The organism is Thermoanaerobacter siderophilus SR4, assembly GCF_000262445.1.
Taxonomy (GTDB): Bacteria; Bacillota; Thermoanaerobacteria; order Thermoanaerobacterales; family Thermoanaerobacteraceae; genus Thermoanaerobacter; species Thermoanaerobacter ethanolicus.
Genome location: NZ_CM001486.1, coordinates 671,537 through 729,207, shown reverse-complemented (window position 1 = coordinate 729,207; position 57,671 = coordinate 671,537). Strand labels below are relative to the sequence as shown.

The following is a 57,671-nucleotide window of genomic DNA, read 5'->3' as shown; positions in this document are numbered from 1 at the left end:
AAATCTAAGAAGGGAGGATAAATATGCAACTTTCAAACAAGGAGTTACTTTATTTGGATGATATTTTATCATTACAACAAAATATGACAAAAACTTTAAACGATTATGCTACAAGATGTCAAGACCCACAGCTTAAAGCTTTATGCCAAAATCTTGCAGATAGATGTCAAAACAATTTCAATTCTTTGCTAAAACATTTAAGTTAGGAGGAGTGTAAAAATATGTATGGAAATACGCAAATTAGTGACAAGGATATTATGATGAATGTACTGGGCAATTACAAATTCGCAATAGAAATGTTCAGCCATGCAGCAGTTGAGTCTGCAAATGAAAGCATAAGAAGAGAATATATCAATCTTTTAAATTCTACTTTAGAAGATCAAAGGACAGTTTGGAATGCTATAAATCAAAGAGGATGGTATCCTGTCAAACCGGCTCCACCTCAGGATATACAAGAGGCAAGGAACAAATTTAGACAACCCGTTGGGATGATGTAAATATAAAAAGTTTGTGATATAATAATGGAAGTAGTGTTTTTACTGCTTCCATTATTATATTTTATTTTCAAAGGAGGAGTGATTTTATTATGTACGATCTAATTATTTTAGGAGGAGGTCCTGCGGGACTTACTGCTGGATTGTATGCTGCAAGGTCAAGGCTTAAAACGGTACTTATTGAAAAAACTTATCTGGGAGGGCAAATAGTAAATACTTATCAGTTAGAAAATTACCCCGGTTATGAAGAGATAAGTGGTGCTGACCTTATTGCCAAGATGGAGGCACAGGTGAGAAAACACGGCCTTGAGATTGTTAATGAAGATGTTGAGAGCCTAGATATTACAGGAGATGTAAAGAAAGTTAAGACTTCTAATAAAACTTATGAAGCAAAAGCTATTATTTTAGCGATGGGCGCTACACCTAAAAAGTTAGGTGTTCCAAATGAGGATAGATTTATAGGGGCTGGTATCTCCTTCTGTGCTACCTGTGACGGAGCTTTTTACAGAGATGCCACAGTGGCAGTTATAGGCGGAGGAAATACAGCAGTAGAAGACGCGTTATACCTTACTAAATTTGCAAAAAAAGTCTATATAATTCATAGAAGAAATGAACTTAGAGCTACAAAGATTGAACAGGAAAAAGCCTTCGCAAATGAAAAAATTGAGTTTATTTGGGATACTGTAGTAGTTGATGTAGAAGGAGAGTATGGAGTAGAAAGACTCAAACTTAAAAATGTTAAAACAGGTGAAGAAAGCACACTAAACGTAGATGGTGTCTTTGTAGCTATTGGTTATGCTCCTAATACAGAATTGGTGAAAGGCATAGTAGACCTTGATGAATATGGATATATCATGACAGATGATGATATGAGGACAAATATACCTGGAGTTTTTGCAGCTGGAGACATAAGGCATAAATCTTTAAGACAAGTTATAACGGCTGCTGGAGATGGCGCAACAGCGGCTTATGTAGCAGAAAAATATATAGACAGCGTCAAAAAATAGTCAGGATTTTTCCTGACTATTTTTTGACTTTATTCTTCTTTGTTTTCTTCTTGTTCTGCATTTATTTCTTGTACTTCTTGGTTATAGGCTACTTCCTGTGAAGATGTAGAAATTATAATTCTCTGACCGGGATAAATCAAATTAGGGTCTTTAATATCTGGATTTGCCTTTAATATAGCGTCTACTGTTGTATTGAAAGTTTTTGCTATATTCCATAAAGTGTCACCAGGTTTTACTATATAAACTTTTCCTGGTGGTGTAGGGGTAGTAACAGGAGGAGTTCCAAACAAGAGTGCATTCCATGTCACATTATCGACAATTCCTGTTACTGGAAGCCCTCTGCTTTGCTGATACGCTTTTACGGCTTCTTCTGTTTTTCTTTCAAAGATACCATCAATAGGACCAGGGTCAAAGCCCAAAGATTTTAGTCTTGCTTGGAGATTTACTACAAAGGGTCCTTTATCTCCAATCTTTAGTGTGGGATATTCAATGGGTGGCGATGTGGGACAAGGAATTATTAATGTTTGCCCAGGGTATATCATATTTGGATTTATTAAATAGTTTGCTTTAATTAGCTCCTCCAATGATACTCCAAATTTTTGTGCTATAGTCCATAAAGTATCTCCTGGCTGTACTGTGTAATAAGTTGGACAAGGCTTTTGTGCGGGAGGCGGTGAAGGTAGTGGTGGTTGTGGTGCGATTATTTTTGCTCCAGGGATGAATAGCTTTTGACCCGGATATATGGTATAAGGGTATGTGAGATTATTTGTATAAATGATAGCTTCGTAAGGAACATTAAATTTTTGAGCAATAAGATATAGAGTATCTCCAGGTTGGACAGTATAATAACTTCCTTGTACTGGAATGATAAGCCTTTGTCCAGGATATATTAAAGATGGATTTATAATGTTGTTTCTTGTGATTATAGCGTCAACTGAGGTGTTAAATTTTTTAGCAATTGAAAATACCGTGTCTCCTGGTTGTACTACGTATGTGAATTCTAAAGTGACCATATTTTTACCTCCTTCCTTTAATCATAATATGTGGATTTTATTATTAAGTGACATATAAACTTTTTTAGATGAATAATTTTTACTAAAAGATAAGGGGATGGGGACATGGTATTTAAAAGGTGGATGATGTTTTTACTAATTGTAAGTTTAATAGTAGGGTTATATAGTTTTAAAAAAGTGTATTATATCGCTGCTTTTAAAACTGTTCCAATAATGAATAAAGTTGTTGTCATAGATGCGGGACATGGAGGACCAGACCCTGGGAAACCTGGAAAATATGGAAAAGATGAGGATGAGTTAAATCTTGAGATTGCTCAAAAATTAAGAGAACTTATTGAAGAAAGTGGTGGTATTGTAGTGATGACAAGGGAAGACGACACTTTGTCAGATAGTTCTCTTTCAAAGGATTTAAAAAATAGAGTGGTAAAAGCAAATGAAGTAATAGCAGATGTTTTAATTAGTATTCATTTAAATAGCTTTAGTCAATCTAAATACAAAGGGGCACAGGTATTTTATCAAAACAATTCTGAAAAAGGTAAACTATTAGCAGAACTTATTCAACAAGAGTTAAGAAATACGTTAGATCCTGATAACGACAGGATGGCTAAAAGTTCTAATAGTTATTACCTTTTGCGAAACGCTAAAATGCCGGCAGTTATTGTGGAATGTGGCTTTATGTCGAATCCAGAAGAGGAAAAGCTTTTAAATGACGAAAATTATCAATATAAAATTGCTTGGGCAATATATAAAGGTTTAATACATTATTTTCAAAAAGTTTCAGAATAGCAAAATTTTTCACTTCATGTCTTGTTATGAAGTGATTTTTTTTGTATACTAAAAGAAGAAGAGAATTTATGAAGGGAGATAATATGGGGATAAAAACAGTACTTTTCGATTTAGATGGAACGATTATTGATACCAATGAACTTATTATTGAGTCTTTTAAATACACAATTGAACGGCATTTAGGATATATCATAAAACCGGAAGACGTTACTCCTTACTTTGGAGAACCTCTTCCAATAACTTTAAAAAGATTTAGCCAAGATAAATGGGAATTGATGCTGGATACTTATAGACAATACAATGAGTTTAATCATGATAAATATACCAAAATAAGAAAAGATGTAAAAGAAGCCCTTGAACTCATGTATAAAAATGGAATAAAAATGGGTATAGTTACATCTAAGAGGAGAGAATTGGCTATAAGGGGGTTAAGGATTTTTGACTTGGAAAAGTATTTTAAGGTAATTGTGGCATTAGAGGACACAGAAAAACATAAGCCAAATCCGGATCCAATTTTAAAAGCTTTGGAACTACTCAATGCTAATAAAGAAGAGACTTTAATGGTGGGAGACAGTCCTTATGACATATTATGTGCTTCTAATGCTGGAGTAAAAAGTGCGGCTGTTAAATGGACAATCTTGCCCTTTAATCTCTTAGAGGAAGCAAAACCGGATTATGTCATAAATAATATGCTGGAAATTCTAAAAATAATTTGAATATATGGTGGAGGTAAAAATGGATAATATTGCTGTAGAAAAAATTATAGAGAATATAGAAAGAGTAATAATAGGGAAAAGAAAAGTTATTGAACTTGTGGTTATAGCCTTATTGGCTGAAGGCCACGTCCTTATTGAGGATGTTCCTGGTGTAGGAAAGACTTCTTTAGTTAAGGCTTTAGCTAAATCAGTAAATCTTAAATTTAAACGAATACAATTCACACCGGACCTTTTGCCTTCAGATGTTATAGGCATAACTATTTACAATCAATTAAAGAATGACTTTGAATTTAAAGCAGGTCCTATAATGAGTCAGATAGTTTTAGCTGATGAAATCAACAGAACTTCTCCTAAGACTCAATCTAGCCTTTTGGAGGCAATGGAAGAAAGACAAATAACTGTTGATGGGGTTACTTATTCTTTACCTAAGCCTTTTATGGTATTGGCTACCCAAAATCCAATTGAATATGAAGGGACTTTTAGATTGCCAGAAGCTCAATTGGACAGATTTATGATAAAAATAGAGATAGGTTATCCCGATGAATATCAGGAAATGATGATTTTAAAAAATTTTGAGAAAGAGGACCCTTTAGAGTCTCTTTCTCCAGTAGCCGATGCTGAAGACATAAAGGAAATGCAAGTGAAGGTAAAGTCTGTCTATGTAGATGATCTAGTCAGAAATTATATTGTCACATTAGTTGCTAATACCAGAAAAAGCAAAGCAATGAGGTTAGGTGCAAGTCCAAGAGCTACTATAAATTTGATGAGAGCTGCTCAGGCAAAGGCCTTTTGCGAAGGAAGAAATTATGTTTTACCAGATGATGTAAAAGAATTAGCGGTACCTGTGTTATCTCATAGAATCATTTTAAAAAATGAAGAAAGATTTGAAGGATTGGACGAGAAAATGTTTATTAAAAATATTGTAGATACCACAAAGGTGCCGGTGATAAAAAGATATGCGTAATAAAATTTTTCTTTTATTGCTACTCATAGTTTCTTTTGCTTTTGCCATTTTTACCGGCGGGAAAATACTTTATTTGCTTGTCTATGAATTTGCATTTTTTTATCCTTTTGAATTACCTGTATATAAGGCATATAAAAAATTCTATAGATATCTATGTTATATCTCACAAAGATGAAATTACTGTTGGAGAAGAGATAGCCTATGAAATAACTTTGATAAACAACAGTTTTCTTCCTGTTTTTAATCTTAAAATTATTGACTATACTCCTCTAAATGCTAAATTTAAATCAGAAGAATGGTATCTTATGCCTTTTAAAAATAAAAAAGTACAAAAAAAATTTGTGATTTCAAAAAGAGGAATATATTTTCTTGGACCTTTTGAAGTAGAAATAAAAGATCCTTTTGGAATTTTTAATGTAGTAAAAAAATATGATTTTAAATTAAAATTTGTAGTGCTACCAAGGATTCATAATATAAATGTGGAATTGAAGGCAAGACAACAATTAGGAAATATAGAGGCGGAAAATAAAGCTTTTGAAGATTATACTAATATATCGCAATTAAGAAAGTACAATTATGGTGACAGTATTAAAAGGATTCATTGGAAGGTGTCAGCAAAGAAAAGAGAACTCTACGTGAAAGAATTTCAAGTATCCGCGATGAGTGAAGTTTATATTTTGTGGGATTTAGATAAAAACCATTTTGCTATGGATACCCAAGGAATAATAGATGAAAATTGTGCTGAATGCATGTTATCTATAGCGAAATTTTGCCTTTTACATAGTATTCCTGTAAGTGTTATAGATTACAATACCGGTAAGGTTCATATAAAAGGAAGAACGATTAAAGATTTTAAAAATTTTATTGAGGCTTCTTTAAGGAATTTTCCAGTTTACGAAAAAAGTCTAGAGGACTTTTTGAGATTATATAAAAGTATTCCCTATGATGTGACTCTTATTTTAATAACTCCTTATTTGAATAATGTAATTTTAGGAGAATTAGCGGATTTAAGAAGCAGTAATAGAGAATTAATAATCTATTATGTTAATGACCCAAAAGAAATTGAAGATAAAATTAGCAAATTAGATATCGAAGTTGTTTTCTGGGGGAAGAAAGATGTCAAAAGAGCTAAAAAAGAGTTTGCATGAACACATTATGACAATTGCCCTATCTCTTGTGGTTATATTATCTGCTGTTAGCGGCTTTAGATTCTTATATCCTTTCTATTATCTTTTACTATTAGATATAGTATTAGTAATATTTTTTGCTTTTTTGCTCAAAAGGCCACAACTGATAATATTTTTGCTTACAAGCCTTTTACTTATAGATGTCATAGTTTTTATCAAATATCGCAGCTTATTAGTGAGTATTGTATCTTATATTGATGGTTTTATAAAATGGGCGGATATTTATATGAATTATACAATTTCGCCTCCAGGCTTTGACCTTTTAACAGAAAAATATAGATTTTTTATGATTATAATGACCGTTGTTATAGTAACACTGATTATTACGTTATTAAATATTATCATAAGGAGTTGGTTTTTAACTTTATTTTCAGGAATATTGTTTTTTGTTGTGCAGTGGTATAATTATGTAGATGCTGCTTACCTCTATATGACAGTTTATATTACGCTTTGTTTTATAGATATTGGAATAAAGAACTATTTTAAAAAAGGCAGTGCCAAAGCACCTATTGCAGTTTTTTTTGATTGTTGTAATCTTTCTATCTTCTATTACCTCTATCAGTGCTCAATTGATGCCTAAAAACTTTAAACCCGTTAAGTGGGAAACATTGAATAATTGGTTTTATGATACTTTCCCTTTTACTAGAGATTGGAGAAATGGCGAAGGCACTAATGATGATTGGTTTGGGGAAACGGTTTTTACTACTTTTGCCAATGAATTAGGCGGAAATGTGAAACCGAGTAATTTTTTAATAATGGAAGTAGAAGCCGATGAAAGTACTTACCTTAGGGGAATGGTCTATGATACTTATACTTATTCCTCAAAAAGTACTTTAATTTATGATAATTTTTCTAATAGATGGGAAAATTCCAGACAACAGTATATGTATGTAGAAAGCAGCGATAAAATTCCGCCAACTTTCAGTAATAATGTAAATTTTGAAGTAAAAACTATCACAGTAATTCCACTAAAAATTAAGTCAGATATTCTTTTTTCCCCTTGGCAACCTCATAAACTAAGCTATGATTTTTATTATGAAGTTGATAATTTGAACTTAAGAGCAAAAACCTCTCATGGTACTGGAGAGCCTTATGTTGTCACTTATTTAAAGCCACAAATTGATTTAAATTCACTGAGGCAAAAAGGTAACGAGACTTTAAAAGGCGAAGAAAGAATAAGATATTTGTCTTATCCAGCTACTCTTCTACCAGAAAGAGTGAAAGATTTAGCTTATTCTATCACAAAAGACAAAAAAACTCTTTATGATAAGGTAAAAGCAGTGGAAGAATATTTAAGGCAATACCCCTATTCTTTAGATGTTCCTCCTACTCCTAGTGATAGGGATTTTGTTGACTATTTTTTATTCGATCTAAAAAAAGGATATTGTTCTTATTATGCGACGGCAATGGTGATTATGCTCAGGACAATTGGAATTCCTGCAAGATATGTAGTGGGATTTAGAATGCCGTCAGCACCTAGTAGTGATGGCAAATACAGGATTACCGCTGCTAATGCTCACGCGTGGGTAGAGGTATATTTTGATGACTACGGTTGGATTACTTTTGAACCAACACCTAATTATCCCTCATTAGAATTTCCAATGTTCCTCTCAAATAATAATCACTTAAATTTAGAAAATGATATGGAATTACAACCAGATAACGGGAGTAGAGATTCCCATAGCACAGTCGATAAACTGCAACAAAGTGATAATACGGAGACAACTTCTCAGGAAATTGCTTTTTTCAATGATAATAAATTTAATATTTTACGTTTTGGCTTAATATTGATAGTAATTTTAGTGACAACAACTTCTTTATATTGGTGGGATCGGAAGAAAAAAATTAATAATTTGGACAATAAGTTTTTGGCGATATATTATTATGAAAAAATTGTAAAGTATTTAGCTAAAAAAGGCTTGAAAAAGTTAGATACAGAAACTCCTTTGGAATATCAAAAAAGAGTGTTAGGAAATGGGTATATAGGTTTCAGTGAAGTTACGCGGATATACAATGAAACAGTTTATGGAGGTAAAACACCTTCTAAAGAAGAGGTAGGTTATTTAAAAGAATTTATAAAAGAGTTAAAGAAAAAGAGACAGTTAAATCTAAAAAGAATATAAGGTTTATTAATGAATTTGACATAGGTTAGAGAACTAACATATAATAATATTTGGAAGGAAAGTATGCATCTGAAAGGGGTTTATTAAAATGGTTTTAAGTTACGAGCCTGGCGTGAAAAGCAGAATCATGGTGTGCGTAACCCCGCAGAAAAGTTGCCGCAGGCTTGTGGAAAGAGGCGCTGAAAGAGCAAAAGAGACTAATGGTGAGTTTTGCGTTGTATACGTTAACAAAAACAACGACATCTCAAATGATTTAAAGCAAAACAAAGTATTGCTGGAGCTCTTTGATTTAGCACAAAAAATGGGTGGCAGAGTTTCTATTTTGGTGGGTAAAAAAATCTCAAAAACGCTGGCAGAATTTGCAAAAGAAAACAATATAACCGAGATAATAGTAGGCAAGTCTTTAAGGTCTGCTCTGGATGTTATACTTCATGGAGATGTGATAAATCCATTGAAAAAAGAAGTAGAAAAGAATGACATAAGAGTAGAAGTCATAGAATGACATATCCTTCTATGACTTCTCTCTAATTTTTATATGATTTATCACTTTTTTTACCCCATTTACGCTTTGAGCTGCTTCATTGGCTAATTCTTTTTCTTTTAAATTATTCACATATCCCCTTAATGTTACTGTCCCGTTGTTTGCTGTAATAACTAAATCAGGCAAACTCAAATCATAACGAGACAGCTTTTGTACTACTAAATTTACAAGAGATACATCATCTATTTTATGCTCTTTGTTAAGTTCTAATTTGCTTATTACACTTTTGACACCCATGGCTTGGGCTGCTTGACTTATGCTTTCTATTTCTTGCTGTGCGTTATTAATCTTTCCATATAAAGTTACGGTACCGTCGGTTACATCAACACCTAATTCTCCTATTTCTTCATGAAATTTGGAGTTCTGAAGATTTCTCAAAACACCCTGCTTTATATCTTTGTCTGTTATTTTGCTATCTATTGCAATTGTTATGTTATTTTCTACTTTTTTTACACCTTCTACGCTTTCTGCTATTTTTTGAGCGTGATTTTTTTCGGATAAGTTATCTACTATTCCATACAAAGTTACATGACCATTGATACACCGGACATTTACATCTACTCCGTAAGACACCCTTTCCTTTTCTAATTTTTCCTTTATATTTTTTTCTATAATTTTATCTTTATTCATTTTCATCCTCCTTATTTTTTGCTAAAATAATTTTTCCACTTTAATTAAAATTTAATTCAGTTTAAATTATTTTTTATTCAAATTTGTTGTATAATTAATATGTACACACAATTTACCACAAAGCCTTGAGAGGTGAACTTTTTGTTTAATGGACTTATAGATATCATAAAAACAATGCGCATTAACGATGTAATAGATATTTTAATAATAGCTTATGTCCTGTATCGCTTAATTTTGGTAATACACAAAACACGAGCAGAGCAGTTGCTTAAAGGGCTTGCTGTGTTAATTGTAATTACCAAAGTGAGCGAATGGCTACAACTTAGGACAGTCAATTATATATTGCGAAATGCTATGACGGTAGGAGTTATTGCGCTTTTAATTGTTTTTCAGCCGGAGTTAAGGCGTGGATTAGAGTCTTTAGGTAGGAGCGGGTTCTTAGGCAAAAATTTCTTCTTTTTTAATGAAGAGGAAAAAGATATGTCAGAGGTTTTGGGAGAGATATGCGATGCGGTGCAATTTTTGTCCCGCTCAAAAATAGGGGCTTTAATTGTTTTAGAAAGGGAGACAGGCCTTAATGAGCTCATTGAAACTGGCATAGCCATGGATTCTAAAATTTCCAGTGAGCTTTTAATAAATACCTTTATACCTAATACGCCCTTACACGATGGAGCTGTCATAATTCGTGGAGATAGGATTATGGCGGCAGGTTGTTTTTTACCTTTAACAGACAACCAAAATCTAAGTAGTGAATTAGGAACACGCCATAGAGCGGGAATAGGTGTTACTGAAATATCTGATGCGGTAGCGATAATCGTTTCTGAAGAGACAGGCACTATTTCTCTTGCACAAAATGGCAGGATTTCAAGACATTTAGATGCAAAAACTTTAAAAGAGGTGTTGTCGAGCATATTTGAAGTAAAAGATACCAAAAAGCCCGTATGGAAAAAATGGGGGAACAAACATGCTGACTAAAGATTTTACAATAAAATTGCTGTCACTGGTATTGGCTTTTTTACTGTGGCTTTATGTAATGGGAGAAGAAAATCCAGAAATTCCTTATGAAATAAGCAATGTGCCTGTCAAATTGATTAATAGCGATACTTTAGAGAAAAAAGGACTTATTGTTTTAGATGAAAAAAATTATACGGTAAATGTAAAAGTAAAAGGAAGACGAAGTGATGTTCTGAATATAGCAGCCCAGAATATATCAGCTTTTGCAGATTTAAGCAGAGTAAATTCTAATGGGACAAATGTCATTCCTGTTACAGTGGAAGGATTACCTAGAAATGTCTCCTTAGTTTCAATAAATCCGTCAGAAATAAAGGTAGAAATAGATAATATTGCGAAAACGCAAATGCCAGTTACTGTAAAAGTAATTGGCAATGTGATGGATGGCTATGCTATGCAACCTGCTGTCCCCACGCCGGGAGAGGTATTGGTGATTGGGCCAGAAAGTAAAATTAATCTTATAAAAAATGTGATAGCTGGGGTCAATGTTTCTTATAAAAAAGAGGATGTAAAAATCTCTGTTCCAGTGGTTGCTGTTGACAGAGAAGGAAAAGAAGTAAAAGGCGTTACTATTACTCCTAATCTTGTTGAAGTATATATTCCTGTAAATAAATCTATACGTGTGCCTGTAGTTCCTAAAATATTCGGGAAACCAATGGAAGGATATATGATAGCATCTGTAAATGTACTGCCAGAGTATGTGTATATTACTGTTGATGAGACTGTCCTAAATACGATAAAATCTATAAGTACTAAGCAAATCGATATTTCTGGGAAAAATGAACCTGTCACTGAAAATGTACCTTTTGATTTGCCAGATGGTGTGAAACTTGTTAAAAGTGATATTAATGCAAAAGTATATGTGGATATACAAAAAATAGCGACTAAAGAGATTACTATAAGCAATATAGATATACGAGGAGCAGACAACAAAAATGTTGTAATTCAAAATCCAGATTTAGTCATTACTATATCTGGCCCAGAAAGTGTAGTTAATGGAGCTACAGCTTCCGATTTTAACGCATATATAGACGTAACCAATCTGCCAATGGGTGATCATTCTTTAACTGTAAATATAAATACTAACTTGAACTTGCAAATAATTAGGATTAAACCTGACAAAGTAACTGTTAATATTCAATAGGCGGGTACTTCCCGCTTAAAGACTGTAGACAAAGTCAAATAGAAAAGTCTTCGCTTTTATGCGTAGAGTGCATTGCGGGAGTATCTTAGTATGTCTTGGCGAAATTTTGGAAAAAGCAGCTTACCATGAGCTTCGCTTATTTATGTTCTTCGCGGGAAAATTTGTACATTTGTAAATATAATTTTTTTACAGGAGAGAAAGAAAGCGATTTGTAAGCTGCCCAAAACGAGCCATAGACATGACTTAGATACGGGAGCCTGCACGCGAGCATAAAAGCAGAAGACTTTATTGTAAACTTAAAAGGTTTGTTAACAAACTATAGGCGGGTACTTCCCGCCTGTTAATTTTGCTAAAAATCTATCAATTCCACAAAATATAAAGTCTTTATAAAAAAATTTTAATTTAAGAGAAGGATTTTTGACAAATATGTAGAATTAAAATATTGTAAGGTTAAAAAATTTTTAATAACACTCAAAAATTGTAATAGAACTTCATATTATGTATTAAGAAGGGCAGGTGAACCTGTTGAAAGTTTTAGTTATTAATCCGGGTTCTACTTCTACTAAAGTGGCATTGTATGAAGAGGAAAAAGAAATTGTAAAAACGGAGATTGTCCACGACATTGAAGCGCTTAAAAGATATAAGAGTATCATTGAGCAATTTGATTTAAGGTTAAATGCTATAAATGATTGGATAGAGCAAAACAACATAAACTTGAAAGAAATATCTGCAATTGTGGTAAGAGGAGGACTTATTAAACCCGTTCAAAGTGGTACTTATTTTGTAAACGATATTATGCTTGAGGATTTGAAAAGGGGAGTTGGAGGTGAACATGCTTCAAATCTCGGTGGACTAATTGGAAGAGCTATAGGAGATAAGCATAATATTCCTGTTTATACATTAGATCCTGTAGCTGTTGATGAAATGGAAGATGTTGCAAGAATTTCTGGCCTTCCTGAGCTTCCAAGAAAAAGTCAATCTCATGCTTTAAACATAAAAGCGTGTGTTCATCGATATGCAATGGAAAATGGTGTTAAAGAAGAGGAATTGGATCTTGTTGTGGCTCATATGGGGGGAGGCATTTCTGTAGCAGCAATTAAAGGAGGAAAAATTGTAGATGTAAACAATGCAAATCAAATGGGGCCCTTTTCTCCTGAGAGGACAGGAAGCCTGCCATCGATGAAAGTTGTTGACCTTTGTTATTCTGGTAAATACAGTTTTGATGAGATGAAGAAAAAAATTGTAGGTATGGGTGGGATGGTAGCACATCTTGAGACAAATGATGCGAGAGAAGTAGAAAAGCGAATACAAAATGGTGATAAAAAAGCTAAATTAGTTTTTGAAGCTATGGCTTATCAAATTGCAAAGGAAATTGGCAGAATGGCGGCAGTATTAAAGGGGGATGTGAAATCAATAATTTTAACTGGTGGACTTGCTTATTCTAAACGACTAATAGAGATAATCATTGATATGACGAGCTTTATTGCACCTATAACTCTTTATCCAGGGGGAGATGAAATGGAAGCTTTAAGAGATGGTGCATTAAGAGTTTTAAGAAATATTGAAAAGCCCAAGATTTATAGCTGATGAGGTGTATGATATGAGAACATTTGAAGAAATGTATAATTACGTAAAAGACTTGCCTCCCAAAACTATAGCAGTAGCTCAAGCGGCAGATGAAGATGTATTAGAAGCGATTAAAGAAGCTCATGAAAGAGGAATAGTAAAAGCAATATTAGTTGGTGATAAAGAAAAAATAGAAAGGATAGCTTCTTCAATATCAATGCCTTTAAAGGATCACGAAATAATAGACACAAAAAGTAACTTAGAAGCTTGTCGCGAAGCTGTAAAGTTTGTGAGCGAAGGCAAAGCTGATATATTGATGAAAGGCCTTGTACAGACGGCAGAGATATTAAGGGTTGTTTTAGATAAGGAAATTGGTCTTCGCACTGGAAGAACTTTAAGTCATGTGGCTGTTTTTGAATCTCCTTATAACAGGCTTATCCTTTTGACAGATGCAGCAATGAATATTGCCCCTGATTTGAAAGTGAAAATAGACATAATTTTAAATGCAGTAGACGTTGCAAGGCAAATTGGAATTGATGCTCCAAGGGTTGCAGTTTTAGGAGCTGTTGAAACAGTTAATCCTGATATGCAAGCCACATTAGATGCAGCAATACTTTCAAAAATGAGTGAAAGAGGTCAAATCAAAGGGGCTATAATAGATGGGCCGTTGGCTCTTGATAATGCTTTATCAGTAGAAGCAGCGCGGCATAAAGGGATAATAAGCCCTGTTGCAGGTAATGCTGACATTCTTTTAGTTCCAGATATTGAAGCTGGTAATATGCTGTATAAAGCTATAACCTATATAGCAGAAAGAAGGATAGCAGGAATAATAATGGGGGCAAAAAGGCCGATTGTCTTGACTTCAAGGGCAGACTCCAGTGAAGCTAAATTTAATTCTATAATGTTGGCATCTCTTGCTTCTAATGTTTGATTATTAAAGTTGATTATTAAATAGGAGGAGATATTTTATGAAAATATTTGAAATAATGGAAACTAAAGATTATGAAAATGTGATTTTATGCCATGACAAGACTTCAGGTCTTAAGGCGATAATTGCAATTCATGACACGACTTTAGGTCCTGCTTTAGGCGGATGTAGGATGTGGACTTATGACTCAGAAGAGGATGCAATAAATGATGCATTAAGGCTTGCAAGGGGAATGACATACAAAAATGCTGCTGCGGGCCTAAACTTAGGTGGAGGTAAAACAGTTGTAATAGGAAACCCTCGAACAGATAAATCTGAAGCACTATTTAGAAGCTTGGGAAGATATATAGAGTCTCTAAAAGGAAGATATATAACAGCAGAAGATGTTGGAACTAACTTAAAAGATATGGAATATATACGCTATGAGACGAAATATGTAGCAGGGTTAGCAGAAACCAGTGGAGACCCGTCTCCTTTTACAGCTTATGGAGTCTATAGGGGTATGCAAGCAGCTGCTGAAGAGATTTTTGGAACTTTAGATTTAAGAGGAAAAGTAGTTGCAATACAAGGTGTAGGAAATGTAGGCTACAATTTAGCGAAACACTTATATGAAGCAGGGGCAAAGCTAATTGTGACAGACATATTTGAAGACAATGTAAAGAGGGCAGTAGAGGAATTTAAAGCTGAATATGTGAAACCGGATGAGATTTATGGGGTAGAATGCGATATATTTGCGCCTTGTGCTTTGGGAGCGATAATAAACGATGAAACGATACCGCAACTTAAGTGTAAGATAGTAGCAGGTTCAGCTAATAACCAGTTAAAAGAAGAGAGGCATGGGGATATATTGCAAGAGAAAGGTATACTCTATGTGCCTGATTACATTATAAATGCTGGTGGGGTTATAAATGTAGCTGATGAGCTCAATCCTTCTGGCTATAACAGAGATAGGGCTATGAGAAAAGTTTCTATGATATTTGATACAGTGAAAAAGGTTATACAGAAATCTAAAGAAGAGAACATACCGACATATGCAGCAGCAGATAGAGTGGCAGAAGAGAGGATAAAGACCATTGCTGCTGTAAAAGACAATTATATTGTCAAATAAGGGTGGGCGGTTTTTTGTTTGCCCTTTCCTTAAAAATTTTGATAGAAAAAGGAAGTGTAATATAATATAAATTGATAGCACGGAGGGGATTGTTTTGCCTTTAATTCTTGTGATAAATCCCGGCTCTACATCTACAAAAGTTGCTGTGTTTAAGGACACAGTGCCCCTTTTTACTGAAACTTTAAGGCACAATACTGAAGAGCTTAGTAAGTATAAAAGTATTATTGACCAGTTTGAATTTAGAACTCAGGCGATTTTAAATATGTTAAAAGAAAAAGGCATTTCTCTTTCAGAAATTGATGCAATAGTAGGGAGAGGCGGACTTTTAAAGCCAATAGAAAGTGGAACTTATATTGTAAATGAAAAAATGATAGAGGATTTAAAGAAGGCTGAAAGAGGAGAACATGCTTCCAATTTAGGGGGTATAATTGCTTATACTTTAGCTAAAGAACACAATATTCCAGCTTATATAGTAGACCCTGTAGTAGTGGATGAGTTAGAGGATGTAGCGAGAATAACAGGGATGCCTGAGATTGAAAAATCTAGTATATTCCATGCGTTAAATCAAAAAGCAATTGCTCGCCGTTTAGCTGCTGACTTACACAAAAAGTACGAAGAAGTAAATTTAATTATTGCTCATTTAGGTGGTGGTATATCTGTTGGGGCTCATAAACACGGCAGGGTAGTAGATGTAAATGATGCTCTAAATGGAGAAGGGCCTTTTTCTCCAGAAAGGGCAGGAGGCCTTCCTGTACTTGACTTAGTAAAGTTATGTTATAGTGGTAAATACACCTATCAGGAGATGAAAAAGAAGTTAATAGGACAAGGGGGAATAGTGGCACATTTAGGCACTAACGATGTAAGAGAAGTTTATAAAAAAATTGAAGAAGGAGATAAAAAAGCAGAATTGGTCTTAGAAGCTATGGCCTATCAGACAGCTAAGGAAATTGGAGCGATGGCAGTGGTTTTAAAAGGCCATGTAGATGCAGTAGGAATTACAGGTGGAATTGCGTATAACGAGGATTTTGTAAAAAGGATAAGTGAAAGGGTAAAATTTATAGCTCCTGTTTATGTATATCCAGGTGAGGATGAAATGTTAGCTTTGGCGCAGGGGGCATATCGGGTACTTAGCGGTGAAGAAAAAGCTAAAATGTATAGTTAAAAGGATGATGGATAATGGATTTCAAAAGGTTGACAATTGTAGTAGGGCATTACGGTACAGGTAAGACCGAGGTTGCAATAAATTATGCTAAGTTTATAAGAGAATCAGGAAAAGAGGTAGAAATAGTCGATTTAGATATTGTAAATCCATATTTTAGGTCGAGGGAAGTGAGAAAAGAACTTTTTGATAAGTGGGGAATACGAGTAGCAGGAGTAGAAGAGAAATATATGAATGCAGATGTGCCTGCTATTTCCCGCAACATCTATGGGGCATTATACAGCAAGGATAAATATGCAGTCTTCGATGTTGGGGGAGACGATGTAGGAGCAACTCCATTAGGTCAGTATCGGCATATAATAAAGGATCAAGATGCAGAAGTATTATTTGTAGTTAATGTAAACAGGCCACTTACAAAAGATGTAGAATCGGTCATTGAATATCTTAAATCGATTGAAGAAGCAGCTAAAATTAAAGTAACTCATTTGGTAAACAATACTCATTTATCTTATGAAACAACAGTAGAGGATATTTTAAAAGGTCAAAAAGTGGTGGAGGAAGTCTCAAAAATTACAGGGATACCTATTAAGATGGTGACTGTAAAAAGAGAATTGCTCAACAAAGTTCCTGACTTAGGATATCCGATATTTCCAATTGACCTTTATATGAAAACTCCATGGGATAAAATGTGAGAGGAGGAATTTATGTGGCAAAAGTTATTTTTAATGAAGATTTATGTAAAGGTTGTGAATTGTGTGTAAATGCTTGTCCCAAGAAAATTATTGAAATGGACATGAGCAAAATAAATGTGAAGGGATATCATCCTGCCACTGTTAAACCGGAAAATATGAACAAATGTATAGGTTGTGCATTTTGCGCTATGATGTGTCCTGATACTGTTATAACAGTTATAAAATAAATGGAGGGGAGTAAGATGGCTAAGGTATTAATGAAAGGTAATGAGGCGTTAGCGGAAGCAGCTATTCAAGCTGGGTGTAGACATTACTTTGGTTATCCTATAACACCTCAAAATGAGGTTACAGCTTACATGGCAAAGAGAATGCCAGAGGTAGGTGGCGTATTTTTACAAGCAGAAAGTGAAGTTTCTGCTATAAATATGGTATATGGAGCAGGTGGAGCAGGAGCTCGTGTTATGACTTCCACCAGCAGCCCTGGTTTGAGTCTTATGCAAGAAGGTATCTCATATCTTGCAGGTGCTCAAGTACCTTGTGTAATTGTGAATATAATGAGGGGTGGCCCAGGGTTAGGAGATATTCAAGGAGCTCAAGGAGATTACTTTCAATCTACAAAAGGAGGAGGCCATGGAGATTATAGATTGATTGTCCTTGCTCCTTCTACAATCCAAGAAATGGCAGATTTAGTCCAAGAAGCTTTTGATATTGCAGATGAATATAGGAACCCTGTTGTTATATTGGGAGATGGGATGTTAGGTCAGATGATGGAACCTGTAGATTTTGAAAATATTCAAAAAAGAAAGAGAGATATTCCAGAAAAAACATGGGCTACTACAGGAAGAGGAAATAGAGAGCATAGAAACATAATCAATTCTTTATATATCGATCCACCTGTATTAGAGAAATATAATTATCAATTATTTGAAAAATATGCAAAGGCTGAAAAGAATGAAGTGAGATATGAAATGATAAATTGCGAAGATGCGGATGTTATTTTAGTTGCTTATGGTACTATTGCCCGCGTAGCAAAGAATGTGATGAATATTGCAAGAAGAGAAGGGTATAAAGTAGGATTAATAAGACCTATTTCCTTGTGGCCTTTCCCGAAAGAGCCTTTCGAAAAGACAGTTGATACCGCAAAAGCTTATTTGACTGTAGAAATGAGCATGGGACAAATGGTAGAAGATGTAAAACTTGCAGTACAATTCAAAAAGCCGGTCTATTTCTACGGAAGGCCAGGTGGTATGATACCAGAACCATCTGTGATGCTAGAACAAATTAGGAAAATTGCAGGAGGTGTGAAATAATGGCTGTTGTATTTCAAAAAACAAAGGGATTGACAGATACGCCTTTTCATTATTGTCCAGGCTGTACTCATGGTATAATCCACAGGTTAGTAGCTGAAATTATGGAAGAGTTAGATGTTTTAGATAAGGCAATAGGTGTTGCTCCTGTAGGATGTGCTGTATTTGCATATGACTATTTTAATTGTGATATGCAAGAGGCAGCTCATGGGAGGGCTCCAGCAGTTGCTACAGGTATTAAGAGAGTTCATCCTGATAAAATTGTGTTTACTTATCAAGGAGATGGAGACTTAGCAGCTATTGGAACAGCAGAGATTGTTCATGCGGCTGCAAGGGGAGAAAATATAACAGTTATTTTTGTCAACAATGCTAACTATGGAATGACAGGAGGACAAATGGCTCCTACTACATTAATTGGTCAGGAAACAACTACTACTCCTTACGGAAGAAAGCCAGAAATAAATGGTTATCCCATTAGAGTGAGTGAAATGCTAGCAACCCTTGAGGGTACAGCATATATTGAAAGAGTATCTGTTTACGATGTAAAACATGTAATGCAGGCTAAAAAAGCCATAAAAAATGCATTTTTAGCTCAAATACAAAAAAAGGGGTTTTCTATGATAGAAGTGCTCTCTAGTTGTCCTACTAACTGGGGTATGACACCGGTAGAGGCATTAAATTGGATAAAAGAGCACATGGAACCGTATTACCCTTTGGGTGTGTATAAAAACACCTTAGAGGAGGTTAAGTAATTATGGAAGAAAGAATAATTTTTGCAGGCTTTGGTGGTCAAGGAGTTTTATCAATGGGGCTTATAATTACCTATGCGGGAATGTTTGAAGGGAAAAATGTGTCTTGGACTCCTTCTTATGGTCCTGAAATGAGAGGAGGAACTGCCTATTGTAATGTCACTGTATCAGATGAGGAAGTAGGCTCTCCAATTATTACAGAGGCTACCTCTGTAGTTGTAATGAATAGGCCTTCTTTAGACAAATATGAATCTTATGTGATACCAGGTGGAAAATTATTCATAAATACTTCATTAGTAGATAGAAAAGCAGAGAGAAAAGATATAGAAGTGTATGAGATACCTGCCAATGATATTGCTAATGAATTGGGTAATTTAAAAATTGCTAACATGGTGATGCTAGGAGCTTTCATAGAAGCCACTAAAGTTGTAAAAATGGAAACAGTACTAAAAGCTCTGCCTGAGGTCTTTGGCAAAGGTAAAGAGCATTTGATGCCTATAAATGAAAAAGCGTTAAATAGGGGAGCAGAATTAGTAAAAAGTCTCATTACAACTAAAAAATAACCTCTTCGGAGGTTATTTCAGTTTGTTGACAAAGTTAAAAAATATTCAAAGGAGATATTTTGCATCGTCGCTCCGATGTTCCAAAGCGACAAAACTAAAGCTCGACCTTCGGGCTTCGGCAGGGTACCGGGCACAATCGGCCTCCTTGCCTCAGGTGCCCGCCTTCGCCATCCATGGCTTCGGCCCTGCCTCCACCCTCGGTCTTGCTAAGTTTTGTTACCGCTTTGTAACAAGTCGCTCCTTATGCAAAATATCTCCTTTACGAAAGTTTGTCTACAGTCTGAAATAACCTCTTCGGAGGTTATTTTTTCTGTAGGAGGTGTAAACTTGAAAAAATTAAGTGAAATTGTAAAGAAAGCAAAAGGATTCAATAAAATATTTACTGTGGCAGGGGCAGAAGACTGTGAAGTATTGTTAGCATGCGAATCTGCAAGAAAAGAAGGGATAGGAAATCCTATATTGGTAGGTATTAAAGAAAAAATAGAAACTATTGCAAAAGATATAGGCATTGATATTAAGCAATATGAAATAATTGATGAAAAAGAAGAGTCGGAAAAATGCAAAAGGGCAGTTTTAGAAGTTAGAGAAGGTAGGGCTTCTTTTGTCATGAAAGGCCTTGTTCCTACGGCTACTCTTTTAAAAGCTGTACTTGACGGCGAATACGGAATTAGAGGAGAAGGACTACTCAGTCATGTAATGGTTTATGAAATTCCCAACTATCACAAGTTATTGCTTTTGACTGATGGAGGAATGAATATTAGTCCTACTTTAGAAGAAAAAGTGCAAATTTTAAAAAATGCTATTAAAGTGGCAAAAGCTATAGAAATAGAAAATCCTAAAGTAGCGTGTTTGTCGGCGGTAGAAGTGGTAAACCCTAAAATGCCTTCCACTGTTGAAGCCGCTAAATTAAAGGAAATGAACCAAAGAGGTGAGATAGAAGGAATAGTAGATGGTCCTTTAGCTTTTGACCTTGCCATAAGCAAAGAGGCGGCAATTCACAAAGGAGTAAAAAGTGAGGTTGCAGGAGATGCCGATATTTTGTTGGTGCCATTTATAGAGGTAGGAAATGCTTTAGGTAAAAGCTTTACTTATTTTGCAAAGGCAAGAAGTGCGGGAATTGTGGTAGGAGCAAAAGCGCCAATTGTTCTAGTTTCAAGAGCTGATTCCCACGAAGATAAGTTTAATTCTATAGCTTTTGCCTGTGTAGTATCTTTTTGATAACGATAAATTAAATGGGGGGAAAATGAATGAAAAAAATAATGATGGGAGATGAAGCAGTAGCAAGAGGTGCTTATGAGTACGGCATCACTTTTGCTGCTGCATACCCTGGTACACCAAGCACAGAGATAATAGAGAATATAGCTAAGTACAAAGAAATATATTCGGAATGGGCTCCAAATGAAAAAGTTGCTGTTGAAGCAGCAATTGGTGCTTCTATCGCTGGAGCTAGAAGTCTTGCTGCTATGAAACATGTTGGCCTTAATGTGGCAGCAGACCCACTTTTCACTTTTGCATATACAGGTGTTAATGGGGGGTGTGTAATTGTAACGGCAGATGACCCTGGAATGCATTCCTCTCAAAATGAACAGGACAATAGGTATTATGCAAAATTTGCCAAAATACCCATGTTAGAACCTTCAGATAGTCAAGAATGTAAAGATTTTGTAGGATACGCATTGGACATAAGTGAAAAGTACGATACTCCTGTTTTGTTAAGGCTTACAACAAGGGTAAGTCATGGCAAAGGAGTAGTAGAATTAGGTGAAAGACAAAATGTAGAGATGAAACCCTATAAAAAAGATATTCCTAAATATGTAATGGTGCCTGCTAATGCACAAAAAAGGCATGTAGTTGTAGAAGAAAGGTTAAAGGCTTTAAGACAATTGTCAGAAGAAATTTCTATTAACAGAATAGAATGGAATGATAGAGAAATTGGCATAATTACCAGTGGTATAAGCTATCTTTATGTAAAAGAAGTTTTTGGAGATGAAGTTTCAATCTTAAAATTAGGAATGACTTATCCTTTGCCATCAGAGCTTATAAAAAAATTCGCAGAAGGAGTTAAAAAACTATACGTTGTAGAGGAATTGGAACCTTACATCGAAGAATATGTAAAAAGCTTAGGAATAAAAGTCATAGGCAAAGAGATATTGCCGATAGTAGGGGAATTAAATCCTGGTATAATAAGAAAAGCTATAAAGGGTGAAGAATTAGAGCATATATCAGTTGATACAAAAGTGCCAGGTAGACCTCCTATGCTTTGTGCAGGATGTCCTCACAGGGGAGTTTTCTACGTATTGAAAAAAAAGAGAGTTCCAGTCTTAGGCGACATTGGATGTTATACTTTAGGGGCAGCTCCTCCACTGGAAGCTATAGATACCTGTGTTTGCATGGGAGCAAGTATTTCTGGATCTCACGGATTCCAAAAGGCCAATGAACACAAAGGAAGGAAACAAAAGATTTTTAGTGTAATAGGTGACTCAACTTTCTTCCATTCAGGAATAACAGGTTTGATTGATATAGTCTACAATAAAGGAAATGCTGTACCTATAATTCTTGACAACCGCATAACAGCTATGACGGGGCATCAGCACAATCCTGGAACTGGGAAAACTTTGATGGGAGAAGAGGCTCCAGAAATAGATATAGCGAAATTAAGTGAAGCAATAGGAGTAAAAAGAGTAAGAGTGGTTGATCCTTTTAACTTAAAAGAAGTTGAAAATGCTGTTGATGAAGCTATGAATACTGACGATACAATGGTAATTGTAGCAAAGGGACCTTGTGCTTTGATTCCTCCGAGACCTCAGGGAGAGTGTAGAATAGACCAAGATAAATGCAAAAAATGCGGTTTGTGTCTAAGGATAGGTTGTCCTGCTATAAGCAAAAAAGATGGAATATTTAGCATAGACCCTGACCAGTGTACCGGATGTACAGTTTGTATGCAGGTATGTCCTTTCGATGCTATAGAAAAGGTGAGGTGAAATAAAGTGCAAGAAGTGAAAAGCATATTAATGGTAGGGGTAGGAGGGCAAGGCACTATTCTAGCCAGTAATGTTTTGGCGGAAGGACTATTAAAAAGTGGTTATGATGTAAAAATGTCAGAAGTCCACGGCATGTCTCAAAGAGGAGGAAGTGTCAATACTCAAATAAGGTTTGGAGAAAAAGTTTATTCTCCAGTCATTGAAGTTGGGGCTGCTGATGTTATCGTAGCCTTTGAAAAAATGGAAGCTGTGCGATGGTTAAATTATCTTAAAAAAGACGGCGTTGTCATTGTAAATACGGTAGAAATACCTCCACTTTCTGTGCTCATAAGCAAAGAAGAGTATCCCAAGAACTTAATTGAGGAAATATCAAAAAGCGTAAAGACAATTGCAGTAGATGCAGATAAAATAGCAGAGAGCCTTGGAAATATAAAGGCTCAAAATATAGTTCTTTTAGGAGTACTTGTTAAATATTTAGGACTACAAGGCATTGATTGGGAAGAGGTAATAAAAAATAACGTGCCACAAAAATTTGTTGAATTAAATACAAATGCCTTTAGAAAAGGGCTGGAGGTAATCTAAGAGGGGGAGATAATTTCCTCCATTTTTTATTAAAAGAAGGATTGTTAAAGATTGTGGCGAATATATCTTATAGCGCTGACTTTATTGAATTTGTCATTAGAGGAAGGGAGGTATTATTTTTTTGTTATATAGAATTTTACGGCTTATTGCTAAATTGATTCTTAAGATATTCTATTCCTTTGAAGTAAAATATGAGAAAAATTTGCCTGAGGGAGCTTGTATTTTTGTTGCAAACCATCAAAGTTTGCTAGACCCAGTTGTGGTAGCCTGTTCTGTAAAAAGACCCGTTATATTTTTAGCAAGTTCTGAACTTTATAAAAGGCGTTTTTTAAAATATTTTTTAAAAATTGATAAAGCAATTCCCATAAAGAAAAATTCGCCTGATTTAAATGCCATAAAACAAGCATTATCTAGGTTAGAAGAAGGACACACAATAGGATTATTTCCAGAAGGTAGGATATCGCCAACTGGCAAAGTAGAAAAAATGTATGAAGGGGCTATGTATATAGCATATAAATCGGGAAAGCCCATTGTGCCAGTGGCTATAAAAGGCACAAGAGAAATACTACCTTTTGGCAAATATTTTCCCAAATTTAGGGGAAAAATTGAACTAAAAATAGGGGAACCAATTTACCCAAATCTGAATATTGATATAAAGATGGAAATTGTTGAATTGAGAGACAAAGTTATGCAAAATATATTAACAATGTTGGAGGAATAGTGTAAATTGAAATATGGTTTTCACTGTGATAAAATATTATCGTATGATTTATTGAGAGGAGATAGAAAATGGCAAGGTTGTTTGGTACAGATGGTGTTAGAGGTATAGCTAATTATGACTTGACTCCACAACTTGCTTTTGAACTAGGAAGAGCAGGAGCATATGCTTTGACGGAAGGAAGTCATAGGCCCAAAATTGTAGTGGGAAAAGACAGCCGTATTTCTAGCGACATGCTAGAATGCGCATTAGCTGCTGGTCTTACCTCTGTAGGGGCGGAGGTCATAAGTGTGGGGATAATTCCTACACCAGCGGTAGCTTACCTTACCCGATTATATCAAGCAGATGCTGGAGTTATGATATCGGCATCTCATAATCCCGTAGAGTACAATGGGATAAAATTTTTTGATAAAAATGGGTATAAATTGCCAGATGAAGTAGAAGATAGAATAGAAAATATAATAAAAGAAAAAATTGAGTTGCCTTCTCCTATTGGAACGGAAATAGGTACCAGGAAAGAATACACAAATTCTCATAGAGATTACATAGAGTTCTTAAAGTCTACTATTGATGGGGATTTAAAAGGGATGAAAATTGTAATTGATTGTGCTTATGGAGCTAGCAGCACAGTAGCGCCAATTCTATTTAAAGAACTAGGGGCGGAAGTCATATTACATGGAGCAGAGCCTATAGGGGAAAAGATAAATGTCAATTGTGGGTCTACTCATCCTGAAAAATTGCAACAACTCGTCATAGAAAATGGGGCCGACATAGGTTTAGCCTTTGACGGAGATGCTGATAGACTTATTGCAGTTGATGAAAAAGGAAATGTTGTTGATGGAGACCACATAATGGCAATATGTGCTATAGATTTAAAGAAAAAAGGTAGGTTAAAAAATAACACAGTTGTGGCAACAGTTATGAGCAATATAGGCTTTGAGATTGCACTTAAAGAGCAAGGGATTAATCTCATAAGGACAAAAGTAGGAGACAGATATGTTTTAGAAGAAATGATAAAAGGCGGATATTCTATTGGTGGCGAACAATCAGGCCATATTATTTTCCTTAATGACAATACTACTGGAGATGGGGAAATTACTGCTTTAAAACTTTGTTCTATTTTAAAAGAAAGTGGCAAAAAATTGTCAGAGTTAGCTGCCTGCATGGTTACTTACCCACAAGTTCTTATAAACGCAAAAGTAAAAAATGAGTTAAAACATGCTTATTTAGAGGATGAAGAAATAAAAAGGGAAATTGAAAACTTAGAAAGGGAAATGAGAGGAGAAGGACGAGTACTTATAAGACCCTCGGGTACTGAGCCTCTTGTGAGAGTTATGGTAGAAGGAAAAGATTATGATAAAATTAGTCAAATGGCAAAAGAACTTGCTGAATTAATAGAAAGAAAATTAAATTAAATAAAAGTGCGAAAGGTATTATTTGAAAGGGGGGATGCCTATTGAAGAAGAGTAAAAGAAGGTAAGGATTAAAAATTAAAAAAGCGCCTGGGCTTAAAGTGTATACTTTAAGCTGACGAGGACAGGGTTTATCGAGTTATCGGCGGGTGCCCTGCGGTTTTCTGCGACCGATAAAGGACTGGTAAAACCACAGGCGACTGTGGCATAAAGCAGTCTGGGCAGGGATGAATATTTATTACAAAAGTGAGAGGAGACCGAGTATGTGTGGAATTGTAGGATATATTGGCGATAAACAGGCGACGCCAATACTTTTAGAAGGTTTGACAAAATTGGAGTATCGAGGCTATGATTCGGCAGGAATTGCCATTTTAAATGATGGCAATATAAATATAAAGAAAGCGAAGGGAAGATTAAACGTCCTAAAAGAGCTTGTTGAAAAAGATAATATGGTAGGGACAATAGGCATAGGACACACAAGGTGGGCTACGCATGGTGAACCATCTGATACAAACTCCCATCCTCATTTATCCCAATCAGGGCTAATTGCAGTAGTCCACAATGGCATAATTGAAAACTATCTTCCACTGAAGAAATGGCTGTTAGAGGAAGGTTATACCTTTAAGTCTGAGACTGATACAGAAGTTGTAGCAAATTTGCTGGAGTATTATTACAATGGCGATATAGTAGAGGCTGTGAAAAAAGTTTTAGACAGAATTGAAGGTTCTTATGCCTTAGGCGTTTTGTGCAAAAACAATCCCGATATGATTGTAGCTGCAAGAAAAGAAGCACCTCTTATAGTTGGAATAGGCAATGGTGAAAATTTTATTGCATCTGATATCCCAGCTATATTAAAACATACAAGAAGTGTATATTTTCTTGATGATCATGAGATTGCCATAATTAAAAAAGACAGCGTAGAGTTTATAGACATGTTTGGAAGGCAAGTAGAAAAATCGCTTTTTGAAGTAAAATGGGATGTAGAGGCGGCTGAAAAGGGCGGTTATGAACATTTCATGATAAAAGAAATTCACGAGCAGCCAAGTGCTATAAAAGATACATTAAGAGGCAGAATAATTGATGATTCAGAAATAGTTTTAGATGATGTGAAAATTACTAAAGAAGACCTTGAAAAGATAGATAAAATCTTTATTGTAGCTTGTGGAACAGCTTATCATGCGGGTGTTGTTGGGAAATACGTCATAGAAAATCTTGCGAGAATACCTGTTGAAGTAGATGTCGCTTCAGAATTTAGATATAGAAACCCCTTAGTAAATGAAAGAACTCTTACAATTGTAATAAGCCAGTCGGGGGAAACAGCAGATACCATTGCTGCATTAAAAGAAGCTAAGAAAAAAGGGTCAAGAGTTATAGCCATTACAAACGTCGTTGGAAGTTCTGTCTCCAGAGAAGCAGATGATGTACTATACACATGGGCAGGTCCTGAAATAGCTGTTGCTTCCACCAAAGCTTATACTACGCAACTTATAGCTCTCTATCTTGTAGCTATGGACCTTGCAATAAAAAGAGGGACAATAACTAAAACAAAGGTTATGGAACTTTGCACAGAATTAAAGAAACTTCCTGAAAAAGTTCAGTATTTACTTGACAACAAAGATGTAATACAAAAATTTGCCTCTGAACACTATAATGCAAAAGACGTATTTTACATTGGAAGAGGACTGGACTATGCTGTTGCTATGGAGGGTTCTTTAAAACTCAAAGAAATATCCTATATTCATTCAGAGGCTTATCCGGCTGGTGAATTAAAACACGGTACTTTGGCCCTTGTAGAAGAGGGAACACTTGTGATAGCTCTTGCAACACAAGATGACCTTTTTGAAAAGATGCTTAGTAATATAAAAGAAGTAAAAGCAAGAGGTGGTTTTTTAGTCGCCTTTGCAAAGCAGGGTAATTTGCAGCTTGAGGGCGTTGTAGATAAAGTAATATATATACCTGAAACGCTTAAAGAGCTTACTCCAGTATTGACAGTTGTGCCTTTGCAACTTTTAGCATATTATATGGCAGTAGAAAAAGGATGTGACGTAGATAAACCGCGTAATCTTGCAAAGTCAGTAACTGTAGAGTAATGGAGGTCAAAAGGCTGAAGAGTTGTGTACTTCTCATTTATACCTTTTCCCCATGCGAAAAAAGTGGTTCCGTTTGGGAAGGAGAAAGGGAAAAGGATTAAGGATTAAGTCTTTATAGAATAACAAAGGGATAAGTGGTAAAGCCTCGAAAAATTCGGGATTTACGCCACTTATCCCTTTTTTCCTTGATCCATAATCCTCTCCTACGGAACGACTTTTTTCAACTATTAATATTGCTACTTTTTCCTTCCTCAAGTATAATGAAGTTAAAAGGTTAAGACGCAGTAGTAATTGAAGTGAGACGTAAAAATAGTTAAGTGTAAAAATTGCATTGAGGGGATGTTTATTATGTGGAAATTATTTGCAATATTATCAGCTTTGTTTGCTGCTTTGACTTCAATTCTTGCTAAAATTGGCATAAAAGGCGTGGATTCTAACTTGGCTACAGCTATTCGTACAACTGTTATTATATTTTTAGCGTGGGGTATTGTATTTACAACAGGGGGACAGTATGGAATTAAAAGTTTGACAAAACAAAATTGGATCTTTTTGATTCTCTCTGGACTGGCGACAGGTTTGTCCTGGTTATTTTATTATAAGGCAATATCTATAGGTGAAGTATCAAAGGTTGCACTTATTGATAAATCCAGCATCGTCCTAACTTTAACTTTATCTTTTTTTATCCTAAACGAGCAATTCACCGCAAAAACGTTAGTTGCAAGTGTACTTATTATTGCAGGTATATTTATGATGATATGGAAATAAATGTTGCATTTTTGATTTACTTTTTTATAATCCATGTTGACATGCCATTAAACAATTTGCTATTATAAAAAGCAAATCCAGAAAACAAAAAATGGAGGAGTCGTTATGGTTGTTTTGGAGATAAATACACCGACAAGGGAAGTTATGGTGGATATTACTGATATGGTAATGCAAGAAATTAAAAAATCTGGCGTTGTTGATGGCCTTTGTGTTATCTTTGTGCCCCATACAACAGCGGGAATTACAATAAACGAAAATGCAGATCCAACTGTAAGAGAAGATATAATGGCAGCCTTAGAAAAAATAATTCCTAATATGCGTTTTAAACACATGGAAGGCAATTCTGATGCCCACATCAAGGCGTCTCTTATGGGAAGTTCAGTAACTTTAATTATTGAAAATGGAAGGCCACTTTTAGGAACTTGGCAGGGTATTTATTTATGTGAGTTTGATGGTCCAAGGAGAAGAAGAGTGTATATTAAGTTTTTGAAGTGAGTTTATTCAAACCTGCACTCTTCTGGTTTTACGTTATACTCAAATTGAATAAAAGAAGGTGCCCTCATCTTCATGTTTTCAGACCATTCCATAAATCTCACTTTACATGTTAGCAAGGGTTTTAACCACTGCACATTTTTTTCTTTAAAGTTATAATAATTATCTGGGGCTTTTATCTCCTTGGCAACTTCATAGAATGCTTTTAATTCCTTCTGGGATAGGCCTGATTCACAACTTCCTATGTTTATTAAATTATTTTCCTCATCGTAAAGCCCCAGTATGAGGGCTGTTTTGTCAGTTCTGTACCCTATAATAACAGCATTTATTACAATAAAATGTTTTGACTTAAGCCAGAGTTTACTCCTTTTTCCTATTAAATATTTTGAATCTGCTTTTTTGGCAACAATTCCTTCAAGTCCTTTTTTCCCTGTCTCTTCAAAAAGCATTTTTCCATGTTCAAATATAAAATCTGATATTTTTATGATCTCGTTTTCTTTAACTGTTTTTCTAAGGATATCTTTTCTCTCTATAAGTGGCAATTCTATAAGAGATTTGCCGTTTAAATATAATATATCCCATGTTATGAAAATTACGGGCATTATTTTGCTTAAAAGATTTATTTTTACTAAATTTTGTTGATGCTTTCTCGACATAATGCTTTTGTAACTGGGCTTGCCGTTTTTTAAAACTACAAGTTCACCGTCAAGTATTGCTTCTTTTGCTTTTATTTGCTTATGAAGTAATGCTAAATCTGGAAACTGATGGGTTATATCAACAAGCCTTCTATCTTGAAGTCTTGTTTTATTTGAAATAAAAGCAATAGTCCTTGAACCATCCCATTTGACTTCATATATCCATTCGGGGCTATCAAAAGGGTCACTACTGGATGCCAGCATAGGTGATATTTTTTCTTCTATCATAGACATATTCAATCTTCCTTTTATGCGCCTTTTCTTTTGCGTCCTTTTTTTGCTTTTTCTTCATTCTTTACAGATTCAATACTCGCTTTTAATGCACTTACTAAATCAAGAACATTATCGGCTTCAGGTGCTTTTTGGGGAATTTCTACATCTTTGTCCTGTATCTTTGACTCAATCATTTCAATTAACGCTTTTCTGTAGCTATTATCATATTTTTCGGGTTTAAAATCGGAGGTCAAAGTATCAATAAGTTGTTTGGCCATTTTTATTTCATTTTCCTGTAAGCTGACTTCTCTTAAGGGAGGAAGCTGGTTTGCGTTTTTTATTTCATCAGGGAAATGCATTGTTTCCATGACCATGTATTTTTCATCATACACTCGTATGCATGCGAGGTTTTGCTTTGACCTAATTACCACTTTCGCTATTGCAACTCGCTTTGTTTCTTTCATAGAATCTCTTAAAAGTACATAAGGCTTTGTACCAATATCTTCAGGTACAATGAAATATGTTTTGTCATAATATATGGGGTCTATTTGTCCTATATCGGTAAAATCTACTATATCAATGGTTTTAACTGTTGGCATAGGTATCCTTTCCAAATCTTCATCATCTATAATGACAAATTTACCTGGTTCGTATTCATACCCTCGTACTATTTCCTCATCTGAAACGGGTCTATTACATACAGGGCATATTTTTTCATATTTTATGGGGGATTTACATTCTTTGTGAAGTTGCCTAAAATGTATGGCATGGTCTTCTGTAGCGGTATACAGTTTTATGGGGATACTTACAAGACCAAAACTTATTGCTCCTTTCCACATTGAGCGCATATTTAAATCACCTCATAATTAATATCCCCATTAAGAAACTTTTTATTTATAAAATCATATTTGTAAATTGGTATATATGGATATATATATTTGTTGAAATATGATGTTATATACAGTATAATATGGAGTTGAATGGGGGGATAAAATTGAAGAATATAAAAAAGATACTTTCATGGATTCTTATTATTGCTATTGTTGTATTGATACCTATATTTTCGTATGCAAGAAATCTTCCAAAATTCACTTTTGGGTCAAGGCTTTTATATAGTGGGACGTATGGAACTGATGTAGAAGAATTACAAGCTATGTTAAATAAAGCGGGATTTGATACAGGTACTGTTGATGGCATATTTGGTAAAATGACATTAAATGGAGTTTTAGACTTTCAAAGGTCCAAAAATCTTGTGCCCGATGGAATTGTAGGTCCTAAGACATATGCTGCTCTTGAAACTGTTTCCTGGGCTGACCCGATAGTTTACTCTGTCAAACCAGGGGACAACTTATACTTTATAGCAAAGCGCCATGGAACGAATGTCCAAAATATAATGGATGCAAATGGATTAAATGATGGGGATAGTTTATATGTTGGGCAAAAGATTTTAATTCCTCATCCGCCTGTTGAAGTGCCGCAGCAATTGAACAATGCTACAAATTATCAAGAACTTAAAAATAACATTCAGGCATTAATATCTCGATATCCTGGTAAATACGGAGTTTACTTTATTGACTTAAATACAGGGCAAACTTTTGAAATAAACGGTTATGATTCGTTTATTGCGGCAAGCACTTATAAAGTACCTCTTAACTTTTACCTTTATACTCTTATAACCGATGGAAAAATAGACCCTAATATGAAAGTGCAATACACTCAAGCTGACTATGAAGGGGGTGCCGGTTCTATACAGGCAGACCCTGTTGGAAGTTATTATACTATAAGAGAGCTTTCAAGACGTTCGATTGAAGAGAGTGATAATATAGCATCAAATATGATTATGAGAGTTGTAGGGCGAGATAACTATATAAAATTCATGGAAAGCTTAGGAGCAAATGTAATACCTTATAACAGCAATGTTACTTCCCCAAGAGATATGAGTATGTATATGGAAAATCTCTTAAATTATGTGAAGGCTCATCCGGATACAGCTGGAGAATTGATGTATTATCTCAAAAATACCATATACAACGATAGAATATCATATACAATACCTGATGAAATAGAAGTAGCACACAAAATAGGCAACCTTTCAAATGTTGTAAATGACACTGCAATAGTTTTTCATCCCACAAAGCCTTATATCTTGACGGTCTTGGCAAACAATGTAGATGGGTCAGATGATTCTTATGCATATACTGTAATAAGGCAAATATCAAAGATGGTGTACGATTTCCAAAGCAGGTAAAAGTTTAAGCCGGAAAATTCCGGCTTAAACTTTTTTATAACATAAATACCAGTCAGTACAATTATATCCTTCAATGTTTTTAACTCTTTCTTTAAGTTCGGCATAAGTTTTTGGAGGTGGAACGATGACAGGCATACCCGGATACCAGTTGGCGGGTGCCAAAACCTTGTATTTATCTACTGTTTGCAGTGCATCAATAATTCGTATTATTTCTTGGATGTTTCTACCTATTTCGAGAGGATAATACAGTATAAGGCGAAGTATCTGTTTGTCATCAATTACAAATACAGCTCTAACAGTACTTGTAGAACTTTCTGCGGGGGATATCATTCCGTACAATTTTGCTATTTTCATATCTTTATCTTCTATTATAGGGAAAGGAATTTCTATACCAGTATTTTTGTATATATTTTGTACCCAAGCTAAATGGGAAGGATTACTGTCTATACTTAATCCTATCAATTGGACATTTCTTTCTACAAAACTGGTATAGACTTGTGTGAAAGCTATAAATTCAGTAGTGCAAACAGGCGTAAAATCTCCTGGATGTGAAAATAGTACAATCCATTTACCTCTATAATCTGATAATTTTATAGGTCCAAAAGTACTATTGGCTTTGAAATCTGGGGCAGGTGCTCCTATTTGAGGAAGGCAAGTTCTTGGGATACTTTCTATTGCTTCTGTTTCCATAAAATCACCTCTTAGCTTTTACTTTTTTCAATACATTATATTCAAGGGATTATGTCAAGTGTTATAATTTTAAAGGTTAGAACAAAGCTTTATAAGCTATTATAAGTAAAATAACCCCGCTTATAATTGTGCCAAATTGTCCGATAGTAAAAGAGCCTATTCGTATATTAGCAACTTTTGTCCCGAATTGTACTCCTGCCCATACAGAAACAAGGCTTCCAATTGCTGTAGTGAAAGATATAGCAAAGGGAGAAAAGCCCAAAAGCCCTGCTCCTAATCCGTTTGTCAGGGCATTTGCCGAAAGGGCAATTCCTAAAAGAATTGCTTCTAATAGACTTATTTCTCCTGATTTATCTAAATCTACAATTTCAGGATTTTCTAAAATTCCCTTTATAGAAGTAGTTTTTGATGATACTTGTTGTGTGTTTTGTGAAGAAGATTTACGAGGGACAGCCAGTAAAATAATTCTAAGTCCGATTATAAACAGCAGAAATGCTCCTACAATTCCAGGTAATGACCCTGGAAGAATTTTATTTAACCATTTACCAAAAAGTATCCCAGATATGCTAAATAAAAAAGAGATTACCGCAATGATTGTATTAGAAAAAAGACTTATTCGTATATTTCTTATTCCATAAGAAATACCTACTCCAAAATTATCTATACTGGCTGATATTGCAAAACCTAAAATGATTAACCACTCCATATGTTCAACTCCTTTCTATCCAGCCTCTATTTATAATACGCGTTAGATAGAAAAGGTGTGATTTTATTGAAAGAGTTTAGTATGTAAGGTATAATTATATTGTAAAAATTTTCTGGAGGAAATTAGGTAAGGGGATATATATGATTGTATCTTATTGTAAAATATATCTGAGAGCAAATTGGGTTCATTCTTTAAAAGAAAAAAGAATGATTGTAAGAAGTATTGTAGGTAAAGTAAAAAGTCATTATAATGTTTCTATATGCGAAATAGAAAATCAAGATTTACACAAATCAATTGTCATAGGTTTTTCGGTGTGTGGCAGTGATGCTGTTTTAACAAATAAAATAGTTCAAGAGGTTGTAGACTATATTGAAGAAAATACAGATGCTTATATAGAAAATATAGAAATGGATACAATAAATGTGTGACTCCAAATGAATATGCTCATTTGGAGCTTTTATTTTGTGATTTTTATCACAGATTCTTTTGAGTTTTTAGCTTATCATAGTTTGTGGGCAAAAACTTAGAAAAAGGAGGAAGTAAAATGAGTATGTTTTGCTATCAATGTCAAGAAGCCTCTCAGGGCATAGGGTGTACAGTGAGAGGTGTATGCGGTAAGACATACGACGTTGCAAATCTGCAAGATTTGTTGATTTTTACATTAAAAGGCATATCTTTTTTAAATTTAAAAGCAAGAGAGGCAGGAGTAAATAAAGAGAAGACGGACAGATTCCTTTTTGAGGGATTATTTTCCACAATAACTAACGTTAATTTTGACAGAAACTTCTTTATTAACAAAATAAAAGAAGCTGTTGCATTAAGAGAAGAAATAAAAGAAGACCTCAAAAAGGCAGGAATTGAAGTAGACGAATCCTGTGAGGCAATAAACTGGGTTTATGATACAGATGAAGATATAGAAGCAATAGCAGCTGAAGTAGGAGTTTTATCTACGAAAGACGAAGATATAAGGTCTTTGAGAGAGCTTATCACTTATGGTGTAAAAGGTATGGCGGCTTATGCATATCACGCATATCAGCTGGGATACAAAGATGATAATATATTTAGGTTTATGGAAAAGGCTTTAGCTAAAGTTTTAGATGACAGCTTAACTGCAGATGATTATGTGGCTCTGGCTATGGAAACAGGAAAATATGGCGTTGATACAATGGCGCTCCTTGACAAAGCAAATACCTCGACTTATGGCCATCCTGAGATAACAAAAGTTAATATCGGTGTGAGAAATAATCCTGGAATATTGATAAGCGGTCATGATTTGAAAGACTTAGAGCAATTGTTAGAGCAAACTGCTGGTACAGGGGTAGATGTTTATACACATGGAGAAATGCTTCCTGCTCATTATTATCCAGCTTTTAAGAAATATCCGCATTTTGTTGGTAACTATGGAAATGCGTGGTGGCAACAAGATAGAGAGTTTGAGCTATTTAACGGACCAATTTTAATGACTACAAACTGCCTTGTGCCTCCAAAGGATTCCTACAAGGATAGAGTTTACACTACAGGTGTTGTAGGCTTTGAGGGAGTAAAATACATTCCAGAAGGTCCCGACGGAAAGAAGGACTTTTCAGAAATAATTGAACATGCAAAGAGATGCAAGCCACCTGTGGAGATTGAAAGAGGGGAAATAATTGGTGGTTTTGCTCACAACCAAGTTTTAGAGCTGGCGGATAAAATTGTAGAAGCGGTAAAGACAGGAGCTATAAAGAGATTTTTCGTAATGGCAGGCTGTGACGGCAGAATGAAGAGCAGAACCTATTATACCGAATTTGCTAAAGCTCTTCCTAAAGATACAGTCATTTTAACTGCAGGTTGTGCAAAATACAGGTACAACAAGTTAAACCTTGGAGACATAAACGGAATTCCAAGAGTTTTAGACGCAGGACAGTGCAATGACTCTTACTCATTAGCTGTGATAGCCATGAAGCTTAAAGAAGTCTTTGGCTTAAATGACATAAACAAGCTTCCTATTTCTTACAACATTGCGTGGTATGAACAGAAGGCTGTTATAGTGCTTTTGGCACTTTTATACCTCGGAGTAAAAAATATTCATTTAGGACCTACGCTTCCTGCTTTCTTATCACCAAATGTCACAAAAGTATTAGTTGACAAATTTGGCATTGGTGGTATCACAAACGTAGAAGATGATATGAAAATGTTCATGGGTGAGTAAAGATTACGGCTGCAAAATGCAGCCGTACAGACTGTAGACAAACTTTCGAAAATAGGATATTTTGCATAAGGAACGACTTGTGACAAAGCGTCAACAAAACTTAACAAGACCGAGGGTGGAGGCAGGGCCGTAGCCACGGATGGCGGAGGCGGGCACTAAGACAGGGATGTCGAATGTGCCCGGTACCCTGCCGGAACCCGAAGGTCGAGTTTAGTTTTGTCGCTTTGGAACATCGGAGTGACGATGCAAAATATCCTATTTTAAAATTTTTTGACTTTGTCAACAAACTGTACGGCTGCAAAATGCAGCCGTAATCTTTTGTCATTATGATTAATTATTAATCATAATGGTTAAAATTATACTTTCTTTTCTTTTTTAATGAACTCTTCTAAATCAGTAGTATTCAAACTCACTTTTATGTATCCTTCTATATCTCTCTTTCTTTCCTCAGGCAATGTTTCAAAGGCTTTAAAAATTATTTTATCCTTTTCACTGATGCTTTCAAACTCTTCTCTCGATAAGTATTTTTCCTCTTCTTCTTTTACATATTCTATTTGTTGGCCAGTAAGAAGCCAATCTATTGAAACATTAAGGGCGTTTTTTAACTTTATCAAAGCATTGGAAGAAGGCATTGATTTGTTGTTTTCAAGGTCACTTAAATTTCCAACAGATAATCCTGTGAGTTTGCTCAAAGCTGTTATAGTCAAATTATTTTTTTTACGAGCATATTTTATGCGTTCGCCAACTGTATCCATAACACTCCTCCTTTGTTTTTTCTGAATTACGATATTAGTATTGACATTTTCGTAATTCAGATATATATTTAAAATAGTTAATTTTTAATCATTATCTATTTTAACACAAATATTTTATTATTCCTACTGAATAAATATGCTAACTTTTGTTTGTAGGAAAAAACAAGGGGGTGCTTTGATGAAGAAAAGAAAGTTGACAGATTTTGGGAAATTAGTGAATGACAGATTGGCGGAACTGAATATGACACAAAAAGAATTGTCGCGATTGATAGGTACCAGTGAGCCATATTTAAGCATGATTTTACATGGTGAAAGGTCAGGGAAAAAATATATGGATAAAATAAAGGAGATATTAAAACTTTAAAAAAGAGTTTTCGTATTTTGTGAAATTTTTTTGATAGAAATTTTTTATAAATTTTTTTCGACAATTATAGTTCTAATATTGAACATAGACAGAATAATTTACAATTTTCGATATCGCAAAAAACACCAAATAGTTTTACATAGACTTGTTAAATGTTTGTTAAAGTAAAAAAAGTGTCTTTTCTGTCGATAAAAAATTTTCAAAAAATAAAGGATTTTTTAGAAAAAATAGAATATATTAATATGTATTGTAAGTTAATAATTAATCTTAAAAAATAAATTGGAGGGGATAGTAAGATGTATTACAGGAAAGTGAGCGAGTACATATCGACAAGGGAGGAAGAAAGGAGAAACATAACTACTCACTACACAGTGGTCATGTCAGAAATAAGTGTTTTTAACGGAAAAGAGGAAGTAAAATTGCCGTCGTATGGGATCAAAATTCTTCAAGAAATTTTTGATGGAGAAAAGGAGAAAATTGAAATAATAGAAGAAAAAGTGACAAATATAAGTCCTTACTTTGAAAAAGTGGACAAGCTAGCACAATTCTTTAAAGAAATGACGGTATCGCCTGTTCATCTGTATGAAGTAATTGACGATATGTGTGAAGATTATATAAGTGACTATGATAGACAAGCTAAATTGTGTAAGGTTGCTATTTAAGAAGGTGTCATGCCTTCTTTTATTTTTTTGAAGGATTTTGTGAATTAATAGAGAAATAATATAATGTAATTAGGATAATTGGAGGAACTGTATATATGGAACTGTTTTTGGGAACGGATATTGTAGAAGTTGAAAGGATAAAAAAAGCTTTTGATGCAAATTCTAAATTTTTGGAACGGTTATTTACTCAAAAAGAGATAGAGTATTTTAACAGTAAAAGGATGAAATTACCTCATATAGCGGGTTTTTTTTCAGCAAAAGAAAGCATATCAAAAGTCTTAGGAACAGGTATCAGTGGTTTTAGCTGGAAAGATATTGAAATATGTCACGATGAAAAAGGAGCCCCTGCCGTAATTTTAAAGGGGAAGGCTAAAAATATTGCAGACAAAAAGGGAATAAGGGATATAAAGCTGTCTATTTCTCATACGAAGACCTATGCTATAAGCTGTGCTATTGCTATTGGAGGTGAAAAAAATGATAGTGCTGACATCAAAACAGATGAGAGAAGTTGAAAAAATAGCTATAGAAAAAATAGGAATTCCTTCTATAGGTTTAATGGAGAATGCGGGAAGAGAAACAGCGCTAGAGGTGAAAAAGATTTTAGAGGAAGAGAATTTAAACTCTGTAATAGTCATATCTGGAAAGGGGAATAATGGTGGAGATGGCTATGTAGTGGCTAGAAATCTTCATAATTGGGGAGTCGATGTAAAAGTATTTTTAACTACAAGTTTAGGTGCTATTTCAGGGGATGCAAAAGTAAATTTAGATGCAATCCTAAATATGGGGATTTATGTAGCGGAAATTACTCAAAGAGAACATCTAAAATTTTTGGAAAAAACTATTAAAGACAGCGATGTGATTGTGGACGCAATTTACGGAATTGGGCTTAAAGGAGAAATAAGCGGCATAACAAAAGAGATTATAGAAATGATAAACCAAGCCAATAAAATTGTGGTATCTGTCGATATTCCTTCTGGATTAAATGCTGATACAGGTAAAGTAGAAGGATGCGCTGTTAGGGCTACTAAAACAGTTACTATGCAATTTCTAAAGCCAGGCTTATTAGTGTATCCGGGTGCCGATTATGCAGGAGAAGTTCGTGTTGCTGAAATAGGGATTCCTTACCGGTTAGCAGCAGAGGTAGGTTATAATTATAACCTTGTGACTTCAGAGGATGTAAAGCTTCCAAAAAGGCATGGAAATACTCATAAAGGAGATTATGGTAAAGCTTTGATTATAGCTGGTTCTAAAAATATGACAGGAGCAGCATATCTGTGTGCTAAAAGCGCTATTAAGGCAGGTTGCGGATTGGTGAAATTAGCAGTTCCCCAAAGTGTGCAATCAGTAATTCAGGGGGGACTTTATGAGGTTATAACCTATGGATTAGAGGAACAAAATGGTATTTTATCCCATAATGCTTTAAGTAGTGTACTAGAGTTAATAGAGGAAAGTGATGTTATTGCTATAGGACCAGGATTGACTCATGATAGAGATATTTCACAATTGGTATATGACATTGTAAAAAATACGGATAAGCCTGTAGTTTTAGATGCTGATGCTCTCAATGCTTTGGTAGGAAGATTGGAAGTTATACAAGGTAAAAAAATTATTCTAACTCCCCATTATGGGGAAATGTCAAGATTGACAGGCCTAGAGATTGATGAGATTAAGAATAATCTTTTTGAAGTAGCAAAAACTTTTATTGATAGGTACAAAGTGACACTTGTACTTAAAGGTGCTAAAACTGTAATAGCGACAAAAGAAGGAAGCATATATATAAATAGCACAGGCAATCCCGGGATGGCAACTGCTGGTAGTGGAGATGTTTTGACAGGAATGATTACAGCTTTTTTGGCTCAAGGGTTTAGCGAAGAAAAAGCGGCAATTTATGGGGTATTTTATCATGGGAAGGCAGGAGATATTGCTAAAGAATATGTGGGAGAGTATGGAATGACAGCGATGGATATCCTTGAGAACATTCCAGAGGCTCTTAAATGTGGTTTGTAAGAGGGTGAGAGTTGTTGAAAAAGAGCTTTTTTGTAATTGTTTTTGTGCTTATATTTCTTCTTTCAGGGTGTGGAGTAAAAACAAAAAAGTTAAAGATCCTTTTATTTCTATTAAAGAACAATTAGATAAATTAGAAAGTTATACTGCCACAGCAATTGTAGAGCTTTATAACAACAAGATAGATAACAAATTTGCAGTTGTGCAATTTTACAAAAAAGGTAAATTTCGATTAGAAGTTTTAAAAGAAAATGGGAGTCCGGATAAAATTATTGTATATGACGGCAAAAGAAGTTATGTGTATTTTGCAAAGGTGAATCAAGTTTTTGTAGCAGAAAATACAGAAGAGATTCCTTTGTATTCGATGATTACTTCTTTTATAAAAAACTATATTAATTCAGGTGGAGAGATAGAAAAAAGAGAGATGGATAAATTTTATTTAATAACAGTTCCTATTTTGGATAAAAATATTTTCATGTACAAAGAACAAATGGCTTTTTCTAAAGAGGATTTGACACCTAAAGAATTGACAATTTTTGATATTAATAATGAAATTTTTTCAAAAATTACTTATAAGGATTATAAATATAACCCTGAGATAAATGACAAGTTGTTTACTAAGGATAGCGTAACGACGTTAGCGGGAAATCTTTTAGATTCTCCAGTAATAGAAATAGATGCAAAAGAGGTTTATAAATATTGCGGCATAAATCCTGTAATGCCTGTGTATTTACCACAAGGCTTTAAACTTTTAAATGTATTAGTGAATGTTAATAAAAATAATGGAGTTACTTTTGTGTATACTTCGGGTGGGGATTTGATAGAAATTTTTGAAACTGTAGTTGACCAAAACGAAATAGTTAATGAAAAAGGATTTCTTTTGAGTGAAGGAGTGTATTATAAAGAAAAAGACAATGGGGAAAAGGAATATACTACGATGGTAAATGGTATGCAAGTAAAAATTACAGTAACCGGGGATTTGAATGAAGAGGAGATACTTAAAGTGATAAAATCCTTGAGGTGAAAAACAAGGGGGATTTTTAATGTTTGATAATATAAGGCCAACAAGAGCAGAAATATATTTGGATAATATAGTGCATAATTTGAGTGAAGTAAAGCGATGGGTGGGCAAGAAAGTAAAAATAATGGGGGTAGTGAAAGCCAATGCTTATGGTCATGGAGCTTGTCAAGTAGCAAAGGTTTTAATAGAAAATGGGGTTTCTTATTTGGCAGTAGCTACAATAGAAGAGGCGTTAGAATTAAGGGAATGCGGAATTAATATTCCCATACTCGTTATTGGATATACTCCTTTAACTCAGGCCAAAGAATTAATTGTGCACAATATAACTCAAACTGTTTTTGATATAAACTATGTTAAAGACTTAGAAAGAATTGCCTTAAATGTGGGTAAGAAGGCTAAAGTTCATGTAAAAGTTGATACAGGTATGGGACGGATAGGATATACAGATTTAAAGGTAGCTGAAAAAGAGATAGAAAAAATGATGGAAATGGAAGGGGTAGAAGTAGAAGGCATATTTAGTCATTTTGCTACTTCTGATGAAAAAAATAAAACATATGCTGAAAAACAGTTTGATGTGTTCAAAAAATTGTTGGAAAGGTTAAAAGAAAAAAGGATAAATATTCCTTTAAAGCATATAGCTAACAGTGGAGCAATTATTGACCTTAAATATACTTATTTAGACATGGTAAGGCCAGGAATAGTTTTATACGGCAGTTATCCTTCAGAAGAAGTCGAAAGACCATTGGATTTAAAACAAACTATGGGCTTTAAAACTAAAATAGTGCATATAAAAGAGGTACCTGAAGGTACTTCCATTAGTTATGGAAGGACATTTATAACTAAAAGAAAAAGCAAAATTGCCACATTGCCTGTAGGATATGCTGATGGTTTTAATAGATTACTCTCTAATAATCATCATGTCTTAGTAAAAGGGAAATATGCTCCTGTAATTGGGAGAATTTGTATGGACCAAACGATGATAGATGTCACCGATATAGAAGGAGTAGAACTAGGTGATGATGTAGTTATTTTTGGAAATCAAGAGGGAGAAAAAATAACAGCGGATGAGATTGCTAAAAAATTAAATACTATACCTTATGAAGTATATTGTGGAATATCTAGAAGGGTGCCTCGAATATATATTTACAAAGGAGAGGTAGTTGAAGTAAAAAATTAATTAAAAATTTGACTTTTATAGTATAAAATTTACAAATGATTGACATCATTATATATAGTAATATATAATAAATTATATAAGTGCGTAAGGAGGTCCTAAAAGTGGGCGAAACAAAGCGAATACTTGTGAGCTTACCTCAGAGTTTATTAGAAGAGGTCGACGTTCTTGCCGCTATGGAAAACAGAAATCGCAGTGAATTTATAAGAGAAGCGATGAAATTATATATACGCGAGAGGAAAAAAGTTCAAATACGCGAGAGCATGAAAAAAGGATATCTCGAGATGGCAGCAATCAACAGTGAACTTGCGGAAATGGGCCTAACCGCAGAAAACGAATGTTTTACAGGATATGAAATGAAATTGAAAAAGTGTGATTGACTATGGTGATAAAGAGAGGAGATATCTTTTATGCCGATTTAAGCCCTGTAATAGGCTCTGAACAGGGTGGAATTCGGCCTGTACTTATAATTCAAAATGATATTGGTAATAAATATAGTCCAACAGTAATAGTAGCGGCAATTACATCTCAGATCAACAAAGCCAAATTGCCCACTCATGTTGAAATAAATGGGGCAGAATATGGACTTAACAAAGATTCTGTAGTATTGTTAGAACAAATCAGAACTATTGACAAAAAACGTTTAAGAGAAAAAATTGGCCATTTTGACCAGGAAATGATGGAGAAAGTCAATGAAGCTTTGCAAATAAGTTTAGGGTTGATTGATTTTTAAGGACTTATTTTAAGATAAGTTCTTATTTTTTGTTGAAATATCATTTATTTTTTTATAAAATAGAGGTGGAAGAGGGGAATTATAGGAGGAAGAACAAATGAAAAAAGCTTATGCGCTTATATTGGTTTTTGTTGTGATTTTAGTGGCTTTGAGTGTTGGTTATGCTGATCAAAATCCTGAACCAGGAAGTCAGCAAGACCCCCTTGTCAGCAAAAGCTATGTTGATTCGCAATATAATCAGGTAAAAGCTTATGTTGATGATAAGCTAAAAGAGGCAAAGACAGGGGCAAGCTATGAAGTAGTTGAACTAAATGCAGGAGAGGTTTTGACAATGGAGGGCGGTACCCAAGCGATAGTTAGAATTGCAAATTCAGCAGTAATTGTTACAAAAACTGATGGAGTAGCGGACCTTACTGCAGGTACAAATTTGAAAGATAATGACCTTATACCTGCTAATCACCTTTTGCTTTTTCCACGCTCTGATGGCAGAGGCATAAAAGCGACAAAACACACATACATAGTTGTGATGGGGAAATATACAAAAAATTAACAGCGCTTTGCGCTGTTTTTTTATGCTCTAAAGAAATTTTTGTGATATAATATGAGTAGTTACCCACCTTAAATGTCGATGTGTTACAAAAGCGAATACAAAGGAGAGATTAATTTGAAGCTAAGAAAAATACTTGTAATATTTATTGCTATTTCTTTAGTAGTATCTATTTTCGTAGACATAAACAGAATAAGAGTAGAAAACAACTATGATACAGTAGAAATTGTAGGAGATTTAAAAAGCTTCAAATACCTTGCTTCTGCAACAGGCAAAGATTTGGTTTCTGTACTTTCTGACATGAAATCAGCTGGTCTTATAGGTGTTGCTGTAAATGAGGTTACTCTTGAAAGCCTTCAACAGTCTGGTAAAATTTCTTTGAGCCTTTTAAAAGACGTAGGGAATCTTTATTTGTTGTCTTCAAACTTAGGGAATGTAGCATTGGAAGACTACTTAAAGAGTCTTACAGATAAGGAAAGGGAGCAGTATGGAAACTACATAGTTGTTACAACAAAAGATGTAAAGATATTCAATTTTCTTAAAGAGGCTTTAACAAGAAGAGTACCTGAAGACGAATTAAAAGTGCTTGAAAAGAGAGGTAGCTATGCCTTTGTTATCAATAAACCCAAAGATGCTTTTATAACAAAGGGGTTGGGATTTGATGAAAGCGATTTAGAACTGGTAAAGTCTTTAGGCTTTGATGTGATACCGCGAATTGAGAATTTTACTGGGATAAAGGATAAAGATATAAAAGACTATGTTGATATATTGAAGAAATTTGATGTAAAAACTGTAATTTTTAATGGTACTGATGTCTTAGGAAATCCGGAAAAAATATCTTATGCTGCTTCTTTATTTAAGAAAAATGGCATAAACGTAGGAATTATAGATGTGCCTATGGGGAAAAAACTTCAAGATGGAATGAATAAATTTGCTAAGTTCGATGATTATAGGGGGATAAAAGTCTTTGGAGTTTCAGAAGCAGAAACTCAAAAATACGATACTTCTGAAATAGTAAATAGATGGTACAGAGGAATAATAGAGCGAAATGTGAGAATTATTTATATGAGAGCAAAAATAGATAATTCCAAAAGTGCAGCTTACAACATACAACAAAATCAATCTATGATTGAAGATATGACAAAATACATAAAAAAAGCTGGATTAAAAGCTGGCATTGCAAAATCTCTTCAACAACTTCACCAGTCAAAACTTACAGAAATACTTATAAGTTTGGGAGTTATCGCTGGTGGCTTGTTGCTTTTACAGATGTTAGGAATTGGAGAATATGTGTTAATTTTATTAGGATTGTTGGGTGCTATACTGACTTCTTTAGTGTTAGTAAGCAGATTTAACGATTTAGGCGTCAAAGTAGTAGCATTAGCTTCTTCTATAATTTTTCCTTCTCTTGGGATAGGATATTTTATAGACAAAACGAAAGAAATATTGGAGAAAAAGCAAAATATCAGCTTCACATATACCTCACTAAAAATATTTATTAATTCACTATTGATTTCTTTTATAGGGGCTCTTAGTATAGCGGCTATAATGGCTGACAGTAAATATATGTTAAAAATTGACTATTTTAGGGGTGTAAAAGTTTCTTTTGTACTACCTTTAGTGTTTTATGTTTTGTATTATATTATAAAGATATACAATGCTAATCACTGGAAGACTTTTATGGAGAGAATAAAGGAATTTTTAAATATAGATATAAAAGTATGGCATTTAGTAGCTATTGCTATAGCAGGGATTATCGGAATTATATACATTTCAAGGACGGGCAATGAACCTATTGTTAAGCCGACAGAGTTAGAGCTTAAATTTAGAGATTTCCTTGAACACACTCTTGTAGCAAGACCTCGGACGAAGGAATTTTTAATAGGTGACCCTGCGATTATATTGGGAATTTATGCTGCTTTTAAACGCTCAAAAGCGTGGACATTTATTATGGGGATATTTGCTTCGATAGGTATATTGTCGATTGTCAATACTTTTAGCCATATCGAAAGCGTGCTTACGATTGCGATAGAGCGCACGGTAATTGCATGGGTATTGGGGGCTTTAATTGGCATGATTGCTGTATTTATAGTGGACAAGATCTTAAAAAATATAAAAAGGGAGTATTGATATGAAAACAGTCATATCCGGCTATTACGGATTTGATAATATTGGGGATGAAGCTGTTCTAAAATGTCTGGTAGAAGGTTTAAAAGAAAGAGGTATAACAGATATAACAGTTCTTTCTAATAAACCTGATGAAACTTCTAAAAAGTACAACGTAAAAGCAGTAAATAGGAACTCTTTCAAAGAAATATACAAAGCGCTAAAACAGTCAGATGTACTGTTAAGTGGCGGTGGGAGTCTTATACAAGATAAGACCAGTAGTAAGAGTTTGTGGTATTATCTCGGAATAATGCTTATGGGGAAATTCCTTAGGAAAAAAGTGTATGTTATGGGACAAGGTATTGGTCCAGTTGATAAAAAGTTTAACAGATGGCTTACTGCAAGAATTTTAAATAAAGTTGACGGAATAGCTGTAAGAGACGAATTATCCAAAGAGTATTTGAAACAGCTAAATGTAAAAAAAGATGTGGTAGTAGCGGCAGACCTTGTATTAAATTTTTCTGGTGGTAATAATAGAGAAATTTTTGGCAAAATCCTCGAAAAAGAAGGGATTGATTTAAATTCTGCAGAATATGTTCTGATTTGCACGAGAGAATGGGGAAATTCTGAATTATCAAGGGTTGAGTTGGCAAGGGCTGCAGATTTTATTGCGCAGGATTATGGATATAAGATTGTTTTTCTTCCTTTTTATCATGAGGATATAGAAGAGAGCGATAGGGTTGCTACTTATATGAAAATGCCTTATGAAATTTTAACTGGAAAATACGAAATAGAAGAGATATTGAGTATTATTAGAAGCAGCAGCTTATTAATAGGTGTAAGACTGCATTCTTTGATTTTTGCGTTTATATCCTTAGTTCCATTTGTTGGTATATCTTATGACCCTAAGGTGGAGGGTTTTCTAAAATCCATTGGTGAAAGCAGCGCAGGAGACATTAATTCTTTTACTGCCGACGACATTTTAAATAAAGTAAGTTCAATTTTACAGCGAAAAGAAGAGTATATAAATGATATGTCTAAGCATTTAGATGAGTTAAAAGAAAAAGCAAAAAAGAATTTTGATATATTATTTGAACATAATAAATTTGAGGTGTGAAGATGGAAAGATTAGATATATTTGGAGTGCCAATAGATCGGGTGACGATGAGACAAGCAGTAGAGATTTTAAACAATTTTTTACAAGAAGACAGACTGCACATTGTTGCAACACCTAATGCGGAAATTGTAATGATGGCGCAAAAGGATAAAGAATATATGGAAATATTAAATAATACTGACTTAAATGTTCCAGATGGAAACGGCATTGTTTTTGCTTCAAAAGTTTTTAAAAAGCCGATGCCTGAAAGAGTAGCAGGTTTTGACCTCATGATGGAATTTATAAAAGATATATCTTCTAAAAATATAAAGATTTATCTATTGGGGGCTGCTCCTCAAATTGCAGAACAAGCTCGTGTTAATTTGGAAAAGCTATATCCGAGTGCTAAAATAGTGGGAACTCATCATGGCTATTTTACTCAAGAGGAAGAAAATAAAATCATAGAAGAGATAAATAATAAGGGTGCAGAAGTTCTTTTTGTGGCTTTAGGTGCTCCTAAACAAGAGAAATGGATATATAAAAACAGAGACAAATTAAAAGTAAAAATAGCAATGGGGGTAGGAGGAAGTTTTGATGTAATAGCTGGAAAAGTTAAGAGAGCACCTTACATTTATAGAAAATTAGGCTTAGAGTGGCTATACAGGTTAATTAAAGAGCCTTGGAGATATAAAAGGATGATGGCACTTCCTAAATTTGCTCTTAAAGTTTTGCTACACAAAGGAAAAGTTGACATGCGATAAGGGGATGTATTATGAAAGTTTCACTTAAGAAAATAATAATAGACTTTTTCTGGGTTACGATAGGTACATTACTTGTTAGTTTGTCTCTTGACCTATTTTTGGCACCTAACAAAATTGCTCCTGGTGGAGTAAGTGGACTTGCAGTTGTTCTACAACATTTGTTTGGATGGCCAATAGGAGCAGTTACCTTGGCAATAAATATTCCGCTTTTTATCATCTCGACTAAAGCTTTAGGAACAGGTTTTGGAGCTAAAACACTTTATTCAACTATTTTATTAGGTGTTTCTATTGATGCATTGGCTTTTTTAAAACCTCTTACCCATGATACAATATTGGCGGCAGTATATGGTGGTATAATAATGGGTGTAGGGCTAGGTATTGTGATAAAATATGGAGCAACAACTGGTGGAACAGACATGGCTGCTATGACTTTGCATAAATACATACACTTTTTAAGTGTGGGCAGAATACTGCTTATAATAGACTTTGTAATAATAACTTTAGCAGGCATAGTTTTTAGCCCGGAACTTGCCCTTTATGCTTTAGCTACTGAATTTATTTCTATCAAAGTTATTGACCTCATACAAGAAGGTAGTGGCGATGAGAGAATTGCTATAATTATTTCTGATAGGTATGAGGAAATTAGTAAATCAATATTGGAGGAAATGGAAAGGGGGGTAACAGAACTAAAAGGAAGAGGGGGTTATTCAAAAAAGGACAAAAATGTTTTGTTGTGTGTTGTAACTCGTAGAGAAGTTACAACCTTAAGAAGCCTTGTGAAAAGAATAGACCCCAACGCTTTCGTGATATTATCAACAGCCCATGAAGTTTTAGGAGAAGGATTTAAAAACATGTGAAATGGAGGTATTGGTATGGACAAAGAATTTTTAAAGCAAAAGGCAAAAGAAGTGAGAATAGACATCATAAACATGTTGGCAGAAGCAGGATCTGGCCATCCTGGGGGGGTCATTATCCTGTTCAGATATTTTAACCCTGCTTTATTTTGATAAAATGAATGTAAAGCCTGACAATCCCAAATGGGAAGATAGGGACAGACTTGTGCTTTCAAAAGGTCATGCAGCTCCTGCACTGTATGCTGTATTAGCTGAAAAAGGGTTTTTCCCAAAAGAAGAGTTAAAAACTTTAAGAAAGCTTGGCTCAATACTTCAAGGGCATCCCGATATGAAATCCACACCGGGACTTGATATGACCACAGGGTCATTAGGGCAAGGACTTTCTGCTGCAAATGGAATGGCATTAGCAGGTAAATTAGATAAAAAGGGCTATAGAGTCTATGTAATATTAGGAGATGGAGAATTACAAGAAGGGCAAATATGGGAAGCAGCTATGACAGCAGCCCATTACAAACTCGACAACTTGACTGCAATACTTGACTTTAACGGCTTACAAATAGATGGCCCAAACAGAGAAGTAAAAAACATAGAACCAGTAAATGAAAAATTCAAAGCTTTTGGATGGCACGTAATAGAAATAGACGGCCACGACTTTGACCAAATAGACAAAGCCATAGAAGAAGCAAAAGCTACAAAAGGAAAACCTACATTGATAATAGCTCATACAATAAAAGGGAAAGGCGTATCCTTTATGGAAAATCAAGTAGGATGGCATGGCAGTGCGCCTAATGAAGAACAAAGACAAAAAGCTATACAAGAACTTGAAGGGAGTGGAGTATAAATGGCTATGGCGACAAGAGAAGCCTATGGGAAAGCCTTAGTAGAATTAGGCGCAAAAAACAAAGATGTAGTGGTATTAGACGCTGACCTATCAAAATCCACAAAGACGGCAGATTTTCAAAAAGTATATCCAGATAGATTTTTTAACATGGGAATATCAGAGCAAGATATGATGGTAACAGCAGCAGGACTTGCTACCTGTGGGAAAATTCCTTTTGCCAGCACTTTTGCCATATTTGCAACAGGAAGAGCTTATGAGCAAGTGAGAAACTCCATAGGTTATCCACACTTAAACGTAAAAATAGCAGCTACCCATGCTGGCATAACAGTAGGAGAAGACGGGGCGACACACCAATCAATAGAGGATATATCCCTTATGAGAGGAATACCTGGGATGGTGGTAATAAACCCAGCCGATGCAGAAGAGACGAGACAAGCCATATTTGCGGCGGCAGAGCACTATGGACCAGTATACATAAGGTTGGGGAGGATGGCAGTACCAGATATACACGATCAAAACTACAAATTTGAATTAGGAAAAGGTGAAGTAATAAGAGAAGGGAAAGACGTAGCGATAATAGCGACAGGGATAATGGTAGCCATAGCGATTGAAGCAGCAGATAAACTAAAAGAAGAGGGAATAGAAGCGACAGTTGTCAATATCCACACAATAAAGCCGATAGACAAAGATTTAATAGTAGAAGTAGCTAAAAAGACGGGCAAAGTTATAACAGCAGAAGAGCACAGCATAATAGGTGGGCTTGGTTCGGCGGTAGCAGAGGTTCTTTCAGAGGAATATCCAGTGAAGATAAAGAGAATTGGAATAAGAGATGAGTTTGGACAATCCGGTTCACCTAAAGAGCTTTTAAAACATTATGGTTTGACAGCGGAGGATATTGTAAAAGCAGCTAAGTCATTTTAAAAAAATGCCAGGATTTAACCTGGCATTTTTTATCTATCAAAGTATATGTTTTTGCCTGTAGCAGAAAGAGGAATGCCTATAACAATTTCTCCTTCAATTAATTTTAACCTTCTTGCACTTACACCTATTCTATACATAACTCGATTATCCACATTCAAGAGACTGGCGGTTTTAACTGCAGACCCTACTGCTATTCCTAAGTCGATGAGCCTCCAGGCACATATGGGACCTGCGAATTCTGTACCTTCTCTAAAATCCCTTAGACTAGTGCAAAGATTATAACCGCAGGCGCCGCAATTTAGTCCAACTTTTTCTGGTTTATTTAATGAAATTAAAAGTACTGCACTGGAGTTAGCGACGTTTTTTGCATCCCTGTCAAAATTTTTCTTTCCGGATTCTTCGCCATATTTCATCATATCCTCTTTTAACCTTACGAGGTCTTCACCTGTAATTACTTTTGTTTCTATAAAGTCTTTTCCAGTTGCTTTAGGTGCTGTTCTCGCTGATAATGCCATCAAATGAGCAGCTAATTCAATTACATCCATAATGTCTCCCTCCGTATTTTTAAGATGAATGCGTTATTTATTATAATTTTGCTATATTTTTTTGCTTTTTGCAAGAATGGTTGATAAAATTTTATCAAAAATTATTATTATATTTCTTTTTGTGATATAATATATCTGAATTACTTTATAATTTATAATAGAATATCACAATGGGGGTATATTATGTATACTAAAAGCAATTGTCTTATAGCACAATCGGGTGGTCCTACAGCTGTTATTAACTCCAGTCTGTATGGAGCTATAATGGAAGCTTCACGCTCGGAGAAAATTGGCAAAGTTTATGGTGGGATAAACGGCATAGAAGGTATAATAAAAGGCAATATTATTGACATATTTGATATTCCCTATGAAAGAATAAAACAAATGAGATTTAGCCCTGCGGCTGCATTAGGGTCGTGCCGATATAGGTTAAAAGACTATTTAGAGGATGAAGAGGAATACAAAAAGTTAATAGAAATTTTTAAGAAATACAACATTAAATATTTTTTCTACATAGGTGGCAATGATTCTATGGATGCCGTTGACAAAATCAGTAAATATACAAGAGAAATAGGTTTTGAAATAAATGTAATTGGAATTCCTAAGACTATTGATAACGATTTGATGTTTACAGATCATTCTCCTGGTTTTGGAAGTGCGGCAAAATATATAGCCACAACTACTTTAGAACTTGCTTTAGATGCGGAAGTGTATGAGACTAAGACAATTAACGTACTCGAAGTGATGGGCAGAAATGCAGGTTGGCTTACCGCTTCTTCTGCTTTGGTTAAAGAAAGATTGCCCCATTTGAAACAACTTATTTATCTTCCTGAGATACCTTTTAATGAGGAAAGATTTTTAGAGGATGTAAATAAAGCTTATAAGGAATATGGCAATGTCTTTATAACTGTATCAGAAGGACTTATGGATGAAAAAGGGAATTACATTGGAAGAAAAGAAAATGCTTATCATAAAGATGCTTTTGGTCATCCTCAACTGGGAGGAGTAGGAGACTATATAGAAAAGCTTGTAAAAGAGAAAATATATAAACGTGTCAAAATGACCAGACTTGGTGTAACGCAAAGATGTGCAATGCACTTGGCATCTAAAGTGGATTTTGAAGAAGCTGAAATGTTGGGGAGGGAAGCAGTAAAGTATGCGTTATGTGGTGAAACCGGGAAAATGATAAGCCTTGTAAGAGAAAGAAATTACCAATACACTGTTAAAACGGATATTGTAGATGTTGATAAAGTGTGTAACAAGGAGAAAAAAGTGCCTTTAAATTGGATAAATGAAGAAGGTAATTATGTCACTGAAGAATTTTTTGATTATGCAAGACCCCTTATACAAGGAGAAGTGAAGGTCCCTATGGTAGAAGGGCTACCTTATTATACAAACTTAAAATATGCGATATAAAAGCAGGAATAAAATCCTGCTTTTTTAAAATTCTTCTATTGTAGCATTGCTATATTGTTTATTACTTTCTATAAACACGATAAGTATTGATAATATAGGGAATAATAGATTTAAATAAGCATAGGGAAGATAGTCAATGACTTTTACTCCTAAAACTGCAGAAGGAAGCATTGCTGCTAAATTCCAAGGTATTATCCCGGCAAGTATCATGCCTGAATCTGCTATTGCTCTTACCATCATATCACTTTTTACGTTAAGATTTCTAAATACGTCTAACATTATGCGGGAAGGTAAAATTACAGAAAGAGCTTGATTGCAAGTTATTACTGCCATTAAAGTGCTTAATAACATTGTGACCAAATAGGCAATTTTAGGGTTTTTAATTTTTTGGGCTTTTCTAAAAACTGCTTTTATAATTCCTGTTCCTTCTAATATTCCAGAAAGAGCGGTAGCAAAGGTTACTACTCCTATCATTGGGAAGATTGAAATCATACCTCCTCCTGAAAAGATAGATTTAAATTCTGGAATATTAGATATATTTCCCAACATAATGACTTTTAAAGAATCTATAGGGTTATAACCATTTAGTAAAGAGACAAAGTAGGAGAGAAGGACAGCAATTGAAAGATTTATCTTTGTAGAAATCCTGAAAAAAGCCAACGTTATAATCATTATAGGAGCTAAAAACAAGAAAAAGTTTATTTTATAATTTTTCAAAATTATAGCTGCAAGATTGTCAAAGGTGTGCGGCGAAGAAATATTAATGTGAAGACTTAAAAGATAGTACAATAAACCAGTTAATACAAAAGTAGGAATCGCGGTTTTAAAAAGAGATTTAAGTACATTGTATTGTTCAATTTCTCCCATATCTGACAGAAGAATAACATTTCCTGCAAGGGGAGAAGTCCTATCTCCTATAAAAGAACCGGATATTACTGCACCAGCAACTATTGGAAGAGAATAGCCAAAGCCATGGGCTAGTCCCATTATTACTATTCCAATAGTACTAGCGGTTCCTACAGCTGTACCTAAAATCATTGAGATAATAGAGGTTGTGATAAAAGACACCAACAAAAAAGCTTGTGGTTTTAAAAAGTGGGAGGCGTAGTAAATAAGAGCAGGAAGGGTTCCATTCTGTTTCCACAAGGCAACGAGGGCTCCTATCAAAAGGAGTATAATCATCACGTTTATACCTTTTTTAATTCCTTTAATTGACATATTGATAAGTTCTTGAGGCGAAAAACCGTTTATCAAAACAATAGCAAAGGTTATTATATAGCTTATAAAAAGCGGTATATAGGGAGGTTGGTGAAAAACTAATACCATTGTCATGGTTATGGCTAAAATTAACAAAAAAGTTATAAGTGAGATTCTAAATTTGTTTTCCATTTTTCACTGCTCCTTTTAGTAATGAAGAAGTTATTTATAAGGTATTACGTGAATTTCTATATTTTTTGCTTTTTTAATTAACTTTATAACAGTAGAACCTCTAAAAAAGGTTTGCAGTCTTGACCTTTGAGAATGCCCTATTATTATTTGTGTAATGTGCATTTGCTTTGCAAATTTTAAAAGCTCATCAGACACGCTTTTTCCTGTCAATGTGTAGACTTCTGCTCCTAATTGTTTTGCTAACATAAAATGGCTTTCTAAAACTTCTTTATCTTTTTCAGTAAGTTTAGGTGCAAGAAAATGTGTACAGTTTACATACACTACTACCCAATCACATTTGAATCTTCTTGCTCTCCTTGCACCCCTTCTTATAAGCTTTTTAGATAGTGGATTTGGTGTTATACACACCATTATTTTTTCATTTGTTTCCCATGTATCAGTTATTCCATGCTCTTTCATATATTCTTCTAATTCTATATCTACTTCTTCGGCGGTAAGTCTTAGCATTAACTCTCTTAAAGCATTTAAATTTCCCTTTCTAAAAAAGTTAGATAGACACTCATCGACTTTGCTTACTGGATAAATATCTCCTCTTTTTAATCGATTAAGCAAAGCATCAGGAGTCAAATCTACAGCAACAATTTCATCTGCGCTATCGACTATGCTGTCAGGGATTGTTTCTCTTACAGCAACACCTGTGATTTGTTGAATAACGTCATTTAAACTTTCTAAATGTTGGATGTTAAGTGTTGTAATTACATTTATTCCATGGCGTAAAATTTCTTCCACATCTTCATATCTTTTTTTGTGCTTAGAGCCAGGCGCATTCGTATGTGCCAATTCATCTATCAAAACTACTTCTGGTTTACGAGCAATTATGGCGTCGGTATCCATTTCTTCTAATATCATGCCGTGGTATTCAATTTTTTTTCGCGGGATTATTTCTAAATTTCCTATTTGTGCTTCTGTCTCTTTTCTTCCATGAGTTTCCACATAACCTATTACTACATCTTGACCTCTTTTAAGACGCCTGTTGCCTTCATTGAGCATTGCATAAGTTTTTCCAACACCAGGAGCATATCCTAAGAATATTTTTAATTTTCCTCGCTGTTGCTTTTTTATAATTTCTAAAGCTTCTTCAGGAGTTAACCTCCTAAAACCTTCACTCATTAAATTTACACGCCCTCCACAGTTTGATTATATCTTTGTTTGAGCATAATGATTTCATACAACTATAATAATATGAATCTTATTAAAAATCAATAAAAAGAGAGAGCAATTGCTCCCTCACATTTTTTCAAACATATCTTTTCCTACTCCACAGTCCGGGCAGACCCAATCATCAGGCAATTCTTCAAAAGGAGTTCCTGGTTCAATTCCTTGTGATGGGTCTCCTTCTTCTGGATCATAGATGTACCCGCATACTGTGCACTGCCACTTTTCCATAAAAAATACCCCCTTGATGTTTTCCTCTATTATAGCAGAAATTAGCAAAGAAAATCAAGGGGGGAATGTAAATAAGGCAAAGGTATTAGCAAGTCATAGTTGAAGTTCCAAGGTACTCACTGACAATTTTCATAGCGCAGAATTTTCCGCACATACTGCAAGTTTTGGCTGTAGATATGTTTTTATTGACGCGATATTTAAAAGCTTTATCAGGGTCTATAGAAAGCTTTATTTGGTCATCCCAGTTTAAGGCTTTTCTAGCTCTAGCCATAGTTAAATCTTTTTCTTTAGCACCTTTTACGCCTTTTGCGATATCTGCAGCATGGGCAGCTATTTTTGCTGCAATAACGCCTTCTTTGACATCTTCTTTGTCTGGAAGTCCGAGATGTTCAGCGGGTGTAACATAGCAAAGGAAATCAGCACCAGAAGCTGCTGCAATTGCTCCTCCGATTGCTGAAGTTATGTGGTCATAACCAGGAGCTATATCAGTCACAATAGGGCCAAGCACATAAAAAGGAGCGTTGTGACAAAGTTGTTTTTGAAGTTTTACATTTGCTTCAATTTGGTCAATTGGCACATGCCCGGGTCCTTCTACCATAACTTGAACTCCTGCCTCTCGAGATTTCTTTACCAATTCGCCAAGGATTATAAGTTCTTGAATTTGTGCTGCGTCTGTAGCATCTTCAAGACAACCTGGACGCAGTCCATCTCCTAAGCTTAGAGTTATGTCATATTTTTTAGCAATATCAAGGAGTCTATCAAAATGTTTATACAAAGGATTTTCTTTGTTGTTATGGAGCATCCAAGCAATTGTAAAGGAGCCACCGCGGCTTACTATATCCATCACTCGGCCGTTGTCTTTAAGCTTTTTCAATGATTCAAATGTTAGACCACAGTGGACTGTAATAAAATCAACCCCGTCTTTTGCTTGTTCTTCTATAACTTCAAAAATAAATTCTTCAGGCATAGCTACAATGCTACCGTATTTGGATATAGATTCTACAGCTGCTTGATACATAGGGACAGTTCCTACAGGGACAGGGGAATTTTCAAGTATTTTTCTACGAGATTGGTTAATGTCGCCCCCTGTGCTTAAATCCATTACCGCATCTGCTCCAGCTTTTACAGCAACATTTAATTTTTCAATTTCTTTTTCAATTTCAGGGTATGCATCAGAGGTTCCTATATTGGCATTTACTTTTGTCGATAAACCCCTTCCTATGCCTTTGGGAATGAGGTTTTTGTGGTTGATGTTTGATGGTATTACTATTTCTCCTTTTTTAACTCCTTCTAAAATAAATTCTTCGTCTACTCCTTCATACTCTGCGACTATTTTCATCTCTTTTGTGACAATGCCTGAAAGGGCGTATTCCAATTGTGTCATAATAAAAACCTCCTTAAAAAATAAATAAACCATGGGGATTATAGCCATGGCAGATGACCACATCCCTACGCAGGTACTAACCTAACAGGTTCGATGGGTTAAAAGGCAACACCTTTTTCTCAGCCGGTTACGCCGGCACCCCATGTGGCAAATATTAAATTTTTATAATCGATAGAGTATAAATATTATACAATAATATTATACCACTAAAAAAAATCGGCGTATATTAAAATTTAGAAAAAATTTAAGAAAGAGTACAAAAAAAGTTCTTGACTTTACAGTTTCAAAGTGATAACATAGATTACAACATGCAAAATTGAATATATTACACACAAACCTCTTATCAAGAGTGGTGGAGGGACTGGCCCGATGAAACCCGGCAACCGGCATTTATATGCGTCTGGTGCCAAATCCTGCAGGTTAGGGTGTCTAACCTGAGAGATGAGAGGAGTGGCGGATTATTAGGCCCTCTTCTCATTGAGAAGAGGGCCTAAAAATTTATTTGGAGGTGTGACATGAAAATAAAAATCGGATTATTAGGACTTGGAACAGTAGGAACAGGAGTATATAAATTGATAACTTCAAGAGGAGGTCATATAAGGGAGAGTACAGGGGTTTATCCTGAGATAAAGAAGATACTCGTGAAAAATCTCAATAAGCCAAGGAAAGTGAAGGTAGAAGGACTACTTACCCAAAATGCTGAAGAAATTTTGAAAGATAAAGAGATAAAAATAGTCATTGAAGCAATAGGAGGTATTTCTCCAGCTTACGAATATGTGAAGGAGGCTTTGTCTTCAGGGAAGCATGTAATCACTGCAAATAAAGAATTGATAGCTAAGCATGGAGAAGAATTAAATGAAATAGCAGAAAAGAATAGAGTATTTCTAAAATGTGAGGCAAGTGTAGGTGGGGCTATACCTATACTGCATCAAATTGATAGATTAAAAATTACAGATGAAATAGATTTTGTAGGCGGTATAATAAATGGCACTACTAATTATATTCTCACCAAAATGACTACTGAAGGTAGAAGGTATAAAGAAGCACTTAAAGAAGCCCAGCAATTAGGATATGCAGAAGCAAATCCCGATTATGACGTAAAAGGCTTTGATGCCCTTTATAAACTTGCTATATTAATGAGGAAAGTGTTCAATATAAACGTGCCAGTAAATTCTATAACCAGAAAAGGAATAGACGAAATCACGACTCAAGATTTAAATTACATCAATAAGTGGGGATATAAAATAAAATTATTTGCCTGGGGCAAAAAAGTCAAAGATGGCATCTTTGCAGGAGTGGAACCAGTTTTAGTCGAAGAAAATAATATTTTGTCAAGGATAAACGACGTAAATAATGCTATCATACTTAGAGGGGATAGTTTTGGTGAATATGTTTTTGTAGGAAAAGGTGCTGGAGAACTTCCTACAGGGGATGCTGTAGTGGCAGATTTAATTGATATATTGTTAAACTATGATATCAAAGATAATAAGAGGATAAACTTTCTTCCAATTCGTCAGGGAAGTTTTACAGATACTTTTTATATAAGGCTTGAAACTCATAAAGAAAATATTTTAGGTTTGAAAAAAGTTTTAAAGTTTTTAAAAGAACAAAAAGTATCAATTGTGGAATCTTCCTATGAAAACGGCACATTTACAGCTATTGTTAAAATGAAGAAAAGTGTTGAGACATTTACAGAAAAATTAGAAAAAATAACCGAGATAAAAACTATTTTTAAAGTTTTGCAAGAGGATATAACAGAAGAAGTAAGTAAATTTGAGGATTTTGTAGAAGTGATTTAAAAAAATTTTGTGAAAGGAGTTAAAAGTATGTCTAAAAAATATGGTTTTTCAACTTTGGCAATTCATGAAGGGTGGGAGCCTGACCCAACTACGGGAGCTGTAGCCCTTCCTATATATCAAACTTCTTCCTTTGCTTTTAAAAGTACTGAGCACGCTGCAGACCTCTTTGCCTTAAAAGAAGAAGGGTATATATATACTCGAATGATGAACCCCACAGTTGACGTTTTTGAAAAGAGAATAGCTGCATTAGAAGGTGGGGTAGGTGCCCTTGCTGTATCTTCAGGTCAAGCAGCTATAACGCTGGCAGTTACTAATATCGCAGGAGTAGGAGACGAGATTGTATCTTCTACCAATCTTTATGGAGGGACTTATAATCTTTTTGCGA

General features: G+C 34.7%; 59 protein-coding genes, 2 pseudogenes and 2 riboswitches (1 of these 63 cut by a window edge). Of the genes and pseudogenes, 49 read left to right on the top strand and 12 right to left on the bottom strand.

Annotation, left to right across the window (positions count from 1 at the left end; genetic code table 11):
• Window positions 1-23 precede the first annotated feature (23 nt).
• The 3 genes from THESIDRAFT1_RS03450 to trxB are packed head-to-tail and all read left to right on the top strand — an operon-like array spanning window position 24 to window position 1,501.
• A complete protein-coding gene (locus THESIDRAFT1_RS03450) occupies window positions 24-206 on the top strand; it encodes a spore coat protein (RefSeq protein WP_004405882.1) in 183 nt (60 codons plus the stop codon).
• Window positions 207-221: 15 nt separating this feature from the next.
• On the top strand, window positions 222-497 hold the full coding sequence (locus THESIDRAFT1_RS03445; protein ID WP_003870065.1) for a spore coat protein: 276 nt from the start codon (window positions 222-224) through the stop codon (window positions 495-497).
• 56 nt (window positions 498-553) lie between these two features.
• The gene (gene trxB / locus THESIDRAFT1_RS03440) at window positions 554-1,501 is read left to right on the top strand and encodes a thioredoxin-disulfide reductase (protein WP_279625645.1); all 948 of its coding nucleotides are present in this window, start codon (window positions 554-556) and stop codon (window positions 1,499-1,501) included.
• Window positions 1,502-1,530: 29 nt separating this feature from the next.
• Here trxB and THESIDRAFT1_RS03435 read toward each other — a convergent pair whose 3' ends face one another.
• Entirely contained in the window at window positions 1,531-2,514 is a 984-nt protein-coding gene (locus THESIDRAFT1_RS03435; RefSeq protein ID WP_006569562.1) for a LysM peptidoglycan-binding domain-containing protein, read from the bottom strand.
• A gap of 105 nt (window positions 2,515-2,619) precedes the next feature.
• Here THESIDRAFT1_RS03435 and cwlD point away from each other — a divergent pair, with 105 nt between their 5' ends.
• The 6 genes and pseudogenes from cwlD to THESIDRAFT1_RS03405 all read left to right on the top strand — a co-directional run bounded on the left by cwlD (window position 2,620) and on the right by THESIDRAFT1_RS03405 (window position 8,792).
• Window positions 2,620-3,300 (top strand): N-acetylmuramoyl-L-alanine amidase CwlD, encoded by a 681-nt coding sequence (gene cwlD, locus THESIDRAFT1_RS03430; protein ID WP_006569561.1) that lies wholly within the window; start codon window positions 2,620-2,622, stop codon window positions 3,298-3,300.
• Between the two features lie 83 nt (window positions 3,301-3,383).
• Entirely contained in the window at window positions 3,384-4,016 is a 633-nt protein-coding gene (ppaX, locus tag THESIDRAFT1_RS03425) for a pyrophosphatase PpaX (RefSeq protein ID WP_006569560.1), read from the top strand.
• Between the two features lie 19 nt (window positions 4,017-4,035).
• A complete protein-coding gene (locus THESIDRAFT1_RS03420) occupies window positions 4,036-4,980 on the top strand; it encodes an AAA family ATPase (RefSeq protein WP_006569559.1) in 945 nt (314 codons plus the stop codon).
• Between the two features lie 107 nt (window positions 4,981-5,087).
• On the top strand, window positions 5,088-6,128 hold the full coding sequence (locus THESIDRAFT1_RS03415) for a DUF58 domain-containing protein (RefSeq protein ID WP_244262743.1): 1,041 nt from the start codon (window positions 5,088-5,090) through the stop codon (window positions 6,126-6,128).
• A pseudogene (locus THESIDRAFT1_RS03410) lies at window positions 6,097-8,290 on the top strand (DUF4129 domain-containing transglutaminase family protein). Before THESIDRAFT1_RS03415 ends, THESIDRAFT1_RS03410 begins: the two are co-directional and overlap by 32 nt.
• Before the next feature lie 88 nt (window positions 8,291-8,378).
• Entirely contained in the window at window positions 8,379-8,792 is a 414-nt protein-coding gene (locus tag THESIDRAFT1_RS03405; RefSeq protein WP_003868505.1) for a universal stress protein, read from the top strand.
• 9 nt (window positions 8,793-8,801) lie between these two features.
• On the opposite strand, the gene THESIDRAFT1_RS03400 is transcribed toward THESIDRAFT1_RS03405, so the two are convergent.
• The gene (locus tag THESIDRAFT1_RS03400; protein WP_003870055.1) at window positions 8,802-9,461 is read right to left on the bottom strand and encodes a BON domain-containing protein; all 660 of its coding nucleotides are present in this window, start codon (window positions 9,459-9,461) and stop codon (window positions 8,802-8,804) included.
• A 141-nt stretch (window positions 9,462-9,602) separates the two neighbouring features.
• Here THESIDRAFT1_RS03400 and cdaA point away from each other — a divergent pair, with 141 nt between their 5' ends.
• From cdaA to THESIDRAFT1_RS03305, 19 genes are all read left to right on the top strand, one after another.
• Window positions 9,603-10,436: a diadenylate cyclase CdaA gene (cdaA, locus tag THESIDRAFT1_RS03395; protein WP_003870054.1), complete on the top strand. Its 834-nt coding sequence runs from the start codon at window positions 9,603-9,605 to the stop codon at window positions 10,434-10,436.
• Complete coding sequence (locus THESIDRAFT1_RS03390) at window positions 10,426-11,616, top strand: CdaR family protein (RefSeq protein ID WP_006569556.1); 1,191 nt, start codon at window positions 10,426-10,428, stop codon at window positions 11,614-11,616. The genes cdaA and THESIDRAFT1_RS03390 overlap by 11 nt, the downstream gene beginning before the upstream one ends.
• Window positions 11,617-12,138: 522 nt before the next feature.
• Window positions 12,139-13,203: a butyrate kinase gene (buk, locus tag THESIDRAFT1_RS03385; RefSeq protein WP_208638278.1), complete on the top strand. Its 1,065-nt coding sequence runs from the start codon at window positions 12,139-12,141 to the stop codon at window positions 13,201-13,203.
• A gap of 13 nt (window positions 13,204-13,216) precedes the next feature.
• Window positions 13,217-14,113, top strand: a complete 897-nt coding sequence (gene ptb / locus THESIDRAFT1_RS03380) for a phosphate butyryltransferase (protein WP_003870051.1) — start codon at window positions 13,217-13,219, stop codon at window positions 14,111-14,113.
• Between the two features lie 37 nt (window positions 14,114-14,150).
• Window positions 14,151-15,218: a Glu/Leu/Phe/Val family dehydrogenase gene (locus tag THESIDRAFT1_RS03375; RefSeq protein WP_003870050.1), complete on the top strand. Its 1,068-nt coding sequence runs from the start codon at window positions 14,151-14,153 to the stop codon at window positions 15,216-15,218.
• 88 nt (window positions 15,219-15,306) lie between these two features.
• Entirely contained in the window at window positions 15,307-16,380 is a 1,074-nt protein-coding gene (gene buk / locus THESIDRAFT1_RS03370; RefSeq protein ID WP_208638277.1) for a butyrate kinase, read from the top strand.
• A 14-nt stretch (window positions 16,381-16,394) separates the two neighbouring features.
• Window positions 16,395-17,069: a hypothetical protein gene (locus tag THESIDRAFT1_RS03365; RefSeq protein WP_006569555.1), complete on the top strand. Its 675-nt coding sequence runs from the start codon at window positions 16,395-16,397 to the stop codon at window positions 17,067-17,069.
• 14 nt (window positions 17,070-17,083) lie between these two features.
• Complete coding sequence (locus THESIDRAFT1_RS03360; protein ID WP_003870047.1) at window positions 17,084-17,296, top strand: 4Fe-4S binding protein; 213 nt, start codon at window positions 17,084-17,086, stop codon at window positions 17,294-17,296.
• Between the two features lie 15 nt (window positions 17,297-17,311).
• Window positions 17,312-18,379: a 3-methyl-2-oxobutanoate dehydrogenase subunit VorB gene (locus THESIDRAFT1_RS03355; RefSeq protein WP_003870046.1), complete on the top strand. Its 1,068-nt coding sequence runs from the start codon at window positions 17,312-17,314 to the stop codon at window positions 18,377-18,379.
• Complete coding sequence (locus tag THESIDRAFT1_RS03350) at window positions 18,379-19,128, top strand: thiamine pyrophosphate-dependent enzyme (RefSeq protein WP_003870045.1); 750 nt, start codon at window positions 18,379-18,381, stop codon at window positions 19,126-19,128. The genes THESIDRAFT1_RS03355 and THESIDRAFT1_RS03350 overlap by 1 nt, the downstream gene beginning before the upstream one ends.
• A 2-nt stretch (window positions 19,129-19,130) precedes the next feature.
• The gene (locus THESIDRAFT1_RS03345) at window positions 19,131-19,688 is read left to right on the top strand and encodes a 2-oxoacid:acceptor oxidoreductase family protein (protein ID WP_003870044.1); all 558 of its coding nucleotides are present in this window, start codon (window positions 19,131-19,133) and stop codon (window positions 19,686-19,688) included.
• Window positions 19,689-20,015: 327 nt separating this feature from the next.
• Complete coding sequence (locus THESIDRAFT1_RS03340) at window positions 20,016-20,906, top strand: bifunctional enoyl-CoA hydratase/phosphate acetyltransferase (protein WP_006569554.1); 891 nt, start codon at window positions 20,016-20,018, stop codon at window positions 20,904-20,906.
• Between the two features lie 29 nt (window positions 20,907-20,935).
• Complete coding sequence (iorA, locus tag THESIDRAFT1_RS03335) at window positions 20,936-22,669, top strand: indolepyruvate ferredoxin oxidoreductase subunit alpha (RefSeq protein WP_006569553.1); 1,734 nt, start codon at window positions 20,936-20,938, stop codon at window positions 22,667-22,669.
• A gap of 6 nt (window positions 22,670-22,675) precedes the next feature.
• Entirely contained in the window at window positions 22,676-23,251 is a 576-nt protein-coding gene (locus THESIDRAFT1_RS03330) for an indolepyruvate oxidoreductase subunit beta (protein ID WP_003870041.1), read from the top strand.
• Between the two features lie 121 nt (window positions 23,252-23,372).
• Window positions 23,373-23,972, top strand: a complete 600-nt coding sequence (locus THESIDRAFT1_RS03325; protein ID WP_006569552.1) for a lysophospholipid acyltransferase family protein — start codon at window positions 23,373-23,375, stop codon at window positions 23,970-23,972.
• A 68-nt stretch (window positions 23,973-24,040) separates the two neighbouring features.
• Window positions 24,041-25,384: a phosphoglucosamine mutase gene (gene glmM, locus THESIDRAFT1_RS03320; protein WP_006569551.1), complete on the top strand. Its 1,344-nt coding sequence runs from the start codon at window positions 24,041-24,043 to the stop codon at window positions 25,382-25,384.
• A 260-nt stretch (window positions 25,385-25,644) separates the two neighbouring features.
• Window positions 25,645-27,471, top strand: coding sequence for a glutamine--fructose-6-phosphate transaminase (isomerizing) (gene glmS / locus THESIDRAFT1_RS03315; protein ID WP_003870038.1), 1,827 nt, complete (start codon window positions 25,645-25,647; stop codon window positions 27,469-27,471).
• A 348-nt stretch (window positions 27,472-27,819) separates the two neighbouring features.
• Complete coding sequence (locus tag THESIDRAFT1_RS03310) at window positions 27,820-28,236, top strand: EamA family transporter (RefSeq protein WP_006569550.1); 417 nt, start codon at window positions 27,820-27,822, stop codon at window positions 28,234-28,236.
• A 105-nt stretch (window positions 28,237-28,341) separates the two neighbouring features.
• Window positions 28,342-28,731, top strand: a complete 390-nt coding sequence (locus THESIDRAFT1_RS03305; protein WP_003870036.1) for a secondary thiamine-phosphate synthase enzyme YjbQ — start codon at window positions 28,342-28,344, stop codon at window positions 28,729-28,731.
• A gap of 2 nt (window positions 28,732-28,733) precedes the next feature.
• Here THESIDRAFT1_RS03305 and ligD read toward each other — a convergent pair whose 3' ends face one another.
• Both ligD and ku read right to left on the bottom strand, forming a co-directional pair.
• Window positions 28,734-29,657: a non-homologous end-joining DNA ligase gene (ligD, locus tag THESIDRAFT1_RS03300; RefSeq protein ID WP_006569549.1), complete on the bottom strand. Its 924-nt coding sequence runs from the start codon at window positions 29,655-29,657 to the stop codon at window positions 28,734-28,736.
• Between the two features lie 14 nt (window positions 29,658-29,671).
• The gene (gene ku, locus THESIDRAFT1_RS03295) at window positions 29,672-30,484 is read right to left on the bottom strand and encodes a non-homologous end joining protein Ku (protein ID WP_006569548.1); all 813 of its coding nucleotides are present in this window, start codon (window positions 30,482-30,484) and stop codon (window positions 29,672-29,674) included.
• Window positions 30,485-30,606: 122 nt separating this feature from the next.
• On the opposite strand from ku, the gene THESIDRAFT1_RS03290 reads away from it, so the two are divergent.
• A complete protein-coding gene (locus tag THESIDRAFT1_RS03290) occupies window positions 30,607-31,884 on the top strand; it encodes a serine hydrolase (RefSeq protein WP_039929136.1) in 1,278 nt (425 codons plus the stop codon).
• A gap of 24 nt (window positions 31,885-31,908) precedes the next feature.
• Here the strand turns inward: THESIDRAFT1_RS03290 and THESIDRAFT1_RS03285 are convergent, their stop codons facing one another.
• Window positions 31,909-32,574 (bottom strand): peroxiredoxin, encoded by a 666-nt coding sequence (locus THESIDRAFT1_RS03285; RefSeq protein WP_003870032.1) that lies wholly within the window; start codon window positions 32,572-32,574, stop codon window positions 31,909-31,911.
• Between the two features lie 76 nt (window positions 32,575-32,650).
• On the bottom strand, window positions 32,651-33,280 hold the full coding sequence (ytaF, locus tag THESIDRAFT1_RS03280) for a sporulation membrane protein YtaF (protein ID WP_004403264.1): 630 nt from the start codon (window positions 33,278-33,280) through the stop codon (window positions 32,651-32,653).
• A 140-nt stretch (window positions 33,281-33,420) separates the two neighbouring features.
• Here ytaF and THESIDRAFT1_RS03275 point away from each other — a divergent pair, with 140 nt between their 5' ends.
• Both THESIDRAFT1_RS03275 and hcp read left to right on the top strand, forming a co-directional pair.
• Window positions 33,421-33,708, top strand: a complete 288-nt coding sequence (locus THESIDRAFT1_RS03275) for a DUF503 domain-containing protein (protein ID WP_004403250.1) — start codon at window positions 33,421-33,423, stop codon at window positions 33,706-33,708.
• A gap of 116 nt (window positions 33,709-33,824) precedes the next feature.
• Window positions 33,825-35,468, top strand: coding sequence for a hydroxylamine reductase (hcp, locus tag THESIDRAFT1_RS03270; RefSeq protein ID WP_006569546.1), 1,644 nt, complete (start codon window positions 33,825-33,827; stop codon window positions 35,466-35,468).
• 356 nt (window positions 35,469-35,824) lie between these two features.
• Here hcp and THESIDRAFT1_RS03265 read toward each other — a convergent pair whose 3' ends face one another.
• Window positions 35,825-36,223, bottom strand: coding sequence for a helix-turn-helix domain-containing protein (locus THESIDRAFT1_RS03265; protein ID WP_003867464.1), 399 nt, complete (start codon window positions 36,221-36,223; stop codon window positions 35,825-35,827).
• 178 nt (window positions 36,224-36,401) lie between these two features.
• Between THESIDRAFT1_RS03265 and THESIDRAFT1_RS03260 the strand changes: the two genes are divergently transcribed.
• The 15 genes and pseudogenes from THESIDRAFT1_RS03260 to THESIDRAFT1_RS03190 all read left to right on the top strand — a co-directional run bounded on the left by THESIDRAFT1_RS03260 (window position 36,402) and on the right by THESIDRAFT1_RS03190 (window position 49,307).
• Window positions 36,402-36,587: a helix-turn-helix domain-containing protein gene (locus THESIDRAFT1_RS03260; RefSeq protein WP_003867465.1), complete on the top strand. Its 186-nt coding sequence runs from the start codon at window positions 36,402-36,404 to the stop codon at window positions 36,585-36,587.
• A gap of 296 nt (window positions 36,588-36,883) precedes the next feature.
• Window positions 36,884-37,249, top strand: a complete 366-nt coding sequence (locus THESIDRAFT1_RS03255) for a DUF6514 family protein (RefSeq protein ID WP_003867466.1) — start codon at window positions 36,884-36,886, stop codon at window positions 37,247-37,249.
• Between the two features lie 95 nt (window positions 37,250-37,344).
• On the top strand, window positions 37,345-37,761 hold the full coding sequence (gene acpS / locus THESIDRAFT1_RS03250; RefSeq protein WP_006569545.1) for a holo-ACP synthase: 417 nt from the start codon (window positions 37,345-37,347) through the stop codon (window positions 37,759-37,761).
• The gene (locus THESIDRAFT1_RS03245; protein ID WP_004405678.1) at window positions 37,724-39,256 is read left to right on the top strand and encodes a bifunctional ADP-dependent NAD(P)H-hydrate dehydratase/NAD(P)H-hydrate epimerase; all 1,533 of its coding nucleotides are present in this window, start codon (window positions 37,724-37,726) and stop codon (window positions 39,254-39,256) included. The genes acpS and THESIDRAFT1_RS03245 overlap by 38 nt, the downstream gene beginning before the upstream one ends.
• A 4-nt stretch (window positions 39,257-39,260) precedes the next feature.
• Entirely contained in the window at window positions 39,261-40,277 is a 1,017-nt protein-coding gene (locus THESIDRAFT1_RS03240; RefSeq protein WP_244262740.1) for a LolA family protein, read from the top strand.
• Between the two features lie 19 nt (window positions 40,278-40,296).
• Window positions 40,297-41,451 carry an alanine racemase gene (alr, locus tag THESIDRAFT1_RS03235; protein WP_006569543.1) on the top strand — a complete coding sequence of 385 codons (1,155 nt, stop codon included), beginning with the start codon at window positions 40,297-40,299 and terminating at the stop codon, window positions 41,449-41,451.
• 101 nt (window positions 41,452-41,552) lie between these two features.
• A complete protein-coding gene (locus THESIDRAFT1_RS03230; RefSeq protein WP_003870023.1) occupies window positions 41,553-41,828 on the top strand; it encodes a CopG family ribbon-helix-helix protein in 276 nt (91 codons plus the stop codon).
• A 2-nt stretch (window positions 41,829-41,830) separates the two neighbouring features.
• Window positions 41,831-42,181, top strand: a complete 351-nt coding sequence (locus THESIDRAFT1_RS03225) for a type II toxin-antitoxin system PemK/MazF family toxin (RefSeq protein WP_003867472.1) — start codon at window positions 41,831-41,833, stop codon at window positions 42,179-42,181.
• Window positions 42,182-42,278: 97 nt separating this feature from the next.
• A complete protein-coding gene (locus THESIDRAFT1_RS03220; protein WP_003870021.1) occupies window positions 42,279-42,731 on the top strand; it encodes a hypothetical protein in 453 nt (150 codons plus the stop codon).
• Between the two features lie 114 nt (window positions 42,732-42,845).
• The gene (locus THESIDRAFT1_RS03215) at window positions 42,846-44,858 is read left to right on the top strand and encodes a DUF5693 family protein (protein ID WP_019907959.1); all 2,013 of its coding nucleotides are present in this window, start codon (window positions 42,846-42,848) and stop codon (window positions 44,856-44,858) included.
• 1 nt (window position 44,859) lies between these two features.
• Entirely contained in the window at window positions 44,860-45,951 is a 1,092-nt protein-coding gene (gene csaB, locus THESIDRAFT1_RS03210; protein WP_003870019.1) for a polysaccharide pyruvyl transferase CsaB, read from the top strand.
• A gap of 2 nt (window positions 45,952-45,953) precedes the next feature.
• A complete protein-coding gene (locus THESIDRAFT1_RS03205; RefSeq protein WP_003870018.1) occupies window positions 45,954-46,691 on the top strand; it encodes a WecB/TagA/CpsF family glycosyltransferase in 738 nt (245 codons plus the stop codon).
• Window positions 46,692-46,702: 11 nt separating this feature from the next.
• A complete protein-coding gene (locus THESIDRAFT1_RS03200; RefSeq protein WP_003870017.1) occupies window positions 46,703-47,548 on the top strand; it encodes a YitT family protein in 846 nt (281 codons plus the stop codon).
• Window positions 47,549-47,563: 15 nt separating this feature from the next.
• A pseudogene (locus THESIDRAFT1_RS03195) lies at window positions 47,564-48,386 on the top strand (transketolase).
• Window positions 48,387-49,307 carry a transketolase family protein gene (locus THESIDRAFT1_RS03190; RefSeq protein ID WP_003870015.1) on the top strand — a complete coding sequence of 307 codons (921 nt, stop codon included), beginning with the start codon at window positions 48,387-48,389 and terminating at the stop codon, window positions 49,305-49,307.
• Window positions 49,308-49,336: 29 nt separating this feature from the next.
• Here THESIDRAFT1_RS03190 and THESIDRAFT1_RS03185 read toward each other — a convergent pair whose 3' ends face one another.
• On the bottom strand, window positions 49,337-49,852 hold the full coding sequence (locus THESIDRAFT1_RS03185) for a ferredoxin domain-containing protein (protein WP_004404453.1): 516 nt from the start codon (window positions 49,850-49,852) through the stop codon (window positions 49,337-49,339).
• A gap of 183 nt (window positions 49,853-50,035) precedes the next feature.
• Between THESIDRAFT1_RS03185 and THESIDRAFT1_RS03180 the strand changes: the two genes are divergently transcribed.
• Window positions 50,036-51,268, top strand: coding sequence for a 6-phosphofructokinase (locus THESIDRAFT1_RS03180; protein WP_006569540.1), 1,233 nt, complete (start codon window positions 50,036-50,038; stop codon window positions 51,266-51,268).
• 24 nt (window positions 51,269-51,292) lie between these two features.
• Here the strand turns inward: THESIDRAFT1_RS03180 and THESIDRAFT1_RS03175 are convergent, their stop codons facing one another.
• From THESIDRAFT1_RS03175 to thiC, 4 genes are all read right to left on the bottom strand, one after another.
• Complete coding sequence (locus tag THESIDRAFT1_RS03175) at window positions 51,293-52,657, bottom strand: Na+/H+ antiporter NhaC family protein (protein WP_006569539.1); 1,365 nt, start codon at window positions 52,655-52,657, stop codon at window positions 51,293-51,295.
• 30 nt (window positions 52,658-52,687) lie between these two features.
• Complete coding sequence (locus THESIDRAFT1_RS03170; protein WP_003871222.1) at window positions 52,688-53,827, bottom strand: universal stress protein; 1,140 nt, start codon at window positions 53,825-53,827, stop codon at window positions 52,688-52,690.
• A 117-nt stretch (window positions 53,828-53,944) separates the two neighbouring features.
• Window positions 53,945-54,103, bottom strand: a complete 159-nt coding sequence (rd, locus tag THESIDRAFT1_RS03165) for a rubredoxin (RefSeq protein WP_003871221.1) — start codon at window positions 54,101-54,103, stop codon at window positions 53,945-53,947.
• 85 nt (window positions 54,104-54,188) lie between these two features.
• Complete coding sequence (gene thiC, locus THESIDRAFT1_RS03160) at window positions 54,189-55,487, bottom strand: phosphomethylpyrimidine synthase ThiC (RefSeq protein WP_004404444.1); 1,299 nt, start codon at window positions 55,485-55,487, stop codon at window positions 54,189-54,191.
• A 45-nt stretch (window positions 55,488-55,532) separates the two neighbouring features.
• Window positions 55,533-55,640, bottom strand: a riboswitch (TPP riboswitch).
• Between the two features lie 184 nt (window positions 55,641-55,824).
• A riboswitch (SAM riboswitch) is annotated at window positions 55,825-55,935 on the top strand.
• A 67-nt stretch (window positions 55,936-56,002) separates the two neighbouring features.
• Between thiC and THESIDRAFT1_RS03155 the strand changes: the two genes are divergently transcribed.
• On the top strand, window positions 56,003-57,286 hold the full coding sequence (locus THESIDRAFT1_RS03155; RefSeq protein ID WP_006569538.1) for a homoserine dehydrogenase: 1,284 nt from the start codon (window positions 56,003-56,005) through the stop codon (window positions 57,284-57,286).
• Window positions 57,287-57,313: 27 nt separating this feature from the next.
• On the top strand, window positions 57,314-57,671 hold the beginning of the coding sequence (locus THESIDRAFT1_RS03150; protein ID WP_006569537.1) for a homocysteine synthase. It continues 926 nt past the right edge of the window; the window shows 358 of its 1,284 coding nt (coding positions 1-358); the start codon lies at window positions 57,314-57,316; the stop codon falls past the right edge of the window.

Coding starts and splice junctions, on each gene's coding strand:
- THESIDRAFT1_RS03450 (WP_004405882.1), top strand. CDS start 24: ATGCAACTTTCAAACAAGGAGTTACTTTATTTGGATGATATTTTATCA.
- THESIDRAFT1_RS03445 (WP_003870065.1), top strand. CDS start 222: ATGTATGGAAATACGCAAATTAGTGACAAGGATATTATGATGAATGTA.
- THESIDRAFT1_RS03435 (WP_006569562.1), bottom strand. CDS start 2,514: ATGGTCACTTTAGAATTCACATACGTAGTACAACCAGGAGACACGGTA.
- cwlD (WP_006569561.1), top strand. CDS start 2,620: ATGGTATTTAAAAGGTGGATGATGTTTTTACTAATTGTAAGTTTAATA.
- ppaX (WP_006569560.1), top strand. CDS start 3,384: ATGGGGATAAAAACAGTACTTTTCGATTTAGATGGAACGATTATTGAT.
- THESIDRAFT1_RS03420 (WP_006569559.1), top strand. CDS start 4,036: ATGGATAATATTGCTGTAGAAAAAATTATAGAGAATATAGAAAGAGTA.
- THESIDRAFT1_RS03405 (WP_003868505.1), top strand. CDS start 8,379: ATGGTTTTAAGTTACGAGCCTGGCGTGAAAAGCAGAATCATGGTGTGC.
- THESIDRAFT1_RS03400 (WP_003870055.1), bottom strand. CDS start 9,461: ATGAATAAAGATAAAATTATAGAAAAAAATATAAAGGAAAAATTAGAA.
- THESIDRAFT1_RS03390 (WP_006569556.1), top strand. CDS start 10,426: ATGCTGACTAAAGATTTTACAATAAAATTGCTGTCACTGGTATTGGCT.
- ptb (WP_003870051.1), top strand. CDS start 13,217: ATGAGAACATTTGAAGAAATGTATAATTACGTAAAAGACTTGCCTCCC.
- THESIDRAFT1_RS03375 (WP_003870050.1), top strand. CDS start 14,151: ATGAAAATATTTGAAATAATGGAAACTAAAGATTATGAAAATGTGATT.
- THESIDRAFT1_RS03365 (WP_006569555.1), top strand. CDS start 16,395: ATGGATTTCAAAAGGTTGACAATTGTAGTAGGGCATTACGGTACAGGT.
- THESIDRAFT1_RS03355 (WP_003870046.1), top strand. CDS start 17,312: ATGGCTAAGGTATTAATGAAAGGTAATGAGGCGTTAGCGGAAGCAGCT.
- THESIDRAFT1_RS03350 (WP_003870045.1), top strand. CDS start 18,379: ATGGCTGTTGTATTTCAAAAAACAAAGGGATTGACAGATACGCCTTTT.
- THESIDRAFT1_RS03345 (WP_003870044.1), top strand. CDS start 19,131: ATGGAAGAAAGAATAATTTTTGCAGGCTTTGGTGGTCAAGGAGTTTTA.
- iorA (WP_006569553.1), top strand. CDS start 20,936: ATGAAAAAAATAATGATGGGAGATGAAGCAGTAGCAAGAGGTGCTTAT.
- glmM (WP_006569551.1), top strand. CDS start 24,041: ATGGCAAGGTTGTTTGGTACAGATGGTGTTAGAGGTATAGCTAATTAT.
- glmS (WP_003870038.1), top strand. CDS start 25,645: ATGTGTGGAATTGTAGGATATATTGGCGATAAACAGGCGACGCCAATA.
- THESIDRAFT1_RS03310 (WP_006569550.1), top strand. CDS start 27,820: ATGTGGAAATTATTTGCAATATTATCAGCTTTGTTTGCTGCTTTGACT.
- THESIDRAFT1_RS03305 (WP_003870036.1), top strand. CDS start 28,342: ATGGTTGTTTTGGAGATAAATACACCGACAAGGGAAGTTATGGTGGAT.
- ligD (WP_006569549.1), bottom strand. CDS start 29,657: ATGTCTATGATAGAAGAAAAAATATCACCTATGCTGGCATCCAGTAGT.
- ku (WP_006569548.1), bottom strand. CDS start 30,484: ATGCGCTCAATGTGGAAAGGAGCAATAAGTTTTGGTCTTGTAAGTATC.
- THESIDRAFT1_RS03290 (WP_039929136.1), top strand. CDS start 30,607: ATGGAGTTGAATGGGGGGATAAAATTGAAGAATATAAAAAAGATACTT.
- THESIDRAFT1_RS03285 (WP_003870032.1), bottom strand. CDS start 32,574: ATGGAAACAGAAGCAATAGAAAGTATCCCAAGAACTTGCCTTCCTCAA.
- ytaF (WP_004403264.1), bottom strand. CDS start 33,280: ATGGAGTGGTTAATCATTTTAGGTTTTGCAATATCAGCCAGTATAGAT.
- THESIDRAFT1_RS03275 (WP_004403250.1), top strand. CDS start 33,421: ATGATTGTATCTTATTGTAAAATATATCTGAGAGCAAATTGGGTTCAT.
- hcp (WP_006569546.1), top strand. CDS start 33,825: ATGAGTATGTTTTGCTATCAATGTCAAGAAGCCTCTCAGGGCATAGGG.
- THESIDRAFT1_RS03265 (WP_003867464.1), bottom strand. CDS start 36,223: ATGGATACAGTTGGCGAACGCATAAAATATGCTCGTAAAAAAAATAAT.
- THESIDRAFT1_RS03260 (WP_003867465.1), top strand. CDS start 36,402: ATGAAGAAAAGAAAGTTGACAGATTTTGGGAAATTAGTGAATGACAGA.
- THESIDRAFT1_RS03255 (WP_003867466.1), top strand. CDS start 36,884: ATGTATTACAGGAAAGTGAGCGAGTACATATCGACAAGGGAGGAAGAA.
- acpS (WP_006569545.1), top strand. CDS start 37,345: ATGGAACTGTTTTTGGGAACGGATATTGTAGAAGTTGAAAGGATAAAA.
- THESIDRAFT1_RS03245 (WP_004405678.1), top strand. CDS start 37,724: ATGATAGTGCTGACATCAAAACAGATGAGAGAAGTTGAAAAAATAGCT.
- alr (WP_006569543.1), top strand. CDS start 40,297: ATGTTTGATAATATAAGGCCAACAAGAGCAGAAATATATTTGGATAAT.
- THESIDRAFT1_RS03225 (WP_003867472.1), top strand. CDS start 41,831: ATGGTGATAAAGAGAGGAGATATCTTTTATGCCGATTTAAGCCCTGTA.
- THESIDRAFT1_RS03220 (WP_003870021.1), top strand. CDS start 42,279: ATGAAAAAAGCTTATGCGCTTATATTGGTTTTTGTTGTGATTTTAGTG.
- csaB (WP_003870019.1), top strand. CDS start 44,860: ATGAAAACAGTCATATCCGGCTATTACGGATTTGATAATATTGGGGAT.
- THESIDRAFT1_RS03205 (WP_003870018.1), top strand. CDS start 45,954: ATGGAAAGATTAGATATATTTGGAGTGCCAATAGATCGGGTGACGATG.
- THESIDRAFT1_RS03200 (WP_003870017.1), top strand. CDS start 46,703: ATGAAAGTTTCACTTAAGAAAATAATAATAGACTTTTTCTGGGTTACG.
- THESIDRAFT1_RS03190 (WP_003870015.1), top strand. CDS start 48,387: ATGGCTATGGCGACAAGAGAAGCCTATGGGAAAGCCTTAGTAGAATTA.
- THESIDRAFT1_RS03185 (WP_004404453.1), bottom strand. CDS start 49,852: ATGGATGTAATTGAATTAGCTGCTCATTTGATGGCATTATCAGCGAGA.
- THESIDRAFT1_RS03180 (WP_006569540.1), top strand. CDS start 50,036: ATGTATACTAAAAGCAATTGTCTTATAGCACAATCGGGTGGTCCTACA.
- THESIDRAFT1_RS03175 (WP_006569539.1), bottom strand. CDS start 52,657: ATGGAAAACAAATTTAGAATCTCACTTATAACTTTTTTGTTAATTTTA.
- THESIDRAFT1_RS03170 (WP_003871222.1), bottom strand. CDS start 53,827: ATGAGTGAAGGTTTTAGGAGGTTAACTCCTGAAGAAGCTTTAGAAATT.
- rd (WP_003871221.1), bottom strand. CDS start 54,103: ATGGAAAAGTGGCAGTGCACAGTATGCGGGTACATCTATGATCCAGAA.
- thiC (WP_004404444.1), bottom strand. CDS start 55,487: ATGACACAATTGGAATACGCCCTTTCAGGCATTGTCACAAAAGAGATG.
- THESIDRAFT1_RS03155 (WP_006569538.1), top strand. CDS start 56,003: ATGAAAATAAAAATCGGATTATTAGGACTTGGAACAGTAGGAACAGGA.